The 56,618-nt window shown below is 52.6% G+C and carries 52 protein-coding genes and 12 pseudogenes (1 of these 64 only partly in view); 39 read left to right on the forward strand and 25 right to left on the reverse strand.

From position 1 onward, the window contains the following. Positions 1 to 873, reverse strand: the 5' portion of a protein-coding gene (locus JMJ16_RS12265; RefSeq protein ID WP_201381572.1) for a LysR family transcriptional regulator. 30 nt of this gene lie to the left of the window's left edge; only the first 873 of its 903 coding nucleotides appear in the window; its start codon is at positions 871 to 873; its stop codon lies beyond the left edge, outside the window. A gap of 165 nt (positions 874 to 1,038) precedes the next feature. Between JMJ16_RS12265 and JMJ16_RS12270 the strand changes: the two genes are divergently transcribed. From JMJ16_RS12270 to JMJ16_RS12285, 4 genes and pseudogenes are all read left to right on the forward strand, one after another. Continuing rightward, positions 1,039 to 1,896 carry a S9 family peptidase gene (locus JMJ16_RS12270; RefSeq protein WP_201381574.1) on the forward strand — a complete coding sequence of 286 codons (858 nt, stop codon included), beginning with the start codon at positions 1,039 to 1,041 and terminating at the stop codon, positions 1,894 to 1,896. A gap of 54 nt (positions 1,897 to 1,950) precedes the next feature. Next, positions 1,951 to 2,703 carry an MBL fold metallo-hydrolase gene (locus JMJ16_RS12275; protein ID WP_201381576.1) on the forward strand — a complete coding sequence of 251 codons (753 nt, stop codon included), beginning with the start codon at positions 1,951 to 1,953 and terminating at the stop codon, positions 2,701 to 2,703. 509 nt (positions 2,704 to 3,212) lie between these two features. Next, a complete protein-coding gene (locus JMJ16_RS12280; protein WP_201381578.1) occupies positions 3,213 to 4,058 on the forward strand; it encodes an MBL fold metallo-hydrolase in 846 nt (281 codons plus the stop codon). A 614-nt stretch (positions 4,059 to 4,672) separates the two neighbouring features. Continuing rightward, positions 4,673 to 4,858 (forward strand): annotated as a pseudogene (locus JMJ16_RS12285) (DDE-type integrase/transposase/recombinase); the annotation flags it as partial. Between the two features lie 12 nt (positions 4,859 to 4,870). Here JMJ16_RS12285 and JMJ16_RS12290 read toward each other — a convergent pair. The 4 genes from JMJ16_RS12290 to JMJ16_RS12305 form a co-directional block, all read right to left on the reverse strand. Next, positions 4,871 to 5,077 carry a hypothetical protein gene (locus tag JMJ16_RS12290; protein WP_201381580.1) on the reverse strand — a complete coding sequence of 69 codons (207 nt, stop codon included), beginning with the start codon at positions 5,075 to 5,077 and terminating at the stop codon, positions 4,871 to 4,873. Between the two features lie 38 nt (positions 5,078 to 5,115). Beyond that, the gene (locus JMJ16_RS12295) at positions 5,116 to 6,000 is read right to left on the reverse strand and encodes a hypothetical protein (RefSeq protein WP_201381582.1); all 885 of its coding nucleotides are present in this window, start codon (positions 5,998 to 6,000) and stop codon (positions 5,116 to 5,118) included. A 561-nt stretch (positions 6,001 to 6,561) separates the two neighbouring features. Beyond that, positions 6,562 to 7,866 (reverse strand): NF041680 family putative transposase, encoded by a 1,305-nt coding sequence (locus tag JMJ16_RS12300; protein ID WP_201382681.1) that lies wholly within the window; start codon positions 7,864 to 7,866, stop codon positions 6,562 to 6,564. A gap of 303 nt (positions 7,867 to 8,169) precedes the next feature. Continuing rightward, entirely contained in the window at positions 8,170 to 9,177 is a 1,008-nt protein-coding gene (locus JMJ16_RS12305) for a transposase (RefSeq protein ID WP_201381584.1), read from the reverse strand. 338 nt (positions 9,178 to 9,515) lie between these two features. On the opposite strand from JMJ16_RS12305, the pseudogene JMJ16_RS12310 reads away from it, so the two are divergent. Together JMJ16_RS12310 and JMJ16_RS12315 are read left to right on the forward strand one after the other, a co-directional pair. Continuing rightward, positions 9,516 to 10,336: pseudogene (locus JMJ16_RS12310) on the forward strand (IS6 family transposase). 115 nt (positions 10,337 to 10,451) lie between these two features. Continuing rightward, positions 10,452 to 10,613: an IS3 family transposase gene (locus JMJ16_RS12315; protein ID WP_201381586.1), complete on the forward strand. Its 162-nt coding sequence runs from the start codon at positions 10,452 to 10,454 to the stop codon at positions 10,611 to 10,613. A 59-nt stretch (positions 10,614 to 10,672) separates the two neighbouring features. Here the strand turns inward: JMJ16_RS12315 and JMJ16_RS12320 are convergent, their stop codons facing one another. The 3 genes from JMJ16_RS12320 to JMJ16_RS12330 all read right to left on the reverse strand — a co-directional run bounded on the left by JMJ16_RS12320 (position 10,673) and on the right by JMJ16_RS12330 (position 13,393). Further along, positions 10,673 to 11,857, reverse strand: a complete 1,185-nt coding sequence (locus tag JMJ16_RS12320; RefSeq protein ID WP_201381588.1) for a cytochrome P450 — start codon at positions 11,855 to 11,857, stop codon at positions 10,673 to 10,675. A 295-nt stretch (positions 11,858 to 12,152) separates the two neighbouring features. Next, positions 12,153 to 13,139, reverse strand: a complete 987-nt coding sequence (locus JMJ16_RS12325) for a CynX/NimT family MFS transporter (protein ID WP_201381590.1) — start codon at positions 13,137 to 13,139, stop codon at positions 12,153 to 12,155. Continuing rightward, positions 13,106 to 13,393: a hypothetical protein gene (locus JMJ16_RS12330; protein WP_201381592.1), complete on the reverse strand. Its 288-nt coding sequence runs from the start codon at positions 13,391 to 13,393 to the stop codon at positions 13,106 to 13,108. Before JMJ16_RS12330 ends, JMJ16_RS12325 begins: the two co-directional genes overlap by 34 nt. Positions 13,394 to 13,594: 201 nt before the next feature. On the opposite strand from JMJ16_RS12330, the gene JMJ16_RS12335 reads away from it, so the two are divergent. The 6 genes and pseudogenes from JMJ16_RS12335 to JMJ16_RS54095 form a co-directional block, all read left to right on the forward strand. Beyond that, complete coding sequence (locus JMJ16_RS12335; RefSeq protein ID WP_201381599.1) at positions 13,595 to 13,906, forward strand: ABATE domain-containing protein; 312 nt, start codon at positions 13,595 to 13,597, stop codon at positions 13,904 to 13,906. 134 nt (positions 13,907 to 14,040) lie between these two features. Further along, complete coding sequence (locus JMJ16_RS56975) at positions 14,041 to 14,235, forward strand: CGNR zinc finger domain-containing protein (RefSeq protein ID WP_374229000.1); 195 nt, start codon at positions 14,041 to 14,043, stop codon at positions 14,233 to 14,235. Between the two features lie 449 nt (positions 14,236 to 14,684). Continuing rightward, a complete protein-coding gene (locus JMJ16_RS12345; RefSeq protein ID WP_236601426.1) occupies positions 14,685 to 15,956 on the forward strand; it encodes an IS110 family transposase in 1,272 nt (423 codons plus the stop codon). A 57-nt stretch (positions 15,957 to 16,013) separates the two neighbouring features. Continuing rightward, positions 16,014 to 16,481, forward strand: a pseudogene (locus tag JMJ16_RS12350) (IS6 family transposase); the annotation flags it as partial. A 73-nt stretch (positions 16,482 to 16,554) separates the two neighbouring features. Further along, a complete protein-coding gene (locus JMJ16_RS12355) occupies positions 16,555 to 17,769 on the forward strand; it encodes an IS256 family transposase (RefSeq protein ID WP_201381603.1) in 1,215 nt (404 codons plus the stop codon). Between the two features lie 31 nt (positions 17,770 to 17,800). Beyond that, a pseudogene (locus JMJ16_RS54095) lies at positions 17,801 to 18,002 on the forward strand (IS6 family transposase); the annotation flags it as partial. Between the two features lie 548 nt (positions 18,003 to 18,550). On the opposite strand, the gene JMJ16_RS12360 reads toward JMJ16_RS54095, so the two are convergent. Further along, complete coding sequence (locus JMJ16_RS12360) at positions 18,551 to 19,033, reverse strand: MarR family winged helix-turn-helix transcriptional regulator (protein ID WP_201381605.1); 483 nt, start codon at positions 19,031 to 19,033, stop codon at positions 18,551 to 18,553. A 202-nt stretch (positions 19,034 to 19,235) separates the two neighbouring features. Between JMJ16_RS12360 and JMJ16_RS12365 the strand changes: the two genes are divergently transcribed. The 7 genes and pseudogenes from JMJ16_RS12365 to JMJ16_RS54105 all read left to right on the forward strand — a co-directional run bounded on the left by JMJ16_RS12365 (position 19,236) and on the right by JMJ16_RS54105 (position 25,759). Continuing rightward, on the forward strand, positions 19,236 to 20,423 hold the full coding sequence (locus JMJ16_RS12365; RefSeq protein WP_201381607.1) for a cytochrome P450: 1,188 nt from the start codon (positions 19,236 to 19,238) through the stop codon (positions 20,421 to 20,423). Further along, on the forward strand, positions 20,420 to 20,830 hold the full coding sequence (locus tag JMJ16_RS12370; RefSeq protein WP_201381609.1) for a PPOX class F420-dependent oxidoreductase: 411 nt from the start codon (positions 20,420 to 20,422) through the stop codon (positions 20,828 to 20,830). The genes JMJ16_RS12365 and JMJ16_RS12370 overlap by 4 nt, the downstream gene beginning before the upstream one ends. A gap of 101 nt (positions 20,831 to 20,931) precedes the next feature. Beyond that, positions 20,932 to 21,402 carry a hypothetical protein gene (locus JMJ16_RS12375; RefSeq protein ID WP_201381611.1) on the forward strand — a complete coding sequence of 157 codons (471 nt, stop codon included), beginning with the start codon at positions 20,932 to 20,934 and terminating at the stop codon, positions 21,400 to 21,402. Positions 21,403 to 21,862: 460 nt separating this feature from the next. Next, a pseudogene (locus JMJ16_RS12380) lies at positions 21,863 to 23,188 on the forward strand (transposase). Positions 23,189 to 23,636: 448 nt separating this feature from the next. After that, on the forward strand, positions 23,637 to 24,491 hold the full coding sequence (locus JMJ16_RS12385) for an alpha/beta fold hydrolase (RefSeq protein ID WP_201381613.1): 855 nt from the start codon (positions 23,637 to 23,639) through the stop codon (positions 24,489 to 24,491). A gap of 261 nt (positions 24,492 to 24,752) precedes the next feature. Beyond that, positions 24,753 to 25,244, forward strand: a complete 492-nt coding sequence (locus tag JMJ16_RS54100) for a winged helix-turn-helix domain-containing protein (protein ID WP_236601427.1) — start codon at positions 24,753 to 24,755, stop codon at positions 25,242 to 25,244. Beyond that, positions 25,199 to 25,759: an IS630 family transposase gene (locus tag JMJ16_RS54105; protein ID WP_236601428.1), complete on the forward strand. Its 561-nt coding sequence runs from the start codon at positions 25,199 to 25,201 to the stop codon at positions 25,757 to 25,759. Before JMJ16_RS54100 ends, JMJ16_RS54105 begins: the two co-directional genes overlap by 46 nt. Before the next feature lie 15 nt (positions 25,760 to 25,774). On the opposite strand, the gene JMJ16_RS12395 is transcribed toward JMJ16_RS54105, so the two are convergent. From JMJ16_RS12395 to JMJ16_RS12405, 3 genes are all read right to left on the reverse strand, one after another. Beyond that, entirely contained in the window at positions 25,775 to 26,278 is a 504-nt protein-coding gene (locus JMJ16_RS12395) for a transposase (RefSeq protein WP_201381615.1), read from the reverse strand. Continuing rightward, a complete protein-coding gene (locus tag JMJ16_RS12400; protein ID WP_201381617.1) occupies positions 26,262 to 26,420 on the reverse strand; it encodes a hypothetical protein in 159 nt (52 codons plus the stop codon). Before JMJ16_RS12400 ends, JMJ16_RS12395 begins: the two co-directional genes overlap by 17 nt. 99 nt (positions 26,421 to 26,519) lie before the next feature. Further along, a complete protein-coding gene (locus JMJ16_RS12405; RefSeq protein WP_201381619.1) occupies positions 26,520 to 26,993 on the reverse strand; it encodes a helix-turn-helix domain-containing protein in 474 nt (157 codons plus the stop codon). A 142-nt stretch (positions 26,994 to 27,135) separates the two neighbouring features. Between JMJ16_RS12405 and JMJ16_RS12410 the strand changes: the two genes are divergently transcribed. Together JMJ16_RS12410 and JMJ16_RS12415 are read left to right on the forward strand one after the other, a co-directional pair. After that, the gene (locus tag JMJ16_RS12410; RefSeq protein WP_201381621.1) at positions 27,136 to 27,990 is read left to right on the forward strand and encodes an NmrA family NAD(P)-binding protein; all 855 of its coding nucleotides are present in this window, start codon (positions 27,136 to 27,138) and stop codon (positions 27,988 to 27,990) included. Between the two features lie 10 nt (positions 27,991 to 28,000). Then, positions 28,001 to 28,600 carry a dihydrofolate reductase family protein gene (locus tag JMJ16_RS12415; protein WP_201381622.1) on the forward strand — a complete coding sequence of 200 codons (600 nt, stop codon included), beginning with the start codon at positions 28,001 to 28,003 and terminating at the stop codon, positions 28,598 to 28,600. 259 nt (positions 28,601 to 28,859) lie between these two features. Here JMJ16_RS12415 and JMJ16_RS12420 read toward each other — a convergent pair. Then, positions 28,860 to 29,640: pseudogene (locus JMJ16_RS12420) on the reverse strand (IS6 family transposase). Positions 29,641 to 29,693: 53 nt separating this feature from the next. Beyond that, positions 29,694 to 29,987 (reverse strand): hypothetical protein, encoded by a 294-nt coding sequence (locus tag JMJ16_RS12425; protein ID WP_201381625.1) that lies wholly within the window; start codon positions 29,985 to 29,987, stop codon positions 29,694 to 29,696. Between the two features lie 129 nt (positions 29,988 to 30,116). Here JMJ16_RS12425 and JMJ16_RS12430 point away from each other — a divergent pair, with 129 nt between their 5' ends. After that, the gene (locus tag JMJ16_RS12430) at positions 30,117 to 30,476 is read left to right on the forward strand and encodes a YciI family protein (RefSeq protein ID WP_201381627.1); all 360 of its coding nucleotides are present in this window, start codon (positions 30,117 to 30,119) and stop codon (positions 30,474 to 30,476) included. Positions 30,477 to 30,931: 455 nt separating this feature from the next. On the opposite strand, the pseudogene JMJ16_RS12435 reads toward JMJ16_RS12430, so the two are convergent. Next, positions 30,932 to 31,121: pseudogene (locus JMJ16_RS12435) on the reverse strand (IS6 family transposase); the annotation flags it as partial. A gap of 198 nt (positions 31,122 to 31,319) precedes the next feature. Here JMJ16_RS12435 and JMJ16_RS12440 point away from each other — a divergent pair. From JMJ16_RS12440 to JMJ16_RS12470, 8 genes and pseudogenes are all read left to right on the forward strand, one after another. Further along, positions 31,320 to 32,120, forward strand: coding sequence for a DUF899 family protein (locus JMJ16_RS12440; RefSeq protein ID WP_201381629.1), 801 nt, complete (start codon positions 31,320 to 31,322; stop codon positions 32,118 to 32,120). Positions 32,121 to 32,144: 24 nt separating this feature from the next. After that, positions 32,145 to 32,273, forward strand: coding sequence for a hypothetical protein (locus JMJ16_RS55975; RefSeq protein ID WP_255553183.1), 129 nt, complete (start codon positions 32,145 to 32,147; stop codon positions 32,271 to 32,273). Positions 32,274 to 32,730: 457 nt separating this feature from the next. Further along, the gene (locus JMJ16_RS12445) at positions 32,731 to 33,780 is read left to right on the forward strand and encodes an MFS transporter (protein WP_201381631.1); all 1,050 of its coding nucleotides are present in this window, start codon (positions 32,731 to 32,733) and stop codon (positions 33,778 to 33,780) included. 571 nt (positions 33,781 to 34,351) lie between these two features. Next, positions 34,352 to 34,579 carry a hypothetical protein gene (locus JMJ16_RS12450; protein ID WP_201381633.1) on the forward strand — a complete coding sequence of 76 codons (228 nt, stop codon included), beginning with the start codon at positions 34,352 to 34,354 and terminating at the stop codon, positions 34,577 to 34,579. Positions 34,580 to 35,201: 622 nt separating this feature from the next. Next, entirely contained in the window at positions 35,202 to 35,591 is a 390-nt protein-coding gene (locus JMJ16_RS12455) for a VOC family protein (RefSeq protein ID WP_201381635.1), read from the forward strand. A gap of 189 nt (positions 35,592 to 35,780) precedes the next feature. Then, a complete protein-coding gene (locus JMJ16_RS12460; RefSeq protein WP_201381637.1) occupies positions 35,781 to 36,884 on the forward strand; it encodes an epoxide hydrolase family protein in 1,104 nt (367 codons plus the stop codon). Between the two features lie 75 nt (positions 36,885 to 36,959). Continuing rightward, on the forward strand, positions 36,960 to 37,781 hold the full coding sequence (locus tag JMJ16_RS12465) for an alpha/beta fold hydrolase (protein WP_201381642.1): 822 nt from the start codon (positions 36,960 to 36,962) through the stop codon (positions 37,779 to 37,781). A gap of 611 nt (positions 37,782 to 38,392) precedes the next feature. Beyond that, positions 38,393 to 38,950, forward strand: a pseudogene (locus JMJ16_RS12470) (IS6 family transposase); the annotation flags it as partial. Positions 38,951 to 39,203: 253 nt separating this feature from the next. Here JMJ16_RS12470 and JMJ16_RS12475 read toward each other — a convergent pair. Then, positions 39,204 to 39,350: pseudogene (locus JMJ16_RS12475) on the reverse strand (IS6 family transposase); the annotation flags it as partial. A 168-nt stretch (positions 39,351 to 39,518) separates the two neighbouring features. Here JMJ16_RS12475 and JMJ16_RS12480 point away from each other — a divergent pair. After that, positions 39,519 to 40,706, forward strand: a pseudogene (locus tag JMJ16_RS12480) (IS630 family transposase). An 18-nt stretch (positions 40,707 to 40,724) separates the two neighbouring features. Here JMJ16_RS12480 and JMJ16_RS12485 read toward each other — a convergent pair. From JMJ16_RS12485 to JMJ16_RS12505, 5 genes and pseudogenes are all read right to left on the reverse strand, one after another. After that, positions 40,725 to 41,911, reverse strand: a pseudogene (locus tag JMJ16_RS12485) (IS630 family transposase). Positions 41,912 to 42,344: 433 nt separating this feature from the next. Further along, positions 42,345 to 42,704, reverse strand: coding sequence for a hypothetical protein (locus JMJ16_RS12490; protein ID WP_201381644.1), 360 nt, complete (start codon positions 42,702 to 42,704; stop codon positions 42,345 to 42,347). A 9-nt stretch (positions 42,705 to 42,713) separates the two neighbouring features. After that, positions 42,714 to 43,598 carry an RNA polymerase sigma factor gene (locus JMJ16_RS12495; RefSeq protein ID WP_201381646.1) on the reverse strand — a complete coding sequence of 295 codons (885 nt, stop codon included), beginning with the start codon at positions 43,596 to 43,598 and terminating at the stop codon, positions 42,714 to 42,716. Beyond that, positions 43,591 to 43,926 carry a YciI family protein gene (locus tag JMJ16_RS12500; RefSeq protein WP_236601429.1) on the reverse strand — a complete coding sequence of 112 codons (336 nt, stop codon included), beginning with the start codon at positions 43,924 to 43,926 and terminating at the stop codon, positions 43,591 to 43,593. Before JMJ16_RS12500 ends, JMJ16_RS12495 begins: the two co-directional genes overlap by 8 nt. A gap of 51 nt (positions 43,927 to 43,977) precedes the next feature. Further along, positions 43,978 to 44,196: pseudogene (locus JMJ16_RS12505) on the reverse strand (transposase); the annotation flags it as partial. 290 nt (positions 44,197 to 44,486) lie between these two features. On the opposite strand from JMJ16_RS12505, the gene JMJ16_RS54110 reads away from it, so the two are divergent. Continuing rightward, positions 44,487 to 45,476: a recombinase family protein gene (locus JMJ16_RS54110; protein WP_236601430.1), complete on the forward strand. Its 990-nt coding sequence runs from the start codon at positions 44,487 to 44,489 to the stop codon at positions 45,474 to 45,476. Next, the gene (locus JMJ16_RS54115) at positions 45,454 to 46,134 is read left to right on the forward strand and encodes a recombinase zinc beta ribbon domain-containing protein (RefSeq protein ID WP_236601431.1); all 681 of its coding nucleotides are present in this window, start codon (positions 45,454 to 45,456) and stop codon (positions 46,132 to 46,134) included. The genes JMJ16_RS54110 and JMJ16_RS54115 overlap by 23 nt, the downstream gene beginning before the upstream one ends. Here the strand turns inward: JMJ16_RS54115 and JMJ16_RS12515 are convergent. After that, positions 46,078 to 47,010, reverse strand: coding sequence for an ISAs1 family transposase (locus JMJ16_RS12515; RefSeq protein ID WP_236601432.1), 933 nt, complete (start codon positions 47,008 to 47,010; stop codon positions 46,078 to 46,080). The genes JMJ16_RS54115 and JMJ16_RS12515 overlap by 57 nt on opposite strands. 347 nt (positions 47,011 to 47,357) lie before the next feature. On the opposite strand from JMJ16_RS12515, the gene JMJ16_RS12520 reads away from it, so the two are divergent. After that, positions 47,358 to 47,933, forward strand: coding sequence for a DinB family protein (locus tag JMJ16_RS12520; protein WP_201381651.1), 576 nt, complete (start codon positions 47,358 to 47,360; stop codon positions 47,931 to 47,933). Then, the gene (locus tag JMJ16_RS12525; protein ID WP_201381653.1) at positions 47,930 to 48,220 is read left to right on the forward strand and encodes a hypothetical protein; all 291 of its coding nucleotides are present in this window, start codon (positions 47,930 to 47,932) and stop codon (positions 48,218 to 48,220) included. The genes JMJ16_RS12520 and JMJ16_RS12525 overlap by 4 nt, the downstream gene beginning before the upstream one ends. 109 nt (positions 48,221 to 48,329) lie before the next feature. On the opposite strand, the gene JMJ16_RS12530 is transcribed toward JMJ16_RS12525, so the two are convergent. From JMJ16_RS12530 to JMJ16_RS12540, 3 genes are all read right to left on the reverse strand, one after another. After that, entirely contained in the window at positions 48,330 to 48,980 is a 651-nt protein-coding gene (locus JMJ16_RS12530) for a hypothetical protein (protein WP_201381655.1), read from the reverse strand. 89 nt (positions 48,981 to 49,069) lie between these two features. Next, positions 49,070 to 50,884, reverse strand: a complete 1,815-nt coding sequence (locus JMJ16_RS12535) for a reverse transcriptase/maturase family protein (RefSeq protein ID WP_201382848.1) — start codon at positions 50,882 to 50,884, stop codon at positions 49,070 to 49,072. 487 nt (positions 50,885 to 51,371) lie between these two features. Continuing rightward, positions 51,372 to 52,598 carry a helix-turn-helix domain-containing protein gene (locus tag JMJ16_RS12540; protein WP_201381657.1) on the reverse strand — a complete coding sequence of 409 codons (1,227 nt, stop codon included), beginning with the start codon at positions 52,596 to 52,598 and terminating at the stop codon, positions 51,372 to 51,374. Between the two features lie 945 nt (positions 52,599 to 53,543). Here JMJ16_RS12540 and JMJ16_RS12545 point away from each other — a divergent pair. The 4 genes from JMJ16_RS12545 to JMJ16_RS12560 all read left to right on the forward strand — a co-directional run bounded on the left by JMJ16_RS12545 (position 53,544) and on the right by JMJ16_RS12560 (position 56,247). Next, the gene (locus tag JMJ16_RS12545) at positions 53,544 to 54,260 is read left to right on the forward strand and encodes an IS6 family transposase (protein WP_201381659.1); all 717 of its coding nucleotides are present in this window, start codon (positions 53,544 to 53,546) and stop codon (positions 54,258 to 54,260) included. A gap of 541 nt (positions 54,261 to 54,801) precedes the next feature. Then, complete coding sequence (locus JMJ16_RS12550) at positions 54,802 to 55,422, forward strand: dihydrofolate reductase family protein (protein WP_236601434.1); 621 nt, start codon at positions 54,802 to 54,804, stop codon at positions 55,420 to 55,422. Then, positions 55,382 to 55,909 (forward strand): LLM class flavin-dependent oxidoreductase, encoded by a 528-nt coding sequence (locus tag JMJ16_RS12555; RefSeq protein WP_201381661.1) that lies wholly within the window; start codon positions 55,382 to 55,384, stop codon positions 55,907 to 55,909. Before JMJ16_RS12550 ends, JMJ16_RS12555 begins: the two co-directional genes overlap by 41 nt. A gap of 26 nt (positions 55,910 to 55,935) precedes the next feature. After that, a complete protein-coding gene (locus tag JMJ16_RS12560; RefSeq protein ID WP_201381663.1) occupies positions 55,936 to 56,247 on the forward strand; it encodes a hypothetical protein in 312 nt (103 codons plus the stop codon). The last annotated feature ends 371 nt before the right edge of the window (positions 56,248 to 56,618 follow it).

Below are 56,618 nucleotides of genomic sequence, written 5' to 3' on the forward strand. Positions count from 1 at the left end.
CTGCGTTCGTAAGAGGGTTAAGAACGCTCCCAGGGCACGACCAGGTGAATGAACCTCTGGCAACGAAACAAGGCCAACGGGGAGACGTAGGGCAACGTCGCGAAGGTCTCGTATCACTGTGTGAGGCAGAAGTGGAATCGCGGCAGCACGTGGAATGATCGCGATCCCTAGCCCCTCTTGCACAGTACGTTTGAGCACTTCGGTACTTCCTATTTCAATGCCTGAGAAAGGGTTGGTTCCTCGGGCGAGCAATGCAGTTTCAATCAAGGCTCGATATTCACATCCCCGCTCTTTCAATAAGACTCGTTGGTCAAGAAGATCTGCAGGTACCAGAGAGGCTCTGCTCGCTAATGGATGGGTTTCTGGGAGTAACACAGTCAGTGGCTCGACAAAGAGCGGGTCAAAGACTAACCCCTGCTGAGATGTTGGAGGCGAGCAAATGCCCACATCAAGGGCTCCTGTGGCGACCTGTTGACTGATGAAGTGGGTACTTCCCACCTCAAGTGTTAAATGCAGCTTGGGGTGGGTCTGACAAAACTGTACCAGCAGAGGGGGTAAACGCAGACTCGCCGTTGGTTCAATGGCTCCAATACGAAGATGTCCAGCTTCCCCAGCCACGACATCTTTCAGTGCTTGTTGCAATGCCCGGGCGCGCTGTGTTAGCGTATCAGCCTGTTCCTGCAATGCACGCCCTGCTTCCGTCAGTTGGATGTGTTTACCACGGCGAACAAATAAGCTCACTCCAAGTTCGGCTTCGAGTTGCTGCATATGGATTGTGATGGTTGACTGAGCATATCGCAGCTTTTCCGCCGCTTGGAGAAAGCTTCCTTCTTTCACAATGGCCTGAAACGACACAAGATGTCGTAATTCCATCTGCCCTTCTCCTTTTATCGATGAAAATGAATGAAACGTTCAAATAATTTATATTGACAAATATAACATATCTGGCTACTCTAGAAAAAGACGGTTGGGATGGATAGTACCCATGCCGGTTTCACCAAGCATTCTCAAAAAAACAAAGAAGAGGTAGTACCTACGATGATTGATGCACTCTGTCATGATGTCACTCCCCTTGATGAACGCTATCCCGCGACACTTATCCCGCTGACGTTTGAGAGTCATGGACAACAGCTGGTTGGACGTATCTTTGTAGCTCAGGGAGCTGGACCACACCCCACTATTTTGCTCTTACATGGCTTTCCTGGAGACGAGCAAAATGGTGATCTGGCTCATATCTTTCGGCGTGCTGGATGGAACGTGATGATCTTTCACTACCGTGGCGCATGGGGCAGTCAGGGATCTTACTCTTTTACCCATGTCTTTGAGGATGTTCCTATCGCACTTGCCAAACTGCGGGCACCTGAGATGCGAGAACAGTGCCGGGTGGATGCTGAGCGGATTGTGCTCATCGGTCACAGTACAGGAGGGTTTGCTGCGCTGTTCACGGCTGCTGCTGATCCCTCTATTCGCGCAGTTGCCTCACTGGCAGGGTTTCATTTTGGGCTATTTGCTCAGCTCTTGCGCCAAGATCCTTCGTTGATCGCATCCACCATTCGCGACTGGAAGACCTGCCTGCCAGCATTACGCGATATTTCGGCTGAATATCTCGTTCAAGAGGTCCTTGACAACTCTGAGCAATGGACGCTGGATCAGTATCGAGAACAGCTCTCTCAGCGCAATGTGTTCCTGCTTGCAGGCAGCCGAGATACCGTTGCTCCTCCTGATCTTCATCATACGCCACTCGTTACTGTATTGGAACAAGACTCGGCGCCTCGTATGCGTTCCGTTATACTGCACACTGACCATGGATTTTTTGATGCTCGCGTCACATTGGCACGACACCTACTTTCCTGGCTTGATGAAGTAAAACGAGATATCTATCCAATATATGTTTAAAGGTTCCTTGAGAGCCTTAGGGAATAAACGGCATATCCTGAAGGAGGCAGCCAAATGACCATACAAATCAAACGTTTGAGCTGGGCGGGAGTAGAGATCATTGTCAATGATCGTCGCCTGCTCATCGATGCGTTGCAATCCGTCACTCCCCTGGAAAACTTCCTGGGCCGTCCCCACTGGCCGCCCATTGCAATCGAGAGGACGCGCGGACGCACTGATGCTCTTGTTACCCATATCCATCGCGACCATCTCGATCCTGAAACATTGCACCGTCTGCTGGACAAGGAGGGGGTTGTTTACTGCCACAAGCCGATTGTTTCTCACCTTCGCGAAGCGGGACTGCGTAGCAAAGGGGTTGAACTCTGGAAAACCATCGAGATTGCACCGAGATTGGAGGTCACTGCTGTTCCTGCGGTCGATTGGCGTGGAGATGATCAGGTGTCCTGGGTCATCCAAGCCGATGAGTATCGGTTATTCCATGGCGGTGACACCATCTGGCATGGGAATTGGTGGCAGATAGCTAAACGCTTTGATGGATTTGACTGGGCCTTCTTGCCAGTGAACGGTGTCATCGCGAGGTATCCAGGACTTGCGCCATCCAGTCTTCCCGCCACGCTCACGCCTCAGCAAGCAGTCATTGCAACGCGGCTGTTGCAAGCGAAGGAGCTTTGCCCAATCCATTATACGCAGTTCAACAATCCGCCACTGTATGTTGAGCAGCCAAATATAGTTGCGGAGTTGCATGCCTCAGCATTACAGGAAGGTGTCAGCGTCAAGCTACACCCCGATGGAGCCATTCTCTGCTAACCTTGTGTGGTGACCAATTTCTTGTAGAAGGGCCATCGTTGCTTATGAGCCAAAGAGACCCATTTGAGATTCACCCTTTTGTAGAAGCTCTACATCTTAGAGATCAGCCCTTCAAGTTTGGTGAATCGAGATACGAATGAGTTTTTAGGAGAGACTGTTTGAGCTGGCCTTTGTCATTTCGTATCCTAGATAAGCTCACCCATCATCAAAGGTGGCCATGAGCCACCAAGTGAGCAGGTTTGGCCCTCCGACGTAAGCACTTGTCCTCCAATATGAGCACTGGTACACGCGTTTCCTGGAAAATCGCTCCTTATCTGGGTTGTTCCATCGATGTCTTGTAAATTGAAGGGAGAGAAAGAGAGGTTCAGTAAGTCACAATGTACTCCTCTGCCTTAGCTTGCGGCGACCCGCAGAGTTATGCAGATTCCGCCCGCTCAATGCTGGGATTTACAGTGGTTTGTTCTCTAATGGCAAGAGATGTTATTCTCTGTTGAAAGGAAAGCTATTCAATGGTCAAAGCAGCAACCTATAGCTCGATTACACCAGGCAATGTTCGCATAACTTATCTGCCCGATGGATACATTCTCTTCAATCCAACAGCCGTATTCCCAACAACCACCGCGACGGACTGGCAGTTCTATCGAAATTATCTCGATGACAATGGTCAACTTGTCGGTAGCCTGGGCGCCTATCTGCTCCAGACTCCTGAGCATACGATATTGATTGACACCGGCCTCGGCCCCAGAACCTATGAGAGCAGTCGCTTCAAGTGCTATGCCGGTCAGCTCCTCTCCAACCTTGAGCGTGCGGGACTCGATCCTGCCAACATCGATATTGTCTTTTTCACGCACATGCACTCAGATCATGTAAACGGGGCCGCGCGCGAGGTCAATGGCGAGCTGGTCCTGACCTTCCCGAATGCACGCTATCTAGTACGGAGCGCTGAGTGGCACCGCTTCGACAATCAGCCGGAGAGTAGAGCCAGTGTGGCCGATGCGCTGAATCTGCTGGAGCATCGCATCGAGTTTGCAGAGGAGGGAGAGTATATCGTACCCGGAGTGAGGGTTCTCGCTACCCCAGGGCATACCGCCGGTCACGCATCGCTGCTGGTAACAGCGGGCGAGGAACGAGTCATCATTCTCGGCGATATCTTCCATAGTGCTGTGCAGATCGAGCATCCCGAATGGACCAACTCCCTGGATAGCGGCGATCCCGAACAGGCGAAGGTCACTCGCAGGCAGATGCTTCAGGAACTCGCGCGGCCCTTGACAACAGGGGTTGCGACCCATGTCGCCAATTCCGTCTTCATGAAAGTGGAAGCTGCACACAGTGGATTCCGGCTCTTAGAAAGATGAAAGGACGGTATTGTCAACTTCATTACAATTGTAGAGTTTATAGAAGAGAAACAGACCTCAAAGTGGGGATTGTGCCCTGTTTCTTGCCCTTGTTTGTTCGAGAATTATGGCTGATATGGCATCGAAGTGGTGAAAGCTTATCAACAAAAAAATTTAAGTTGACAATACCCCCAGAGGTCCCAGCCCTCCCTCGCATTGGCAAAGGTGGTCGGTTTGACCACGACGCTTTTGTCGGGGCGAGTGATGCACCCCGAGCAGGATTGGCTTCCGATATCAATCCCACACACATATGTGATCTCAGCCCCCTGTCCTTCGGAGGCAGGTGGGGTCATCTCCATTGCGCACCTGATTTTCTTGACTCCTCCCTCCCTGGATCTTCCATCCGGCGCACCTTTCCACCGGGATGAGCAAGCGAGAAGCCCGACCAGCCAGCGCGAGGGTCAGCTCATCTTGGATAGGCACTCTGGCTCTGGCGGCTCCTTTCACATGGCTGCAGGCCGTTGCAACAAGCCTCATAGACCCTTGAAGCTCTGGCGGGCGGGGAGCTGTCTCCAGAAGGAGGTCACTGCTATTCACAGGCCACTAGCGGTTACCCAGGCTCTCCCACTGCTCCCAAATTATTATATGAGCGTGGCTGGGAATTTACGTATGAGGCGGTTCGCGAGTGGGAAAGGCAGTTTGCTCCCCTCATTGCGGAACAGTTGCGAATCAGGCGACGCGGACAAGCGGGGCAGTCGTGGTATGTGGATGAAACGTATGTGAGGGTCAAGGGAAAATGGTGTTCTCTGTACAGGGCAATCGCATCTAAATTTTCAATCGGCTCGTAGGACGCATTTGCACAGCAGGGTTTTGAAAGCCGCCTTGTTGTGATGCAGCCTGTAGAGCCAGTTCCCAAAATGAGAGGCGATGGCCCTGGGAGACGCACTGGCCCGCGCGCTTTTAGAGAACCAGACGGCCTGGCCCTGCGCGGCTTCCAGGGGCCTGCGATGAAAGGCGCGAAAGAACGAGAGTGAGGACATGCCATAGTGCTTGTGTTGAGAGAAAGCGCCGGCTGAAATCAGGACCCAGAGCTTGACAGACCCATTGGATTGACGTGTGGGATGCCGCCCTGATCTATAATGCGCTGGCTGATGGGCTGGGCGAGAGCCAGCAGGCGTTCGGATCGCTCTCTTCCCAGGTATTGCCAGGGAGGCAGGGCCAGCAGATCGGTACGATCCTCTATCGCCTGGCGCACCTGTTTCCCAGCGGGGGTCAGAAGCCCATGCTCATCCAGCAGGCCGCGCTGCTGCAAACGTTTGGCTGCTGCATCCCACTCCTCGTCGCTCCAGCCGCGTAGGGGTTGCATCGTCGCTCTGGACACCTCGCCTGTGCCAACATAGGTGAGGTGAGCTTCGCAGCCATCGACTCCCTCTGTCAGCAGCGTCGCCATGTGTCCATCCCAGCGATGCTCGCGCAGGAGCGTCGTGGCGTGCCAGAGCACAAGATGCGGCTCTTTCGGCCAGGGCAGTTGGGAGTACCCTGCAAAGAGCGCTCGCCCATTGACGGAGCAGCCGCGTGTCGCCTCTTTTGCCAGGTCCGCCGCCTCCGCCATCTCAGCGGACGCAACCTGGTCGCCGAGGAGACGGCGTAGCGCTGCATCGGCAGCTTGGAGACGTACCTCCAGTACCTGCTCCGGGCTGGCGATGTGCCATGCCTCGGGGAGAGCGCGAGCAACCATATCGGGATGGAAATGGTAAAAGGTAGCCGTTACGACAGCTGCAGAGGCAGATCCAAGTGGTGCGGATCGTGAGGCAAAATAGCCCATCCAGTAGCCTTTGAACCCGACATCAAGAAATGCCTGCCGCGCCTCCGGTGCAAAGAAAATCATGGTGTGATACGGCTCAAACATTCGCCGCGCGCGTCGTGACAGCGCGAGATCCGTGTGTTGTATGTGAGAAGTCATGGCAAATCATTGCCTCCTTACTAGGAAATATACTCGAGAGATCACCTCTAATTGTTTTCCAGCTTTCCTCCCACGCAGGGAGAGAGCCTGAAGCACAGAGATGACCCATGAGTCTTCCCTCTATCTTATCTCCGCACCTCCTCAACTAGCAAGGAAGAGCGGCGGCGAGAAAGCTGAGTAGAACGTATGAGCTGCTCACGGGCCAGGCCGTTTTTGATGGAAGAGATCCCGTCTCACTTCTGTATCAGCATGTCCATGGTGTGCCCCGTCTCTGTTCCATTCCTGCAGTGAGCCAAAAGATTCACAGAAAATGAAGGAGTTTCCTACAGATATCCTACAAAGATGTTATTCTACGCACGTTGCCGGTTTTTGGATGCGATGTACTGCTGTGTTATTCCACGTTCTTTGCCGGATAGCCCGGATAGCCGAAGAAATCTCCTCTCTCCATAAAAACCTCCTTTCTTTCAATTTGGTGTTTAGATAAACAGGACCTATGAGAATGTGCTTCGCACATTCTGAAAAAAGGAAACCATGTTCACATTGACGACTCTCAAAAGACATTTAGCCCTTGGTTTTGGCCTTGTGCTTGCTTTTGAGGACCACGCCATGGCGTGGAGCAGGCTGCGGATGGAACCCAGAGGCTCGTCCTGGCGATTTTCCTCGCTTTTGGCACATCCGAGTCGGCGTTCCCAACTGCACCAAAAGCGAGGGCATTGTCCGACGAACTTGTCGGGGGGTCAGCGGACGTTGCTTGGGTTCCCAAGGCCGATACACGGCCTGTCCCAGCGGACGTGCCAACAGCAACTGGTTCAAAGCCAGCGCCACCAACAGACTCCAACGCTCGAATTGCTCGGGTGTGCGCACACGGGCCTGGGTCCAGAGCAAGTCTTGCTTCATGAAACGGTAGCCATGCTCATGAGAGAAGCGATGGGCGTAGGTGGGAGCGACCTCCTGCAAAGGCATGTCTGCCGAGAGCTGAACAAACCAGCTCTCACGCGGATCGCGCTTGCTGTTCTTGGCCCCCTCGCGCACCACACGCACCACACACACCTCGACATCACGACCTTGTTTGAAGTGCAACCCGCTCCAACGCGTGAGGTGGACAGGCCTGCCCTTCTCATCGTTTGCGCTTACGCTCTCATCGGCCCCTGTCAGCGTTTCTGCTCGTGTGCCTTGCAGCAAGGCTCCATCCAAAGGGATACGGCCTTTCTTGCTTTTGCGCACGGGCTTGCGATACAGCTTGCGGTTGCGCTTGAGACGAATGAGCACCTGGCAGCCCAACTCCTTGCAGGCACGCAAGAACGCAGCCGTCGCATACCAGCGATCTGCCAGGATGACCACGCGACGTTTGAGGTGAGGAACCACCTCGCGCAGCTGGATGAGAGCCACCTCGGTAGCCGTTTGGTCGGTGCGCACGCGTCGCTGATCCAGGATGCCAACCCAACTGCCAGGCTCGGTAGGCAAGAGCATCACCGTCGAGAACTGCCATCCCACACTCACTGGCTTGGTGGCACGAGGCAGATTGGGGACGTAGATGATGCCGCGATCTGGGCTGGTTTCGGCTTCTGGCCGAGGCACACTACTACAATCAATGCTGATGCAAATGAGTTCCTCGCCCCCTCGTTGCTGCAAGAGGGCGTGGATGCAGACGGCGCGCAAGGCGTCCTCATCAATCTTGCCATTGGTCAAGCCTTGATAGAGGCTGGACCAGCCACGCTCGAAAGCAGGCGCTTGCGACAATTCGATCAGCGAGCGAGCCTCGGACTCGCTCAGCAAGGCATCACACAGGTTGAACAGGGCATCGGCTCCGCGACCAAAGCACGCGTAGGCTTGCTGACGAAAATCGGTCAATGTGTTAAAGTACATCCACGTAATGCTCATTTCTTGTTGATTTTTCTTGTTGAAAGAACATTACGTGATGTGGCAGCTCTTGGCAATCAAGACTGCCTTTTTTCTTAGGTTTATCTAAACGTCAATTCAATCAAGCAAGCAGATTCACCAAATGCGCCCATGAGCCCACGGGATACGCAACGAGCTTGTAGCAAGCGAGCAATGAAGGAATGGAAGAGATTGTTGAAAGCAGACAGGGACTCTCCGCCCTCATGACGAGCCCAGAGGGGCAATGACACCTCGCTCAAATCGCCTGTTTGTTCGTTAGTTCCTCCTGTATTACTTGATAGCGAGAAAGGTGGGGACGCCTGCCACGGAAACACGCCGTTGCGGTGGTCCCCACCAGGCATTACAGGCGAGCCGGTCGGACCACCTCCAGCGGTAATGCGAACGCACTTCACGAGGGGGACGTGGTGGTGGGAAAACCTTCTCGGGACACTCGACAAGCGCGATGATCTCGGTGTGTTGATGACGCCAATGGGTGGTCCAGGTGCGGCGAAGCGCTCGGCCTGCAACATCCACCCATCGTATTGGTCCGAGAAGGACAGGCTTTTGCTCACACTCAGCCGAGGCAGGTGGGGGCAAGAGGCGACGGACAGCGCTGACTCGTCGAGCACGATTGCCTTTGGCACCTTTGGCCAGGCATTGCTCTCGCAGAGAACAGCGCTGACAGTCAGTCTGATACGCGAGATAGACGGCCCGCTGAGTGAAAGCATTTTCTTGGCGCACCTCACTCAACCACAGGCTGGCACCCGCTGGGCAGCGGAGCTTGCCATCCTCTTGCAACGTGAAGGCCTCAGCTCCAAAGCGTCCAGTGGCACGCCCGAATGCTGCGGCCCACTCCCACGGTCCATACTCCTCAACTGGCTCTTCAATGGTGAGGAGCACAGGAGGTGTCTTTTTGGGAGATGCCCACTCGATCTCGCGCAACTCAGCTTTTTGCATGCTCTGTCCAAGCGAGAGCCGGAGGTTCCACACCCATTGACACGCGATCTGCCAGAGCTCTTGTCCGCACTCGGTGTACGAACACCAGCGGTCGGGATCTTCTTCGACATCTTCATCTGCAAGCACGACCTCGAAGGCCCCTCGTCCATGATAGAGATCGAGCACATCTTCGACAAGGAATCCATCGATGGGCAAGGTTGTGATGAAGACCTCATATACCCATTCCCCGATGCATTTGCCCACCGACGCCCTCTTGCCTGCTGCGGGGGCACGATGCCGAGCCACAATGATGCGGGTTTGAGGTACCCCCTCATTCAATTGCAACCAGCCTCCATCAAACAACTCAACCTCCTCATCGCTGTTTACTCTGGTCACCCTCGCGGTTGGTGGGTGAGCTAGCACGCGTTGGATCTCGCGTCTGCTCCAGGACGCGATACCCTCTCGCTCGTGTCACCAGATGCACGCCTGCTCCAATCAGTTGTGCAATGGCTACTGTATTCCCATACTGCCCGTCGAGGCGAACAAGAGCCACCTGTGCAGTGAGAGCAAAGAGCTCCAGGTAGGTTGTGATGGCCCGAAGCGCCGAAGAGGGTTCTGTCAGAACTCAAACTTGACCTTGCTGAGAGGCAGCAGATTTGTTATGCTCATCCCGTCAGAAAATGGAACGAGGAGTATGGCCAATGAACTGTCCCCATTGCACAGGCACGAGAACGAAAAAACGAGCGAAGAAAACGAAACTGGGGTATGCAACATTCTTCTGTCTGGCATGCCAGTGTACTTTTACTGAACGAACCGGGACTCCTTTTAACTATCTCGAGGCCCCACTGACATTGTGGTGCTTGTTGTTTTCTGGCGCCTGCGGTAGAAGCTGAGCCTGCGTGATGTGGCGGAAATGTTTTTAGCACGAGGCTTTGTGTTTACGCACGAGACGGTTCGAGACTGGGAAGAGCGTTTTGCGCCCTTGATCGCCGATCAATTGCGCACAAAACGACGAGGTCAAGCAGGGGTCTCCTGGTATGTGGACGAAACGTATGTCAAAGTGCATGGAAAATGGTGCTACCTCTATCGTACCATCGACCAAGATAGCAATCTGGTTGATTCGCGGCTGAGCGAAAAGCGAGATATGGATGCCGCCAAACAGTTTTTCAAACAAGCCGTTGCTGTGGTTGGCCATACGCCAGAGCAGGTGACAACGGACGGCCATACATCCTATCCGCGTGCAATACGCGAGACAATGAGCAGCAACATCCAGCATCGGACAAACAAGTATCTCAATAATCGGCTGGAGCAAGATCATCGAGGAATCAAGCAACGCTACTATCCAATGCGTGGATTTGGGAATTTCGCCTCAGCGGCACGTTTTTGTCGTGCTTTTGATGAATTACGCAACTATTTTCGCCCACGTTCTCTCATGAGAGAAACCCTGTTTCTTCCGGAACAACGACGGTTGTTTTGCGAAAAACTTGCAGTCCTGCGACTCCTGCTACTGATGGCTTCCTAGCTCAATGGATGATGAGTTGAAAGACTGCCACCTCTTTCTGTGGGCTTTTATGCACTCAGTTCTGACAGAACCGTCAATGCTTCCTGGCTCGATCAGATTGAGATTTGGTGCGCGCATGTTGCAACGCAAACTCCTGCAACCCAACCATTTTCTCAGCACCGACACCTTGGAGCAGGCCATCTCAGATTTCATTGCCTACTACAATCAGGCGGCCAAACCGATCAAATGGTCTTACACGATTGAGAAACTCGAACAAAAACTCGGAACGCACTCATGATAGCCTGTACTTAGCGTCATGATATCTCCCAAGTTCGTACCCAGCAAACGCATTGCTACTTAAAAAATCACAGGCAAACTGGTGACACCGCGTAATATCGGGTTGCGTTTCCAGCCCAGGTGGGTGGGATCGCCAGCCAGGCGCAACTTGGGCAAACGTCGCAGCAAGGTGCCAAAGGCAATCTGCCCTTCCAGGCGCGCCAGGGGAGCTCCTAAACAGGCGTGGATACCCTTGCCAAAGGCCAGATGCTGATTCTTGCGCCGCGTGATATCGAGAATCTCTCCCGCTTGGATGTGCTGCGGATCGGCGTTCGCGGAAATCAATGCCGCCAGGACTTGCTGGCCTTTTCGGATCAGCTTGCCATGCCATTCAATGTCCTCGCTCGCCCAGCGCTCGTCAGAGAGGCTGACGGGCGACGTGTAGCGCAACAGCTCTTCGACCGCTCCAGGAAGCAACTCAGGATCCTGTTGTAGAAGGTACAATTGATCGGGATGCTGTAACAAGGCCAGGGTGCCGTTGCCCACAAGATTGACAGTGGTTTCATGACCAGCAATAATGAGGAGGATGAGCATCGAAATGAGCTCATTCTCGTTGAGCTGATCACCGTTCTCTTCCGCTTGCACAAGGCCGCTCGTCAGGTCATCGTCGGGATGGGCACGTTTCTCATCTAACAAGATTTTGATGTAGTTTAGAAACTGCTGAATCGCGTCTGTGCGCTGTTGTCGCTCTGTTGTGAGATCCACCATGGCCTGCGTCCATCCACGGAACTGCTGGCGGTCTGCCACGGGAATTCCCAGCAGATCAGAGATCACGGTCAGCGGCAGCGGGTAGGCAAAATCTGCGATAAGATCCATCGCTCCTTGCGCTTGGACGGCATCCAGCAAGTCATTGGTAATCTGCTGAATATGGGAGCGCTGGTGCTCAATCATGCGTGGGGAAAAGGCTTTCGAGACCAGATGGCGCAAACGAGTGTGGTCGGGCGGATCAACCATCAACAGCGTGCGCAGATCGAACGTTCCCCAGGTCTCATCCCGGTGCTCTTCCAATTCTGCGAGCTTGCGGCGATCCTTAGTGAAACGTGGATCTTTGAGAAGCCAGAGGGCATCTTCATAGGTGGTCAACAGCCAGGCGTCCAGTCCCTCGATATAGATGATCGGCTCAGTTGAGCGCAATCGGGCATAGAAGGCATGGGGAGTGCTTTTCACTTCCTGAGTCAGCAAATCGTTGATAGTCATCTCGGTCATGTGACCCTCCTTGCGTCTGACCACAGCGTCAATATGGATGAAATGTGCTCTCTGATCCAGTGATTCTTGTCTTCGAACGAGCGATCTCCTCAGTACGAGAATCTCTCCCCCAGTATATGACACAAGATGAGCAACCTCAAGTTGCTCATGGAGAGATCCACCAGTACGAAATCGGCTCGATCAACTATGGAAAGGCCCAACCTTTGTGCAAACCGCTGTAGGCCAACAGTGATTGGCGAAAAGCGGCTCTTCGCACGTATTCGCATCATCTTTGAGCATTTTGTGACTTCAGATGTCACGGTGAGAGGTGCTTTACGGCAGCAGATGGACGTATGGGCAAGAGCACACTGAGTATGAGGACTATCCCTGATGCAAGAGCCGATGAGAGAAAAGCCATCGCAGGAACATGGGTCAGATCCCAGAGCCAGCCTCCGATGAAAGGTCCCAGAAAGGAGAAGAGGTAGCCCACTGTCAGCATGGTACCCGTCCATGCCGCGACCTCTTCCTGCTTAGCTAACAGCGCTGGTAACGCGATGGTCAGCATATAGATGAGAATCGTCGTGCCTCCAATCAACCCAGCCCACACCGGTTCCAAAAACACTGGTGTCCAGATCCAGCCAGCCAGTGAGAGCAGGCAGAGCACACTACAAACAATGAATGGGAGCTGCCGCCCGACCAATTTGCGTGCAAACAGTGTGGCAAGCAAACTGGCTGGAAGTTGTGCTGCATTTAAGACACTGAGTGCAAGCCACGTCAGGGCCGGAGCATGGGCGGCCTGATTGTAGGAAGCGATCCACGTGTTCATGCCAAAGTAGATAAGCTGAGCGCCTCCAACGAGCAAGCCAAGCGTCCAGGGGTTGACGGAAACGAGTCCGGGGGCTGGTATGCCCGAGGCAGATCCCACCGATTTGAAGGTTACTTCTCTCTGTTTGACGGTGTTGGCAGGAGCCAGCCATAACCAGAGGACCAGGGTGATCACGACGGGAATACTCCAAAACACGAAGCTGCTAGCCCATGCATTTCGTCCCAACCAATGAAACATCACCGGGATGGTCAGCATCGCACCTAGTGTCTCACCGATGACGAGGCCGTCAGTGTAGAGTGCTGTAGCCAGACCGATCCGTGTGGAGAACCATTGGCGAATGAGCATGGGGATCGCAGTCTGTGAGCAGGTGCTTCCTAGACTGAGTAAGGCCGTAAAGATGTAGAGTGGAAGAATGGCAGGCCAAAGGGCACGAGCGTAAGCTCCTAGTGCCAGCAACAGGAGGCCACTAGCAACCATGATGCGTCCTCCCACTTTCCAACAAGCAGTCCTATTGGCAGGGAGATGACTCCCATCACCAGGGTTGGCAGCGAAGTTAGCAGGCCTGTCTCGGTGTTGGAAAGATGGAGGTCATGGCTGAGCAATGGGATGAGAGGTGGGACGGCGAGAAGCGCTGTTCGCAGATTGATACCAACGATAACGATCAAGCCAAGCGTAAACACCTGATGCCAAGAGTGTCTCTTTGCATGGTCTTTCTCTCGCTTCTTCTCCATACACTTCTCCTTGTCTCACAAAAACGATCTTTCATGCGCGAGGGGCCATGAGCTCTTCTCTGAGAGGTACTAGCATCATAACCCTCCGTGGGATATAATGAGCAATATGATTGTGAGTCATTAATATCGTAGCATCCTGATGCTAATAAGTCAAGCCCAATTTGATCATTATAAGCGTAGACAGAAGAAGGAAACATCTTCATGAGCCCCGGAAAACATGCAGGAACACTTGAATTAAGAGGGGAGCGACTGTGTCTGGACTTTGCCAATACCGTTGGGTGGCATGCCTCCGACCATCCCCAAGAATGGCTGCTCAGCTATGCTGATCTGCTTGCTTGGAGTCAACATGTTGGCATTGTGACCAACCTGCAACACGAGCAACACCTCCAAGAAGCAAGTAGTCGTCCTACATTTGCAGAGGAAGTTCTTACGCGTGCCATCGCCCTTCGAGAGGTCCTCTACCGAATTTTTTCGTGCGTTGCGCAAGGTTGCCCCCCAGGATCGGGGATCTGACGACCTTGCAGGAAGCCTATGTGCAGGCCATGATGCATGCTCAAGTGGTACCAATGGATGAGAGGTTTGCGTTCAGTTGGCACAACAACGAGCATGCGCTTGACTCTCCCCTCTGGTCAATAGCTCATTCGGGGATGCAGGTATTGCTCTCTGAGGAACTGCATCGTGTAAAAGAGTGTCCAGGAGATGGATGTGGCTGGCTTTTTTTTGACAGGAGCCGCAACCAAAGTCGTCGCTGGTGCAATGGTCAAGACTGCGGTAATCGTGTTAGAGTGCGCCAGCACTACCAGCGCCACAGGATCTCCAAGAAAGGAGAAGACAATGCGTGACCTCCGTCCACCGTCCGGTATTGTCAACTTATCAAAAGAAATGAAGAGCTTTTCTGGAAAGACGAGGAAGAAAAGGGACAAGCAAAATATGGGTAACGGATGGTGAAACGCTATGCGATTGTTTTTATCCCTGTCAATTCGTTCCATACCTGGAACCGCTCATATAATAATTTGGGAGCAGTGGGAGAGCCTGGGTAACCGCTAGTGGCCTGTGAATAGCAGTGACCTCCTTCTGGAGACAGCTCCCCGCCCGCCAGAGCTTCAAGGGTCTATGAGGCTTGTTGCAACGGCCTGTAGCCATGTGAAAGGAGCCGCCAGAGCCAGAGTGCCTATCCAAGATGAGCTGACCCTCGCGCTGGCTGGTCGGGCTTCTCGCTTGCTCATCCCGGTGGAAAGGTGCGCCGGATGGAAGATCCAGGGAGGGAGGAGTCAAGAAAATCAGGTGCGCAATGGAGATGACCCCACCTGCCTCCGAAGGACAGGGGGCTGAGATCACATATGTGTGTGGGATTGATATCGGAAGCCAATCCTGCTCGGGGTGCATCACTCGCCCCGACAAAAGCGTCGTGGTCAAACCGACCACCTTTGCCAATGCGAGGGAGGGCTGGGACCTCTGGGAGGAGAAGCTGAGCCGGTTGGATGCTGCTCCCAGTCAAATCATGATTGGCATGGAAGCGACCTCCCGCTCTCATGAAAATCTCTCCCATGAATTGGAGCAGCGAGGCTATCAGATGTGCCTCTTGCATCCAGGGCAAACCCATCATTTTCATCAGCAACGGGGATTGCGGGCCAAGACCGATCGGTTGGATGCCATGACCATTGCCCGCACGCTCCTCAGCGGAGAGGCGCGCATTGGGTACATTCCTGGTGAGCAGGTGGCGACCTACCGGGAACTCGTCCGCTTGCACACGCAACTGAGCGAAGAGGCTGCCCGCTACGAGAATCAGATCCAGGCGTTGGTGGTGGTGCTCTTCCCCGAGTTCACCCAGGTGTGTTTGCCGACCCGTGCGGACAGAGCGCCTTGGCGGTGCTCAAAGCCTATCCCCATGCCCAGTCCGTGGCTGAGGCAGGAGAAGCCGCGGTGTACCAAGTGTTGCGAACGGTTCCTGCCCCTCATGCGCGGGCGTCCCACGGCGCAGAAATTGGTAGCTCTGGCGAAAGCGTCGGTGAGCAGTGGCCACGCCTTGCGTGGTCGTGCGAGCAGCCTGCGCATCCTCTGCGATCAGTTAGAGCATACGCAAGCCAATCTCACCAGGCTGGAGCAGGAACTGGAGGAGCTGATTACCACCGATCCAGGCGCCAAAGGGCTCCAACAGATGCCAGAATTGGGGCCGAAGACGATCGCGGTCCTGCGGGCAGAACTAGGAGAGGTGGATCGCTTTGCCTACATCGATCAAGCGATCGCCTACGCCGGCATGGATATCAAGATCCGCGAGAGTGGCAAGTGGAAAGGCAAGGCCAAGCTCTCGAAACGCGGCAGTGGCTTGCTGCGTCAGATGCTCTACTTAGCCGCCATGCGCAGTATTTCCCTGCAAGGCTCCGCTTTGGGCGCGTATTCCCAGCATCTGGTTGCGCGTGGGCTTGAGGAGATGTCCGCGCTCATGGCTGTCATGCGCAAAATGGTGGCGGTGGCAACGCACCTGATGCAAACGGGGGAGGACTACGATCCCGGCAAAGGGTATTGTCAAGTTGCTGAGGGCTGGAAATCTCTGCTAAACTGAGGGCTATGAAAACGCAAGAATCAGCCTCTCTCTAAAGGGTATCGCTTCCCAGCTGAGATTATCAGTCGCTGCGTGTGGCTGTATTTTCGCTTCTCGCTCAGTTTCCGCGACGTGGAAGAGATCATGGCCGAGCGTGGAGTGATGCTCACATACGAAACGATCCGGCAATGGTGTCTCACATTCGGCCAACAGTATGCCAATGAGGTGAAACGTTCTCGTCCTCGAACGGGAGACAAATGGCATCTGGATGAGGCCTTTCTCAAAATCAATGGGAAAACGCATTACGTATGGCGAGCCGTCGATCAGTATGGAAATATTCTCGATATTTTGGTTCAGAGTAGGCGAAATAAGCAGGCAGCCAAGAAATTCTTCCGTAAGCTGCTTAAAGGGCTGCACTATGTCCCACGCGTCATCATTACTGACAAACTGGCCAGTTACGGAGCAGCGAAACGAGAACTGTTAGCTAGCGTAGAGCATCGACAACACAAAGGCTTGAATAATCGAGCAGAAAACTCGCACCAACCGAGGTACTGTAAAGTATTTTGTGTAGAGGTCATACTGAATAGAGAGAGCAGTAGCAGCAGAAAGGAATCATCCCATGACCATACGCAAAGAGATACTTGACGAACTTCTCAAGGATTACGCTGACCCCAAGGATATTCTCGCCGAAGGTGGTCTCCTCAAGCAACTGACCAAAGCCGTCATTGAGCGCTGCTTGGAGACGGAACTTGAGCAGCATCTGGGCTATGCCAAATACGCTCCCAAAGCCGAAGGAAGCAGCAATGCTCGCAACGGGAAAAGCCGGAAACTGCTCCAAAGCGAGCAAGGACCTGTTGAGATCAGTGTTCCTCGTGACCGAGAAGGCAGCTTTGAACCCCAGCTCGTGAGAAAGCATCAGAGCCGTTTGGAAGGTCTCGAGCAGAAGATCCTCACCCTCTATGCTCACGGACAAACCACCCGTGATATTCAGGCCCAATTGCAGGAGATGTATGGAGTGGAGGTCTCACCCACCTTGATCGCCAATGTGACCGATGCCGTCATCGATGAGGTGCATCAATGGCAAACCCGTCCTCTTGATGCTCTCTATCCCATCGTCTACGTCGATTGTCTGGTCGTCAAGGTCCGTGAGAGCCAACGGGTGATCAACAAAGCCTTGTATCTGGTGCTCGGCATCACGATGCAAGGACAGAAAGACCTTTTGGGGATGTGGATCTCACAGACAGAGGGCGCCAAATTCTGGCTCTCCGTGTTTACAGAACTGCACAATCGAGGGCTCAAAGATATCTTCATTGCCTGTGTTGATGGCCTCACCGGTCTGCCAGAGGCCATCGAAACGGTCTTTCCTCGTACCCAGGTGCAACTGTGCATGGTCCATTTGGTGCGCAATTCCTTGCGTTTTGTTGCCTACAAGCACAGCCGAGAGGTAGCCGCTGACCTGCGGGCGATCTACACGGCGAGTACCCAAATGGAAGCTGAGTTCAACCTGGAACTCTTCGCTGAGAAATGGGATCAGCAGTATCCTACCATCAGTGCCTCTTGGAGAGCACACTGGACCAACGTGATCCCGCTCTTTGCCTTTCCCGAAGACATTCGCAAGATCATCTACACGACCAATGCCATTGAATCACTCAATATGACCCTGCGCAAAATGACGCGCAATCGCCGTATTTTCCCTTCGGATGAGTCCGTGTTCAAGATCATGTACCTGGCTGTCCAAACCGTCTCCAAGAAATGGACCATGCCGCTGCGTGATTGGAAAGCCGCCCTCAACCGCTTTGCCATCGAATTCGCTGATCGTTTTCCTACCAATTAGCTGAAAGTCCACAAAATACTTGACAGACCCCCAACCGACGAGACAACGGGAGCGCACCATGCGTCGGTTTAAAACCCCGGGACATGCTCAACGCTTTCTTTCGGCCTTCGGTCCTATTTCCAATCACTTTCGTCCCAAACGGCATCGTCTTCATGCCTCAGATTATCGTGCCCTCATGCAGGGCCGATTCCAGATATGGAATGCGCATCACCGGCGCACAAACCGCAGCGTAGCCCGTGCCAACCTCCCCGGTCTTTCATCTCTTTTCGTCCTCTCGTCATTCTTCTCAGAAAAGCTCTTCCTTTCATTCCTTAAGTTGACAATACCTCTTCTCTCCTCTTTCTCTCTTCTTCTCCTTTCATTCTACTCTCCCTTCCATCCTCGTCAACAAAGTACCGCTACTGCTACATTCCTTAAATGCGATAACAAAACGAGCGAGCCAGGAGTGCTAATCAACGAGGATTTATCCCTGTTTTTGTCTCCATTGTATTTGACGAACGTGGCACTACTGCTGCGTTCCTCATTGGTATGAATAAAACGCTGAATCAAGGTTTAGAACCAATGCAGGCATGTTTTATCCATAGACTCTGCCTGGCAGTAATGATAACGCCAATGAGGAACGTAGCACTACTGCTACGTTCCTCAATGACATGAATAAAGCGATGAACCGAGGTCTGGAGTCCAAAGAGAGGTCGGCTGTTCGCCGGTCTCGGCTTGTAGAAATGATAGCGCCATTAAGGAATACAGCACTACAGCGGTGTGCCGAATCATTGAGCCTTGTTTAGCTCTCTTCCTCCTTCCCCAACTGAGAGGCCATAAGTTCCTTGGAACGCTGAGCCGAGCGGATTAGAAAATCCGCAATGGTAGCCAGTTGCTCATCGTTGTAGATATCCAACACCTCGTGAAACGCCTCTTGCACAGAGGAAAACAGCCGGTCCAGTTCCGCTAGTCGTTCTTGATTGGGGTGCACAATGACCCGGCGACGATCATGGGGGTCACGAATGCGTTGTACCATCCCTTTCTTTTCCAACCGGTCAATCAAACCCGTGACAGAAGGAGTCGTCAGGCCAGTGTGCGAGGCAATCTCCCCAGCGGTCAGGGGGCCGAACTTTCCAAGCAGACCGAGCGTTTTCTCTTCGGTTGCTCCCAGACCCACTCGCTCGGCTATGTTGGTGTGGAAAAAGACGGCCAGTGTGCTACTTTCGCGACTGGCCAGAAGCAGCGTCTGAATAAGATCTTCCCTCGATGGCTGGTGACTTGACATGAGTACTCTCCTTGGATATACTTAGATAAAACTAATATCTAGCCAAGGCTATATATTAGTTTTATCTAGCTTATTCTATCACAAGGAAGAAGAGCAAGGGAACTTTGCTCACTACTTCCTGCCCCAAATGATAGGCATAAAGCGCTGTCAGGGATGGAGAGAAAACTTCCCTAGTATTCCAATGAAAGTCAGAGAACAAGCTATGTCAGCAACCCATCAAAGCTTTTTTGCGCCGTATGAGTGGTATCATACCATGCGCAACAGCCAACCAGTGTTTTATGACGAGCAGCACGCTACCTGGCATGCGTTTCGCTACGCAGAGGTGAAGCGAGTCCTCTCCGAGCATACTACCTTTTCCTCAGATATTACCCAGACATTAGAGCTTGGGGAAAACAAGAAGACATCACATGCCACCCTGATCTTTACGGACCCTCCGCGTCATCGTCAACTACGTAATTTGATAAGTCTGGCGTTTACCCCGCGGATGGTGGCACAGTTAGAGCCTCGCATTCGCGATATTACGCAGGCGTTGATCGATCAGATGCCAAATGAAGGAGACATCGTGAGAGATCTGGCAGTCCCGCTCCCGATCACTGTCATTGCCGAGCTCCTGGGTATCCCGGCCGAAAAACGGGCCGATTTCAAGCGCTGGTCCGACAGCGCGATAGCGACATCCGGGCCACCTAGTTACTTTCAGCAGGATGAGATCTGGCAGACACATCTGCGCAATCAGGAAGAAATGCAAAAGTACTTGAGCATGCTCATGGAGGAACGGCGCCTGACTCCGCAAAACGATCTAATCAGCAGCCTGGTGGCGGCAGAAATCGAAGGGAAGCGCCTGACTCCAACAGAGGTGCTGGCCTTTTGTACCCTCCTGCTCGTCGCGGGCAATGAGACCACTACCCATCTCATCGGCAACAGTGTCATTTGTCTCGCGCAGCATCCTGAAGCATTGGTGCAGTTGCGCCATAACCCACAGCTTCTTCCTGGAGCCATCGAAGAGGTGCTACGTTACCTTTCACCCGTGAAGATGATGGCGCGTTTCACCAAAACCGAGACGCAGCTTGGCGGTCAGAACATTGGGGCCAGGCAGTCGGTTATAGCCTGGATCAGTTCAGCTAACCGCGACGAAAGGCAATTCCTTGAGCCTGACCGCTTTGATATCCAGCGCACACCCAACCGCCATCTTGCCTTTGGGCACGGCATCCATTTTTGTTTGGGTGCCCCTCTGGCTCGGCTGGAAACCCGAATCGCACTGGCCGCTCTTCTTGAGCGCTTTCCTGGACAATGGCCATTGCCTGAAAAATCTCTTGAAGCGGTCGACGGGATAATTGTCTTTGGTGCGAAGCGCCTTCCATTTACTGCACAGACAAGGAGTATGCACGTATGAGTATCCAAAAGGTCCCTCAGCAGCCAGCCAGGCAAGTTCCCTTCGCCCCATTGAACCGTTCGAATGTTGCCCTACTCACCACCTTTCGCCGCAACGGCCAGGGTGTGGAAACCCCAGTTGGGATCAAGCTCGCGGGAGGAAACGTTTACTTTACCACATGGTCAACAACTGGTAAGGTTAAACGTCTCGCCTGCAATCCACAAGTGAGGTTGGCTCCCTTTACCAAATGGGGAATGAAAGTGATCGGTCCAACAGTCGAGGGAACCGCTCGCCGCCTGGATGCGACAGAGGTAGAAAAGCTCTCCACACTCTTCAAGGCAGGTCTCCGGAGTCGCACGTGGGATCTGATCTACCGCTTGCGTGGCTGGCAAAAAGTCCACTACGAAGTCTCTCCAAGCAATGCTTGATGCGAAAAAATCGTGAAGTGCCTGAGAATCTTGCCTGGGCATTTCATGCATAAATGTGCATTTTTGAATACTCTCAATAGAAAAACTTCTGGAGTATTTCCATGTTCCTGCTGCTTCTTATTCAATGGTTCCATATTCTCACGGGCATTATCTGGTTTGGCGGCTATGTCTTCTTGGATTTTGTCCTCTGGCCTACCTTGTTGAGGCTCCCGGCTCAGCAAGCCACGTTCACCTATAGCCTGATTAGCAAATTCGCCGGGCCGGTGATGGCGACGAGTGGCTCGCTGGTCGTATTGCTTGGGATTGCCAGAGGAGCATGGCTGGGTCCCATTAAATCGTTCAGAGTTCTATTCAGCTCTAGCTATGGAGTCACATGGCTGATTGCTCTAGCTATCTCGCTTACCCTCATCATTTGGGGCGCTGGCTGGCATGACCGCTTCATCGGCCCCATATGGGAGCAAGATAGCGTCAAAACTGGCATCGTAGATCGCCTGCGCCTCTCGACCATATTCGAGATGAGTTGCTTCAGCCTCGTCCTCACTTGCATGGTGCTGATGGGTGTGGGCCTGTAATAGATACTACCGGGGAGGCCCAGGCAAGTGCTGATCTTTTCATAGGATGCATAAGGAGATAGCAACATCAATGAGAGCATATTCATAAGATTTACGCAAACGAGTCCTGTGAGCGTAGACCAGGGCCGCCTTAGACTAGAGATTGTGCAGTTTCTTGGCATGTGGGCGCAGACTTTCCGCACAAAAAGCGATCCTTCTCCTGCGCCAACCTGCCTCCGTCCTCTCCTCACGAGCTTTCTCTCCCTTTTCTCCTCCTCCATACTTCTCCCCAGGTCACCACAAAAAAAGGGATCATTTCTTTTTCGCATTTACAGGTGACGAAATTGCTGCTAACGCGATTATAAGCCTAGTACTAGTACCTCCTGCAAAATGGGCATCTTCAAGTAGATTGTGAATCGGATGAGGGAGGATCATTTGTGGGAGAAAGAGAGAAAGTAGCAGAAAAGAGGAGGGAGAGTGTATGCTTGTGGACCGCTATCAGCCAGAAGACGTGTTTGCGCGGGTGCCCGAAGTGGCCGCACAGACCGCCCCCGTGCTCAAAGAATTGGATCGGCTGCTGGAGGATGACCGGCTCTATCAGCAGGTGCGTGCCGATCTGGGAAAGCGGCATCGCTGGACGCTGGTGCATGGGCGGCACTCGACGCCCGTGGAAGTGATCCTGCGCATGCTCATCTGTAAACATCTCTATCAGTGGAGCTACCGAGAAACCGAAGAGCGGGTTGCAGACAGCCTGGTGCTGCGCTGGTTCTGCCGCGTCTATTTTCAGCAGGTGCCCGATGAAACGACCCTGCTGCGCTGGTTGCAGACCTTGCGGCCCCAAACACTGCATACCTTGAACGATCGGGTGGTGGAGTTGGCAATGCAAGCCAAAGCGACCAGAGGGCGCAAACTACGACTGGATGCCACCTGCGTGCAGACCGAGATTCATCATCCGACCGACAGCGGACTGCTGGTGGACAGCGTGCGGATGCTCTCTCGCATCGTGAAGCGGGCCAAAGGGGTGATCATGGATGAGGTGGGCTCGCTCAAAGAGATCTGCCGCTCACGACTGCGCTCGGCCAAGCAGGCAGCACAACGGCTGCATCGACAGTTGAGGCGCAAGGGCGAGGCCAAAGAGGCCGAGCAAAAGCAGCTGTACCAAAAATTGATCGAGACGACGGAACAGATGGTGCGACAGACCACCCGCGTGGTCAAGGCGCTCAGCCAGCAGAGCAAGTCTGAGGCCAAGCGGCTTTGGCAGCAAGCCCAGCACTTCCTCCCCCTGGTGGAGCGCGTCATGGCGCAAACGCGCAGCCGGGTGCTCGAAGGCAAGAAGATCCCCTCAGAGCAGAAGGTGCTCAGCCTCTTTGAGCCGCACACGCGAGCCATCCCTCGCCACAAAGGAGGAGCACTGGTCGAGTTCGGTCGACAGGTGATTCTGGACGCGCGTGGAGGGAGGGATTGTGACCGGCTATGAGATCTTGGAGCATCCTCATGAGCATGGGCAGGCGATCGGGGAGTGCATTCGACCCAGACGTCGAGCACGCTGCAGGCAGCAGGGGTCAAGCTGGTGGCGATCCCGGCAGCCGGCAAAGTGTCTGAGGAACGCCAGGTGCTGGAGCATACCCCCGCTTGGAAGCGGGGGTATCGATGGCGTGCGGGCATCGAGGGCAGAATTGCTAACCTGAGACGCGATTATGGATGGCACAAAAGTGCCTACCACGGGGAAGAAGGGATGGAGCGGTGGTTGGGCCTGGGCGTCATCGCCAGTAATCTGCGCCATACCGCTCAATCCATGGTCGCCTAAAGCACAACCAGAGGTAAGCGCAACCATTCTCCCGTCAATTGTTGCGCTTACACCGACTCCTCAAGCCTGTTTATCCATTTTGCAGGGGATACTAGTACTAGTTTCCGGTGCAAAATGGACCCCTTCGACCAGCTCCACAAGCCAATCGTCTTTCTGGAAATCTGGCCGAGTGATTCAAGTCACTTCTCAGGTGGCTTGATATGGTTAAGCTTACATGCCATAAACCAGCCTGTGGAGCGGACTCAGGCATTTTGCACCGCTAACTAGTACACTGAGGGAGAAATCTCTCCATGATGAAGGAAGCTCAGTGTAGGTCCACCTGGATAGGCTTTGCCAATGTGGATTGGAATAGGCAAGTGATCAGCCAGGATTTGGTCGCAAAAGCCCTCAAGCGAGGGGAAAAGAGTGATATAATCACGTGGATAAAACTATTGGCAAGGAGAGATGCATGGCAGAGAGCCTTGAGAAGACGGCTCAATCCCAGATGATCGACTTACCTTCTGGTCGATTTCATTACCTGAGCTGGGGAGCAGAGCAGACTGAACTCCCTGGTATAGTGTTGCTGCATGGCATGACGAGTTCCGCTCTCAACTGGGTGCGTGTTGGCCCAGCACTGACAGACCGCTACCGTGTCTATGCCCTCGACATGCGCGGGCATGGTGAGAGTATTGCCCCCCCACGAGGGACCTATAGCCTGCGCCAGACCGCCGATGATGGCGTCGCATTTATAGAAGCCTTGGGTTTGCAACGTCCCGCGCTGCTTGGGCATTCCTGGGGGGGAGCAACAGCCATTGTCCTGGCAAGCGGAGCTGGGTCGCAGAAGCCTGTCCCCCAGTTCTCTCATCTGATTCTTGGGGACCCGCCTCCTGGTCTGCACTCTGTGAGTCCAGAACTGCAAGCAACCGTCATCAGGGATATCGGGCGTCCTGCACAGCAATTGCGCGCGGAAATCACGGTCAACAATCCTGACTGGACCGAAGCCGAAGTCGAGGCTCGGATCGATGCACTGCACAAAGTGACAAAAGAGGCAGTGGAGAGCATCTACATCGATGCCAGGAAAGAGGGTAATCTGCTTCCACTGCTCGCCACGATTGCTGCGCCGACGCTCTTGATCCGGGCTGATCCCCATCTGGGAACGCCGCTGGATGATACCGCCTGGCAGCAAGCGAAGCTGTACCTGCCTGCTCACAGCCGCGCTGTACAGGTCAATGGAGCCACTCATGGCATCCATCGCGGCCGCACATTCGATGCATTCATGCAGACGGTCAACGACTTTCTGAGCGATGAGAGAAGCGTGTGGTAAGAGATGGTTGGGTACATGAGCAGCCCGTCTCACCGCCCTGAGAATCTTCACAGAGCAACCGTAGCGGCAGAGATTTCCAGCCGGGGGCTCTTTGATCTCGCTGTCGGTTGGATGGGGATTCTCCTCAGTCATGTCTTGCGTGTCAGAAGCGTCGTGGGCACGCAGGAGCCGCACTGGCGAGCCCCAAGGGAGAAATTCTCTGATTATTGAGCTCGTGAGAGAGAGCTAAAGTTTGGAAGCAACCCGCCGAGAGAAAAAGGTATGGGAGCACCAAAGAAAGCCGATTGGCGAGAAGAACGGCGCAAACGCGCCTGGGAACTGAAACAAAGAGGATGGAAACAAAAAGACATCGCAGTGGCACTGGGGGTGACAGAAGGAGCAATCAGCCAATGGATGAAAAGCGGACGAGAGAAAGGAGAAGAGGGTCTCAAAGCCCATCCAGCCAAAGGAGCCACACCCCGTCTGACAGCAGAGCAACAAGCGCGCCTCCCAGAGGTGCTGGCGAAAGGAGCAGTAGCCTATGGATTTCCGGGAGACGTGTGGACGAGCCGGAGGCTGGCAGTGGCCATCAAGCGAGAGTTCGGGGTCAGCTACCATCCCGATCACTGTGGGTACCTGGTCCGTAAGATGGGTCTGAGCTTGCAGAAGCCAGTGGTGCGAGCCAGCCAGCGCAATGAGCAAGCCATTGCCCACTGGAAAAACCAGCAGTGGCCTCAGCTCAAAAAAAAGCCGAACAAGAAAAGCGCACAATAGTCTTTGTCGATGAAGCGGGCTTTTACCTGTTACCGATGGTGGTACGGACGTATGCCCCGCGCGGCCAACCCCCGGTACTACGAGTTCCACTGACCCGTGATCACATCTCTGCCATTGGAGGCATCACCCCCAACGGGCGGATCTTCATGCAAACGCAAGAGCGAGCGTACAAAGCAGTGGATGTGGTCCGGTTTTTGCAGGTGCTCCTGCGCAAGATTCCTGGTCGCTTGCTCGTCATTTGGGATGGCTCACCCATTCATCGAGCGAACGTGATCAAGCAGTTTCTTGCCAGTCCGATGGGGAAACGAGTGCATTTGGAACGCTTACCCGGCTATGCGCCGGAGCTCAATCCACAAGAAGGGGTATGGAACTTACTCAAACGTCGTGAACTCAAAAACCTCTGTTGCCGGGACCTTGCTCACCTGCGCCAGGAACTAGTCCACGCCAAAGAGCGCCTGCGCCATCGGCGGACCATCCTGCAGCATTGTTTCTCCCATGCTCTTGCTGAGGTTTAGTTGCCAGTCACGAAATCAATAGGTGAGTCCGGTGTAGGTCCACTTGATCGGTTTTGCCATCGTGGCATTGTAATAGGTAATGAAGGCCAGGATCTGGTCGCATAAGTCCTCAAGCGAGGGGAAATTGCCTCGTTTGAGCAGCTTACGTACCAGAATACTCAACCAGATTTCCACCTGATTCATCCAGGATGCGTGTTTCGGGGTGTAGTAGAATACCACTTGATGGGTCGAATCGTGTAAGAACGCAGCGCGGCTTTCCATCGAGCGTAAGACGCCACTCTTGCCTTTGACTCCCAATGTTTCCTGGTCAATCCCTTGCTGCTCGGCAACCCAGCGCACCAACGCTTCCGACTGATGAATATTCAAGTTATCGAGCATCAGATGCCACTTCGTCACATGAGGATCGCTGGCAATCAAACGTTGCACATGAGTGAGCGCATCCTCTTCAGTACGAGTCGGCCCCCAGGAAGGTTCGATGACCTGGCCGCTCACCACATCGAAATTAATGAACCAGGACAAGGTACCATGCCGGATGTACTCGAATTGGAATCGTTGGGCCTGCCGCTGCTGTTGACAGCTTGGGAATAAAAGGCTCGATCAACTCCCACTGGGCATCGGTGACGTCGGATGGATACCGCTTTCGGTTGGCTCGTTCACACATGTTGCTTGCCTTCCTTTCAATCTCTGGCTTTGGACTGTCTCCTTTCTTTTTACTCTCGGCTGATTCATTTGCTTCGGACGCTCTCTTAGGAAACAAACCCTACATCCAGCCTTTTAGAGAGATTTTGTTAACAACACTATTGGGGCCAGTAAAAATTGACCCTCCATTTTGCACTGTTGTGCGAATGAGTCGAATCATCTCCTCTCGATGAACACGCACGGCTTTGAGCCACTCCCGAGGAGCATTTGTCGTATCCGAATGTGTCGCACCCCACTCAGCCATATCGAGGAGAATTGGGATGATATCAAGCCCACCTGGGGTCAACTCATACATATCTTTTCGCCTATCAGCAAGGTGAGGTCGTTTCGTCAGTAGCCCTTTTTGCTGCAATTGAGCTAATCGATCCGCAAGGATATTCCGGGCAATTCCTTCACCTGACTCGAGAAATTCCCCATATGTCTTTTTCCCATAATAGATAATGTCTCGAATGATGAGCAATGACCAGGCATCTCCAAGCATCTCAAGTGAAAAATTAATAGGACATTGAGACCTTCTCTCATAAGTATGCTTCATAAGCACCTCCTTGACTTGCTAGGCTTCTCATATTATACTCTTTCCAGTTGCATTTTGCAACTAAAAATATGGGGAGCAAAAAATGGCAGGCCATTTGAGGCTTCGTTATCAGTTCCGCATAATCAAAAGGAGTATCAGGACCATGCAAACATACACAGTAGTAGGAGCTACGAGTGATGTGGGAAACATAGTGGCTCAGCAACTTGAGAACATGGGGCATGAGGTAAGAAAAGTATCTCGTTCTCTTGGCTTTTCGATTGATGATGAAGAAGCGCTTCTTAAGGCTTTTTCTGGCGCAGACGGAGCGTATGTCATGATCCCGATTGACATGCAAGCACCTGATCTTCACAAGCGTGAAGAAGAAATTGGGGAGAAGTTAACCAAAGCAATACAAGCGACAAATGTCAAACGAGTTGTCTTGCTGAGTTCCTTAAGTGGCCTTGTCAACCCTGGCAGTACCAAAACCAGTGCTTGGGGAGCCCTCATGATGGAAGATCGATTGAACAAACTTAATATTGAGGAGTTCATGTCTTTTCGCTGTGCCTTTTTTATGGAAAATTTCATCAAAGGGCTCGGCTTTCCTGAACAAGCGAAAAACGGCTCTTTTGTGGCCGCTTTCAGGGCGGACGTTGCCATGCCTATGATCGCCTGCACGGATATTGCAGAGAAGGTGATAGAGGCGCTTACCACTAATACTCTGCCTGAACTTCGTACTCGTGAATTGCAGGGTGCACGTGACTACACTATGGCTGAAGCGACTCACATCCTTGCGACGGCTATTGGAATACCGAAAGTTGAATATAGACAGGTCACTATTGATGAGGCACACCATGCCATGATTGCTGCTGGCGTTTCCCCAAGTTTTGCAGAAGCCGTCATGGAAACTGCGATCAGCTTCAACAAAGGGAATTCTATGACATTAGAAAAAAGATCGCCCGAAAACACAACCGAAACCACATTGGAACAATGGGCAATGGAACAGTTTGGAAGAAAGTAAAAGGAGAGTAATGAGAAAACTTCTTTTACAAATGCAGATGTCACTTGATGGATACGTTGCTGATAAAGATGGTGGTATGGATTGGATGGTCTGGAGTTATGGTAACGATTGGACATGGAATACCACATTAAGAACCTATCACACCGATCTCATGGCATCTATCGATTGCATTCTACTCAGTAGAAAAATGGCAGTGCAAGGATTTACTGCTCATTGGGCTGCCCTAGCCCTGAGACCTGATAATCCCCAATCTCACTTCGCAGAGAATCTGACAAAAGCTCATAAAGTAGTCTTTACAAAAACGCTTGCCAGATCAGAGTGGGAGAACACGACACTTGCAAAAGGCAATTTCGTCGACGAGATACTTGCGCTCAAGCAGGTATCTGGGAAAAATATCATTGCGTTTGGCGGTGCGGGTTTTGCATCATCGCTTATTAAAGCCGGTCTCGTTGATGAGTTTCATCTGATCGTCAACCCGGTTATCTTAGGTGCGGGTTTGTCTCCATTCAAGGAAATAAGGGGCTCTTTGGGCCTTCACCTTATTGAGTCAATCCCTTATGATCACGATATTGTCGTTTTAAAGTACTTGAAAAAGGAGTATGGGCTATAAATTAATAGGGTGCGCCAAGTTTTTTTGCACAACCCCACAGAGGCAAGAAGACGTCAGCATGTGTCCCCCTGAAACGGTTGTGTGTCACCTGCAATAGGGAACGTTCGACGTGAAACGGTCAGGTGTTCGCTCCGAACGTGGATCTGCTCGGCATTCGTTGGGATGTGAGGGGAAAGAGACGGCTACTCGTTCGAATATGGGTTGTGTTGCAAAAATAGGAGGAAAAGAAATGGAGCGTGAGCGGTCCTATCAAACGTTCTTAGGCTGCCCCTCCAAACAGCTTGGCGACCAGCGCAATCTGCCCTCTCACATCCCCTTTTGCCACGCCTTGCAGTTGCCCTTTTCTCAGCATGTTCATCACCTCGTATCCTTGTAAGGTTCGCCAGGCCGTCTCGAAGGAGAAAAAGCCCATTCCAGGTTTGGTCAACCGTTTGATGCGCGCGATGGTCCTGTTCGATGAGATTATTGAGGTATTTCACCTGCCTCAATTCCACATGTTCAGACAGGACTTTAGCGGCTTTCAGGTTGGCAACAGCCTTGGGATAAGCTGCGTTCTTATCAACATTGATTACTCGAGGAACTGATGTGACGAGGTTCGTCGCAGTCGTGGGCTGGGCCTTCTGTTCCTCGACTGGATGAACGTGAGGAGTTCCATCAATGGTGGAACGCAACGCTTTGAGGAAGAAACGGGTGGCCGCCTCTGTATCACGCGTTGGACTCAAGAGAAACTCGAGGGTGTTCCCCTCAGAGTCAACGGCCCGGTAGAGGTAAAACCAGACGTTCTTGATCTTGATGTACGTTTCATCAACGTTCCAGGAGTCATTGCAGGCTTTCAGGTGGGGACGGCAGCGTTTCTCCAACTCAGGAGCATAAGACTGAACCCAACGATAGATCGTCGTATGATCGACGTGCAGACCCCGTTCGAGCATGATCTCCTCCAGGTCGCGGTAGCTCAACGCATACCGTAGATACCAGCGCACACAGAGAAGAATGATGTCGGTCTGGAAATGACGCCATTTGAACAGATTCTGCTCGATCATGAAGCAAACTCCTCTGCTCCGCTTCAAATAAAGAAGAGTTTATCATCACACCTTCATTCTTGCAACACAACCGCCAGACTCGTACTGGCTCCGTTCCCAACCTGCTTGCTCAGCTCAATAGCAATGTCTTGAGCCTCATGGATCGTCTTGGCGTTCGCAATGTCGCTCGTCAGATGCGCTTCTTTGATGCCCATCTCGATCAGGCTCTTGATCTCATTCTCACCAATCAATCTTCCGTTTTTTAGAATTGGAAAGCCCTGATAACCGGGGCAAGAAGACCGCTGAGGTTGATGGAGGTAAAAGCCATCAAATCTCAAGGTCGCCTCGTCATGGCTAACCAGATTCATCCAAAGCAGATGTCCTTTTCGGATCAGGCTTATTCGTCGTATGAAGAAAGAGCGAATATTAAGTGCTCTTTCAAGAAGTGCTGCGGCGATCAAACCTCTACGACATCATGAAGAAAGGAAAAAGATCTGATGAAATACCTCCTATTGTTTTGCGCGACACAAGAGGAGCTTGCAGCCTGGCAGACGCTACCTGAGGAGGAGCGTGCCCGAACATATGCAAGGTCCGCTCAGTGGATGAACGAGCATCGCGCTCAGATCCGTAGCAATTATGGCCTCTATCTCCCGCACACCGTCACCAGTGTCCATGTTGGAGTGGGCGGTCAACCGCTAGTGACTGATGGACCGTTTCTTGAGGGAACGGAAGTGATTGGAGGATATGCTGTGATTGAGGTGACTGATCTGGATGAGGCATTGCAGCTTGCAAAAACATGGGCTGAGCACATGCCTGCCCATCCTGTGGTCGAGATCTGGCCTGTAGTGGAGGAATAACATCTGATATCTGATGATCAATAGATGTCGTTTGACTTAATTCTCTTCGCTTTTTGCCACAAAACCATTCGCTCATCTTAGCGTATGAGATGCAAAAGCGGCACATTTTCGAGCAAGTCTGACACAAATCTTTTCCTGGCAGCAAACTGTTTGTTTCTAGTGGACCTGGATTATAAAAACGGTCTTTTCGCCCTTCGAGCGAAAAATTTTCTGTCAGAACTGTGATGCCGCTTCTCAAACTGATCGACTAGAGGTAGGCGAAAAAATAATTCGTCAAAAAGTGCTCTCTTTCCGCAATTCTTGTCAGGAATTGCAACTATAGAAAAGATGCAATGCAGGCACGAAAAATTTATGCGTCAGAGTTTTCTCTGGTTTATCTTCTGAAACGGCTCTGGGAGCCAATTCAAGAAAAGATATTTGTCAGAGAAACGAACTGAGTTAAGTCAAGCAACATTTTCCAATTCTGGAGCATAGTGGTGCTGGACCCAGCGAAAAAGAGTGGTATGGTCGATGGAGAGGCCCCGCTCCCACATCATCTCTTTCAGGTCTCGGTAGCTTAAAGCATACCGAAGATACCACCGAACACAGAGCAAAATGATCGCTGCTTCGCACATGACGCCATTTGAACAGTTTGGCATTTTCCATGACAGGGCATCTCTTCAGACAATAAGTCCAAACGTATCACATTGGCGTCATCTTTGCAACACAACCCGTGAGCAAGATTGGAGAGGTTTTTTCATGCCGAAGCCGGTAGAATAGGTCTACTTACAAATGATCGTTGCATCTCTGCTCGCCAGAAGGCACATCCTAAATGCAAGAGGGAGAAGCAAGAAGGAGATACCGATGAAGACACCTGATCAGCACAAATTCGCCAGAGACCTCGACAGTTCTGCCCAGTCTACAGTGGTCGACCGAGCCACCTGGCAGGCAGAACTGAACACGCTGCGAGTACGGGAAAAGGCGCACACCCGCGAAGGGGATGCGATCGCGGCAGCTCGCCGACGACTGCCGATGGTGGAAGTAGACCCCTCCATCCAGCTTGTTGGCGCGCACGGACCGGTCCCGCTGCTGGAGGTCTTTGAGGGCCGAAGGCTTCTGATCGCCTACTTTCACATGTGGCACTTCGGTCAACCTGCCGAAGGCCAGTGCGAGGGCTGCACCTTCTCCACCACCCACATCAGCGAGCTGTCCTATCTCCATTCCCGCGACGTCACCTATGCCACGTTCTGCGAAGGTCCGTACAAGGAGAGCTCACGCTATCGCGACTTCATGGGCTGGACCATGCCCTGGTACTCGGTGCCGCAGGACTCCGTGGACCCGCTGATCGCAGACCGGCACTTCGGCATCCTGGTCAGTTATCTGCGAGACGGTGACCAGGTCTTCGAGACCTACTGGACTACCGGCCGCGGCAATGAAGTGATGGCGCCGTCGTATGGACTCCTGGATCTGACCGTCTACGGCCGGCAGGAGTTCTGGGAGGATTCGCCCGAGGGCTGGCCGCAGCGGTGGGATTCCAAAGGTAGCCAGATGCGACTGGACGGCCGCCCGACCGCCCAATGGTCCCGGCTTGCCGCCGGACGCTCCGACGACCTTGGCACCGGGACTACCGCCACTGCCCCACACGGCTGTCAAAACGAGCTGTGACACGCGCGGGAAAGCAACCAGTTGATGCACCGCCGAAGTTGCTTTCCTGCGCGGGGCTCCCCCCCCGCCGAGCAGGTCGCCCAGACCCTGGGCCAGATCGAGAAGACGCTTCACGCCCTCGACGGCAAGCGGGAAGCTTGCCGTCTCATATAGGGCTACGCGGCGACCATCAGGGTGGGTTGGCAGCATTTAGGGGGCAACGCTTGGCACTATTGCCACGGCCCCTCAGCAATACCTGATCCTCACGAATCACTCTATTGGAAATGGGCTGGGAACGGACCTTGTCATCTTGGGGGTGACCTTCAATACCGCGAGCGCCTTTGCCGTGCATCAGGTGATAGCTCGCTATGTGTTTCGCATGGGACGCGAGCAGATGCCGCCTTGTGCAGGTTGCCTGCGAACCCGCGTAATGAGGCAGACCCCACCGTCGGCTTCAGAATACTGGGATATACCGTAATACTGTATATTCATTCTCTTGTAAATCAGCATATTGAGGACTAGAAAGTCATTCTTCATGGACATTTCTTTTCAAAACGTTGCCGCAAGGCTGAAACCTCTAATGACTCCGCCCCACGCTGTACGTGGAGCGAAGCTTTATGCAGCTTCCACTTTGGTTGCTGCGACAGGACGCGGACTCTGGCTGCCGTTCTCCATCCTGTACTTCCACCTCGTGGTTGGGCTACCTTTACCTCTGGTCGGAGCGGGTCTGACCGCAGCGGGCATCTGTGGTTCGCTGATTATGCCAATCGCAGGCAGCCTAGTCGACCGCTTCGGGGCGCGCCTGCTTTTCATTGCCAGCTTTGCCGTGATGGGCAGTGGCTCGCTCGTTTACCTGGTCGCCCATTCTTTTGGGCTTTTCCTGGTTGGGGCCATCCTCATCTCAAGCGCCAACGCCTTGAGCAATCCTGCGAGTACCACCTTTATTGCTGATGTGTTTCCCCCAGAGGACCGCGACTGGTGGTTTGGCTTTAACCGATCGGCCATGAACCTGGGCATAAGTGTTGGCGTGCTGCTGGCAGGCTGGGTCGCCAGCGTTGGGGGAACCACAGCCTACCACTGGCTCCTGCTCGTGAGCGCTCTCGGCTACTTCCTCACCGGCACGCTTGTTCTGGCCATCCCTGTCATGCTCTCCCAAGTCATCGCTTCTGAGAATGCCAAGGAGCGTGTGAGCTACTTCACCGTGCTCCGTGACCTGCCTTTTCTTGGCTTTATCGCTACTCAGGCCACGCTCTTTCTCAGCTATGCGGTGCTTGAGATCGCCCTGCCACCCTTTCTCATAGAGAGCCTACATGCACCGGCCTGGGGATTTAGCTTGCTTTTTACGCTGAATACGATCATGGTAGTCGTGTTGCAGGTTCCACTCATGCATCTGCTCGCCAGATTTCGGCGTACACGAGGCATTGTCGCAGGTGGCTTCGGGTATGCCTGCTCCTATCTGCTCTTTGCGAGCGTAGCGTTGTTGCCCCAGGTCTTGCGGATACCCTATCTGGTGATCAGTGTGATTATCTACACCCTGGGGAGATGTTTCTCTCTCCCCCCTCATCCAGCCTTGGTCTTGCTCTTGCACCAGTGCAGGCGCGTGGACGCTATATGGCGGTTTTGGGTCTCTGTGGCTCTCTGGCGTTTGCCCTGGCCCCAGCCTCTTTCACTTTCCTCTTAACACTTAACTCCACCTTCTTCTGGCTCTTCTTGGCCGGGCTTACGACCGCTGCGGCTCTGGCTGTGCTACTGCTTGAACGCTGGCTTCCACCTCACGCACTGAAAGCGACACGAGAAGAGCCCGCAGCAGAAAAACGGTAGAGAGGTTCGCAAATCGGGTATTGTCAACTTCATTGAAATTGTAGAGTTTGTAGAAGAGAAACAGACCTCAAGGTGGGGATGGTACCCTTTTTCTGACCGTGATTGCTAGAGAATTCTGGATGAAGTGGCTTCAAAGTGGTGAAAACTCATCAACAGAATTTTTAAGTTGACAATACCCAACTAATTGCAAAGGTACTTGCTCATGATTTTTAGGTAAGAATTGTGTGAGGCCCTGCAGGTAAGGGAACTGGGAAACGATGAGCGGTACTCCAAGATAGATCCTCGAAGGGAGCAGGCCCCACGCATCTGGAACACTGGCCTACAGCATCTGCAGGTGTAGGTATTGTCTCGGCCCCACCAAAGAAGCGTGATATTCATCAGTGTCAAGCAGAGAGGCTTTCGCTCAAAGCTGCAATTGAAAGGAACAGTGGATGTTTCGTCTTATCGACTTATTTCTTCATGGTCACCCTCTTCCTCGTATTTTGGTTGGCCTCATCTTTCTCATCATTTGTATTGTGGGATGTTATGTTGCCATTGTGCAGGAACGCTCAGATGGCTGGATTCTAGCCATTCTGGGAATTGTTTTAGGCGGGCTTTTACTTTTTCTTGGTATCAAGAGCTTGGGAAATAGGGAAAGAAGCACTCGCTCCCAACACTAGCTTCACCCCATACACTCTCCTGCGCCATTCTCTGGCAGCATCTCTGTACCATATTCTTAGCAGGACTTTTCTTCTTGCCATGAATGTCCTTTTCGGATCACGCCCGTTCGTCGTAACTAGAGAAGCCTCTGACTGAACATCTTTTGAAGAGCGGCTTCAAGAACAGAAAGGGAACATTTCCAAGCAGTGTGTGGCTTTACCACAGCCGAGATTGTTCATGCCTTCCTCTCCTCAGAGGCGGCAGTGGCGCAACATCTGGGGCAAGCCAAGCAAAGAGAGGAGTTCATTCAAGGTAGTGGTACCCATCAGTATCAACAAAGCAGAGCATCTTGACGACGGTATGTATAGAACTCACCGATGCAGAAATCCTCTTCATCAACAGAGCTTGAGGGAAGAGATGTCGCATTTTTCAGTTCTGCATCTTTTGCATTGACGAGGTAGGAACTCTACGAAACACCCTAGGAAGAGTAAGATTGGAGGGATTTTCCCCTCTCCTAGCAAGCTTCCACCTTGTGATGTACCAATGCGCTCGCGGATCTTCCAAATGGAGAAGAGCATGTCATAGGTAACGATAGGCCTAATTTCTCGTTCGATGATTACACAAGAAAAAAGAGGTAAAAAAATGATCAATAAGATCGTCGCAACAGTATTGTTTGTCCAAGACTTGCACGCATGCATAACATTTTATCAAGAGGTATTGGGATTGCACCTACGAGGAAGTGACCCCGCCTCTGCCGCCTTCCTTCTGGATGATCGATATCTCCTCCTGTTAGATGTCTCAGGCGCCGCAGACCTGATAGGCTCAGAGCCTGAGACATTGAAGCACAGGGGGGCAGCCCAGATGCTGCTTGCTGCTGAGGTGGAAAATGTTGACGCCACCTATGAGGCGCTCAAGGCAAAAGGGATCACCTTCCTCAAGCCTCCTATTAACCAGCCATGGGGGCTACGCACGGCGCACTTTGCAGATCCAGAAGGGAACATTTGGGAGATCAACCAACCGATACAATCCTAGAGCGTGAGAGAAAGAGCACCCAAAGCGTATCAGGTAGCTGTCCATTGAGATGTCTGTAACGTCGTGTCGTTTTCTACCTGGCCTTTCATAGAAATACTGTGTTGCTCAGAATGTATGCGACCATCAGCCGAGTTCTCTCATAGGCTGTTACTATCTCTTACACAAAAAGAGCGATAAGGAGAAGAGAGCGTGATCACCCCTTATACAATCGCGATTCCCCAAGAGGACCTCGATGAGGTGCAATCTCGGCTTGCTCGTGTTCGCTGGGCCAATGAACTTCCTGGAGTAGGTACTGACTATGGAGAGCCTCTCGCTCCCATCAAGCGGATCGTCACCTACTGTCGCGAGGGATATGACTGGAGGGTCTGGGAAGCCAAACTCAACGCCTATCCACAGTTTATGACAACCATTGATGGACAAACTATTCATTTCTTGCATATTCGTTCGAAGGTGGAGAATGCGTTGCCACTAATTCTTACGCATGGTTGGCCAACATCGGTGATTGATTACCTTGATCTAATTGGTCCGCTCACCGATCCGCATTCCTATGGCGATAAGAAAGCTCAGGCCTTTCATCTGGTCATTCCATCTCTTCCTGGTTTTGGATTTTCTGGTCCCACACATGAGACGGGTTGGAACCAGTATCGAACTGCGAGAGCATGGGCTGAACTGATGCAGCGCCTTGAATACAATCGCTATGGCGCCCATGGCAACGATTGGGGATCTGTTCTTTCCCCAGAGATAGGCCGCTTCGATCCAGAACATGTGGTTGGCGTGCATGTTACGCAAATTTTCTCAGAACCTTCTGGTGACCTAGCTGAGATGGAGGCTCTCTCTTCGCAAGAGAAAGAACTGTGGCAAAATTTTCACTGGTGGCGGCACCATCGGGGGCTCTATCATCCACTTCAATCCAATATCCCTCAGACACTGGCTCATGCATTGGCTGACTCGCCAGTTGGCCAACTCGCCTGGCATTACCAACTCATTGGAGATGTGGTTAGTGATGATTACATCATCTCCAATGCTATGATCTATTGGCTAACGAACACGGCAGCCTCCTCAGCACGGTTTTATTACGAAGCAGCTCACCCAACAATGACCCCAACAAGTCCTACCACAGTCCCGTTGGGACTCAGCCATTTTGGGAACGACCATCCCGCGATTCGCAGCTTTGCCTCACGCGACCATGCAAACATTGTTTCGTGGAAGGTCTATGAACAAGGCAATCATTTTGCGACCCAAGCAGCTCCGGAGCTGCTCATCAACGATATTCGAAGCTTTTTTCAGCAATGATGGTGAAGGTGGTACAATATCTGTTGCGAGTCAAATATAAATGTCATGTACTCTCTAGACGAAAAAGGCGCTCATATGAAATGTAATCTGGGAGATATTGAGATCTTTTATTCAACCTATGGCAAGGGCAGGCCCATTGTGATGTTACCCGGACGCCCAAGCGATCATCACATTATGGAACGGCTGATGGAGCCCCTCTTCACTCATCGGGATGGTTGGCTACGTCTCTATCCAGACTTACCTGGTACAGGCCTCACTCCAAGCCTGGATCGCCTCGCGACACATGATCAGATGCTCGATGTGGTGCTCAAGTTCATCGATACCGTGATCCCAGGTCAGCGCTTTGTACTTGCTGGACTCTCCTATGGTGGCTATTTGGCACGTGGCGTAATCTCGTACCGAGCAGACTTGATCGATGGCGTGATGCTGTGTGCGCCTCAAATAAAGGCAGACCTCTCTCTGTCCATGCTTCCCAAGAGGACAACTCTGATCAAAGATGCGGCGCTTTTAGCGCAGTTAGAACCAGAAGAAGTACAACTCGTCGAGGGCCTCGTCGTTGTAGAGAGCTCTAGGGTCATTGAGGCAGTACGCAGTGTGCTTACAGAGGTGAAACGTGCCAACCATGCTTTCAACGAGAGGTTGGAGACAGCTGGCCCCTCTTCATTTGAGGTGGATCCCCACCCCCTCTCCTTTGAAGGCCCCACGCTCATTATGACCGCGCGGCAAGATCATCTTTGTGGATATCAGGAAGCTTGGGAACTGCTGGACAACTACCCTAGAGCGACGTTTGCAGTGCTTGATGGTGCTGGTCATTTCATCAATATCGAACAGGATGAACTCTGTCGAACGCTCATGCATGAATGGTTGAATCGGGTGGAGGGCAGCTTTGGCAACTGAGTATGCCGATGAGTGAGGGATGCCAAGAACGTTGGCAATGTCTGAGAACAAGCAAGTGCCAAAAAGAAATGGTAGTGTTTCCATACACACATTTGCGCTCTGCTGAGTAGAGAGGTCATGGGAAACCGGAGAATATATCTCGTATAAAGATATTCTCTCCCTGACACTTTTTGTGACACACGATGAAAGATTTCACACGAAAAACGAAAAACTGGCTCTCCCGCACTTTCCGTGCTGAATGTACAACCTGTAATCGTAGATACAGTAGAGAGTGAAAGAGTCCTCTCATGTTAACCAATCATCTATGAGGTGCTTCTTCTTATATATGCTTGAGTTTACCTTGCCGGTTTTGAAATACAGCACATTGCCAGCCGTGAAGATATGCTGCTGATTACGGCTTGCGCACACAGTGTAGAGGGAATATGTCCCTCTTGTGGAGCAATGACAAAGGTATTGTCAACTTAAGCAAAATCGTAGAGCTTAAACAAGAGAAGCAGACCCAAAAGTGGGGATGATGCCCATGTTCTGACCGTTTTTTCTGGAGAATCCAAGCGAATGTGGCGTCAATATGGTGAAAGCTCATCAACAAAATTTTTTAAGTTGACAATACCCTCGTGACCTATGAAACGCTTCGGCAATGGTGCCTCAAATTTGGGCAAACGTACGCCAACGAACTGCGCCGTTGTCGCCCTCATTGCGGCGACAAGTGGCACCTGGACGAGGTCTTTCTCACCATCCGTGGCGAGAGGCACTATTTGTGGCGAGCAGTGGATCAAGACGGCAACGTGCTGGATATCTTGGTGCAGAGCCGACGGAACACACACGTGGCGAAACGCTTCTTTCGCAAGCTCCTCAAAGGACTCCCATACGTTCCACGCGTGATCATCACTGATACACTGAAGAGCTATGGAGCGGCGAAACGTGAGATCCTGCCTGGTGTGGAGCACCGCCAACACAAAGGCTTGAACAATCGGGCAGAAAACTCGCATTAACCCACAAGATTGCGAGAGAAGAAAATGCGGCGCTTCAAATCCGCCAAACACGCGCAACGCTTTCTCTCGGCTTTCGGCCTCATCTCTGGCCATTTCCAACCGCGAAGACATCGTCTGAGTGCTGGGGAATACCGTGCCCTTTTACAGACCCGATTCCAGACCTGCAATGAGGTCACCGAAACACAACTGTGGCATAGCACTGCATTATGGATACCAGAATCGGGGAACCGTGGCGCATCACGTAAGAAGGAGAAGACCATACGTTCACGGGTATTGTCAACTTAAAAAATTTTGTTGATGAGCTTTCACCATATTGACGCCACATTCGCTTGGATTCTCCAGAAAAAACGGTCAGAACATGGGCATCATCCCCACTTTTGGGTCTGCTTCTCTTGTTTAAGCTCTACGATTTTGCTTAAGTTGACAATACCGTGACGAGGATTCCGCGTTGTGCCAGAAGTTCCTCACCATCGCGAAAACTGAGTGAGAAGCGGAAATACAGCCAGACCGCGTGGCTGATGATTTCAGGTGGGAAGCGAAAGCCCTTGTCATCGGGAGCAGGAGCGTTTGTTTTCATGCGGCTATTTTCGCACAGTGTTCAGCTCTGTTACCAAGTTGACAATACCCAGGGCCTCTCTTCAAATAATAAGTCCAAACGTATTAGCCTGTCACACATCATTTGCAACAGAAACAAAGGTCTGTTATCCTTGAGGCTGGAAGAAAAAACGAGACCAAGGAGAAAGTCATGCAGGAACGCCCACACAAACATGAAGTTGCTTTCACCGAGGAACAGCGCCACGTGCTCCACCAACTGATTTCCAAAGGCAAAGCCCCTGCCCGCAAACTGGCTCATGCCCGCGTCTTACTCAAGATTGATCGCAACGCCCCTGGTCCGCGGTGGACGGATGAACAAATAGCCGAGGCGTTCGAGATGAGTCGCTACACCATGATCCGCATCCGCGAGCGCTTTGCCACCAATGGTCTGGATGATGCACTCAGCCACCGTCCTCATATCCAAACCCGAGCCCGAGCTCTGGACGGGGAACAAGAAGCGCATCTGATCGCGCTCTCGTGCAGCTCGAGTCCAGAGGGTCACGCACGTTGGACGCTGCGCCTGCTGGCCAATCACATGGTGGAGTTGGGCTATGTGGAGCAGGTAAGCTACGAAACCGTGCGACGCACGCTCAAAAAAACGAGCTCAAGCCGTGGTTAAAAGAGTGCTGGTGCATTCCCCCTCATTCCGATGCGCGATTCGTCTGGCACATGGAAGATGTCCTGGAAGTGTACACCCGGCCGTATGACGAACGCTTTCCTCACATTTGTATGGATGAATCGGGCAAGCAACTGATCGCCGAGAAGCAGGAAGGGATCCCCATGCAACCAGGGCAGCCGGAGCGCTACGATTACAGCTATGAACAGGGACCCATGCTCAACCTCTTTCTGGCGTGCGAACCCCTCGCCGGCAAACGGATCGTGAAGGTGACCGAGCAGAAAACGAGCAAGGATTGGGCCCACGCGCATGCAAGAAGTGATTGATGTCCACTATCCCAATGCCGAGAAAATTGTGCTGGTGATGGAGAACCTGGCAACCCATTCTCCAGCAGCCTTTTACCATACCTTCCCGCCCGCCGAAGCGCGCCGCCTGGCCTCCAAGCTGGAGATCCATCACACTCCGCTGCATGGGAGTTGGCTGAATATGGCCGAGATCGAATATGTGGCTCTGGCTCGCCAATGCCTCGCTCGCCACATGGCCACGGTGGAAGAATTGGAACACCAGATCGCGTGTTGGCAAGAGCAGCGCAATGCGGCTGCGACCACGGTCAATTGGCGCTTCACGACGGCTGATGCCCGCATCAAACTCAAACGCCTGTATCCCTCTTTGAAGACCAAAACCACCAATTCAGAGCAAGAGAATGTTGCGAAGGATGTGTGACAGACTAGTATTGCTCTGTCAATCTTTCTTTGCAACAGTCTTCTTTGAAGGAGAAGGCTTCTTTTTCTCAAGAGAGGGGTACAGGCGTTTGAGTTTGATGCGGGCATCAGCGGTGGTAAAACGCCAATTGACGGTGATGGCCTCCTCATTGCGGTTCTGTTGCCAGGTCAAGACCTCTCGCTCCAGTTCCTTCTGTGTCCCAATGCGGCGGGAAAGACATTGGCGGGCCAGAGCAGAGAGCTCAATTTCAGCCATATTCAGCCAGCTTCCATGTACGGGCGTGTAGTGGATTTCCAATTTCTTGAGGAGGCGAAGGGCTTCCGACGGAGTAAAGGTGCAATACAAGGAAGATGGTGTGTGGGTGTTGAGATTGTCCATCACCAGCACGATTTTCTCTGCCTTCGGATAATGGACATCGACGAGTTCACGAATGAAATGAGCCCAATCCTCGCTTGTCCGGCGCTCTGTCACTTTGACGAACCGCTTGCCCGCTAGCGGCTCACACGCGAGAAAAAGCTTGCGCATCCCTGCTGATTCAAACGTGTAATCGACCCGCTCAGGCTGGTCCGGTTGCATTGGCAGGCTTTCTCGTTTGTCCTTCAGCAGCAGTTTGGCACTGCGCATCCATGCACACCTGCGGAAAGCGTGGGTCAAACGGACGCGTGTAGATCTCTAAGATATCTTCCATGCGCCAGACAAAGGCGGCGCTCGCTTCTGGGGAATACACCAGCATTGTTTTAACCAGGGCTTGAGCTCGTTTTTTTGAGCGTTTTGCGCACGGTTTCGTGACTCACGTGTTCCACATAGCCCAGTTCCACCATACGGTCAGCCAGAAAACGCAATGTCCAGCGGGCTTGCCCTGCAGGACACGGGCTGCACGAGAGGGCAATGAGATGGGCTTCTTGCTCTCCATCCAGGACTCGGGCTCGTGTTTGGGTATGGAGACGGTGGTTGAGGGCATCATCCAACCCATTGTTCACGAAGCGCTCGCGAATGCGGATCACCGTGTAGCGACTCATCTCGAAAGCTTCTGCAACTTGTTCATCGGTCCACCGAGGACCGGGAGCGTGACGATCGATTTTCAATAAGATACGGGCATGAGCTTGTTGGCGGACTGGTGCATTGCCTTTGGCAATCAATTGCTGCAGGACAAAACGCTGGTCTTCACTCAATTCAACTTCGTATTTGTGTGAGCGTTCTTGCATGGCTTCCTTCTTGAACTTTGAGATGAAACGTTCTTTAAGCTCAAGAATATCAGCTTTTCTTCTCTGTCGCAAATCTTAGTTGACAGAGCAGTATCACATTGGCGTCATCTTTGCAACACAACCTTGGGCACGCTCGTCTTGGTCTTGACCGGTGTGGTAAACTTCCCTTCCCACACGGGAGGCAGATTCACCTACACTCACTTCGCTTTCTCCTTTCTTGTTTTTGGCTCTTGATATAGAGGGTCTTTTCTGCCAACTTTAACAGTTCAGCTTACTCTTTGCAACAGAGCCCCTTGAAGCATACAAATGATGATGCCTTCTCCATGGATGAGAGACCTGCTTTACGTCTTCAAGAGGATCACTGCGTTGATACTGGTGCGCGGCCCCAGATCGAACGAATTCCTCGCTCGTCTCGCTGGTAGAGAGCGTGCCGTTACCGTATGCTCCATTCATCTCCACTCTGCTGGATGCGCTGATGTAGGAGGAATTGTTCGGCCTGGTTGCCTGTGAGCGCAAGGGCACGCAACTCGGCTGCGTGAGCTTGCTCTTGTCGACCCAGTTCCAACAAGAAATTTCCCCGAATGGCGTGAAAGAGATGATACCCCTCCAGATCATGCGCGAGCGCGTCGACTTCGCCCAGCGCTGCTTCTGGGCCGGCCACATAGCGCACAGCCACTGCTCTGTTCAAACGTATGACTGACGAAGGAGTCATACATAGTAACAGATCGTAGAGCGCCAGAATCTGTGGCCAGTCGGTCGCCTCCCACGACAAGGCCTCCGTGTGGCAAGCCACGAGTGCCGCCTAGATCTGGTACGGGCCTGGACGACCCAGCGCCGCAGCTTCCTCGATGAGGTTTCCCGCCTCCATCATCATCTGTCGGTCCCAGCGGGAGCGATCCTGATCGGCAAGCAAGATCAGTTTGCCCTCGACATCAAAGCGTGTGTCGGCCCGTGCCAGGTGCAGACGCATCAACGCGAGCAGCCCCAGAGGCTCAGGTTCTCGGGGATAGAGCCGCGTGAGAAGGGTCGCTAGCCAGGCCGCATCTTCGGCGAGATCTCGGCGCGCAGTGACATTGCCTTGGCTGGTGAGGTAGCCTTCGTTAAACATCAGGTAGAGCGCAGCCAGGACTTCACCCAACCGCTCATCTAGATCCTCATGACGTGGGACGCGATACGGGATGCCAGCCTGCACAATCTTCTGCTTTGCCCGTACCAGACGTCGCGCAACCGCTGCTTCAGAGGACAAAAAGGCGTGAGCAATTTCGGAGGTCGTAAAGCCGCAGACCGCTCGCAGCATCAAGATCACCTGAGTCTCGCGTGAAAGCGCTGGATGGCAACAGGTGAACATCAGCCGGAGGCGGTCGTCAGGCTCTTGTACCACTGGGCATTCCAACACAGTGAGCTTTTCGCGATAGCGGGCATCGCGGCGGAGTTGGTCGATAGCTCGACGCCGAGCGACTGTCAGCAACCAAGCTCCGGGTTGCGTTGGGATCCCTTCGATTGGCCAACGTTCCAGCGCGATCAGCAGAGCATCCTGAACAATCTCCTCAGCGATCTCAAAATTGCCAAGGATACGCAGAAGCGCTCCCACGACTTTGCCTGCCTCTTCGCGGAAGACCCCACTGAGCGTGGCCTGGATCTCGTCGTTGGATACGGGTGGAAACAGGGTTTTTGGGGTATCAGACATGGAGGTGCTGTTCCTCCACCACCGGCCAGATCTCGACCACATTGTAGCCTGGCGCATGAACAGACCACCCCTTGGCAAGATGCAATGCCTCATCAAGGTTAGCCACCTCGATCTCAGCGATGCCCCCAATCACTTCCGTTCCCTCGAGGAGCGGGCCATCAGTTACTAGTGGTTGCCTGCCCGAGCCAACATGGACGCTGGTGACAGTATGGGGCAAATGGAGTCCATAGCTCTTTCGGATCTGGGAGCGGTGTTCGTGTAACCACTGGCTGGCCTGGGCACGCTTGTGGGCAAGAGCCTCTTCAGAAAGCTCCTTCCATGTTATCATATCATCGGAATTGTTACAAAACAAAAGGACACCTCGCCAGGGCAATCGCATCTAGTTAACCCCATCCAGAACGCGCAAAAGATACTGATTGTCCCATCCGGATTTGAGACGTTTGGCATGGATGCCAACACGGGAAGAGCGTTCCTGACGCAGCAAATTCAAGCTGATATGGCGGAGTACCGCGAGATTTTCGTCGGCATGACCGAGCCTGACGCGCGATTCATCTTCCCGAAAGGCGATATCGAGGACCCAATGCAGGCTGTTTTCAATGGTATAATCACAAACGACAAATTTTGCCTTTGTCGAACGAGACATCTGCCCAAGAAGCCAGCGCGAAGAGGCTTCTCATACGAGAGACAATATCCTTCAGAGGCAACTTCTTTACTCGGTTGTCTGAAGGCAGAAAGCAATGAAAAAACGACAGTGGAGTATTCAACGTTCAACTATTGAGACTCCTGATGCTCAGTGGCGATGGGATCGAGCATACCAATGCCTTCTCCAATGGAGTGTCCAGCCAATCCCTTCCCCTTCCCAGGAGCCAGAAAAACAGGAGCAGTCCAATGAATGTTGCTGTCTACGTTCGCGTTTCGACGCCACGACAAACACAGACGCAGACGATCGAACAACAACTCGACCGTTTGCAGGAATATCATAAGACCCAAGGATGGCCATGGCAAGAAGAGCATATCTTTCGCGACGATGGCTACAGTGGTGCGAAGCTTCGTCGTCCCGGCCTTGATCGATTGCGGGAGCAAGTAGGACGTGCCATGTTTGATCGAGTCGTCTTGACGGCTCCTGATCGCCTCGCTCGCAATTACGTTCATCAAATGCTCCTCATTGAAGAATTTGAACGTGGGGGCTGCCAGGTGGAATTTGTGGATCGACCGATGAGCCATGATCCCCATGATCAACTCCTGCTCCAAATTCGTGGAGCTGTGTCCGAGTATGAACGGAATTTGATTGCAGAACGGATGAGACGAGGCCGACGGCAGAAGTATCTGGCAGGTGGACTGCTTCCCTGGACCCGTGCGCCCTATGGCTATCGGGTTGATCCTGCCCACCCCCGTGATCCGGCGGGGGTTCGCCTCGAAGCAACAGAGGCGGCAATCGTGGCAGAACTGTTCTCTAACTATCTGCAAGAGGGGAAGAGCTTAAAGGCCGAGACCCAACGTCTAACGAGCCTGGGCGTTGCCAGTCCTGCAGGAAGAACACGATGGAACCAGGCAACCGTCCGAGGCATTCTCACCAATCCTGTCTATACTGGAACGGTCTACATCGGGCGCAGCCGCCCTACGGAAGCCCGGGGACGACATTCAGCCCTGGTTCCCATTGGCCGAGGCCGGGGAGGCCATGTCCAGACGAGCCAGGAGGAATGGACTGCTGTCACTCAGGTTCCAGCAGTCATCACCCAGGAGCAATTTGATCTGGTGCAGCAAAAACTTGCTCACAATCAGCAATTTGCCCGCCGCAACAACACCGCCTACCCCTACCTCCTGCGTGCCATGGTCAGTTGTGGGATGTGTCGGCTTGGCTGTATTGGTCGCGCGTAGCCGCGGAGGCTATGCCTACTACGTCTGTGTAGGCAAAAGCCATGGAACCATCTCGCACCGGGATGAAAAATGTTCAGCACGCTCGGTTCCTGCTGACCAACTCGATGAACTGGTCTGGCAAGATGTCTGCGAGATGCTGACGCATCCCGGTGCCATTGCCACTGCGCTCTATCGGGCTCAAGGTGGGCTGTGGCTTCCTCAAGAACTGCAAGCTCGCCGGGAGAATCTCCGCAAGGCACGAGTCAGCTTGGAACAGCAGATGGAACGGTTAACCGATGCGTACCTGGCCAATGTGCTTCAACTTGAAGAATACAAGAGGCGCAGGCTTGAATTGGAACAGCGTTTGTCCGTGATTGCTGAACAAAAACGGCAACTGGAAGCGAATGTGGGGCATCACGATCAACTTGCAGGGATGGTCCAATCGATTGAAGCATTCTGCCAGCGCGTCCAACAAGGGCTCAACGAGGCCACGTTTGAACAAAAACGCCAACTCATCGAACTGTTAATTGACCGCGTTATCGTCACCGGCGATGAGGTTGAGATCCGTTATGTGATCCCAACCTCATCCAAAAGTGAGACCATACGTTTTTGTCATTTGCGATTAGACTATTTCAATGCCCCAGTGGCTTCTGACCGCAGTGGCAAAGGTGTTGACTGACGAAAAACTGAGCAAGAAGTAGCGCGTTTCTTTTGTGGTCTTCTGTTCCATGCGCCGTTGCGCCCGAACGACCCCAATGCCTCGCAAGCCTTTCCACTGGTGTTGCGGGTCGAGATACGCCAGGATTTCCGGATCACTCAGGGTCCACTGTTCGCGAATTTCCAATCGACCGTGACCTTTCTCCACCTGTCGATCCAACTCCCAGTACGGGCTGGCAAAGCCGTCTTTTTCCGCGAGAGCAAACGTCGCTTTCACCTCGTCAAAGAGGTTCCCGTGATTGTCTTTGAGAGCCAGGGCGTAGTCGCCGTCTTGCTCAATAATCCGCTCGGCAATCTTCGTTTGCGTCCCCATCGCATCAATGGTCACAATGCAGCCTTTGAGCGCCAGTTGCTCTAAGAGCAGCGGGATGGCGGTAATCTCGTTGGACTTCCCTTCCGTCGCGAGTTGAGCCAACACCAGACGATTTTCGACCGCCCAGGCACTGACCAGATGCAGCGCTTTTTTGCCTCCTGCCTGATCATGCGAGCGGCGCAGCGTTTTGCCATCAATCGCGATCACTCCGTTGACTGTTTGGCTGATCCCTTGCACCCATCGGATGAAGCTGGCTTCAAACTGTTTGGGATCAATGAGCGCAAACACACGCCCGAACGTATCGTGAGACGGGATCCCATTGGGCAAGTCGAGCAAATCCGTAAAAAAGGCCTTTTTGGCGTTCCCAAATTCCTCGATCTCAACCCAGCCTTCTGCTCCACATAAGACTCCACAGATCGCCAGGATGATGATATCCCGTAATCGATGCAGTTTGGTTCGCTCCACCCGAGGGTCTTCTACTTGCGCAAACAGACGTTCAAGATCTCGTCGGCCATTCTCCTCCATCTCATAGCCTCCCGCTTTTTTGGCTTATTTTATCACCTCCTCTTCCTTTCCTTTATTGTTGCTGAGCTTATTTAGATGCGATTGCCCTGGACACCTCGCCGTATGATGCTTGAAAGGGGTGCGCACTCAAATTGGGCAAAAAAGTTGGTGTCATCGCCGAGGTTGATAGAGGGCCTCTCACCTTTTCTGGGAATGGGTGCTGACTATAGGTAGAGAAAAGCAAGATGGGAGAAGTTTTGTTCGGGTTCGCATGCTATACTTCGAAAGCGGGCGCAACTCGACTTCTCACAGACCAGATGACCAGAGCTACAGAGCTGCATCACTGAATGATCGATAGGAGGGTAATCATGCCAACTCGTGCAGAGATTTTGGACACACTTGCGGCATCGCAGACGCAGGTCATGGCGTTTTTTCAAGGGCTAAGCCCGGAAGACCTGGAGCGCCCGGCAACGACGAGTGAAGTTCCCGGAGCTGCTCCGTGGCGCGCCAAGGATCATTTTGCTCACCTGGTGAAAAGCGAGCGCAACATCCAGCGATTGCTGCGACGTACACTCGCCGGCGACACTCGAGACGTTCTCTTACGCTCTCAATACCCGGCGGGAATGGAACTGCCGGGCATCCTGGGCGATCTGAGCGCGCTGACCCCGCAGGAGGAGGAGCGGCTGGGGATGGCCGTCGCCAGTGTCAATCAAACCTACGTGAACGAGCACCATGACGACAGTTTGGAGAAGGTGGCAGCGGATTACCTGGCGGCGCGGCAGGACACAGTGGACCTCCTGCACCAGTTCACCGATGATCAGCTGGCCGCTCTGGTGCCCACTGTCGTTGGTGACCAGACCGCTGGCGACTTGTTTGCCGGGAGAGCGGGGCATGCAGCCACGCACATGACCTGGATTGAGGAAGGATTTCGTCAGGGCGTGTGACACTCCCCGAAGCTTATGCCGGAGGCTTCTCGGCTCACGCCGAGCTCTGTGCGGGGTGTCCGCCCAAACTACTGCGCCCTTGGCGCAGATACCTCACCTACAGGGGCAGGCAACGGCCTGGGAGCTTGACCGAGACCCAGGATATGGAGTTGCGGCAACTCGCGTCACGCGGGCTTGTGGCCCTACAGTGCGGGCAACAGTCTATCCTGCGGGGCCCGGCTCCCCTCCCCGCAGACATGTCCCGTCTGCGGGGAACACCTCTCAATACGGGGGTTCATGGCAATTGAATCTGGAAAGAAAGTACCTCATTGTTGAAGAAGCTGTCTCTCTAAAGACGCGTCATGACTGGGAGTTGTACACGCATCTCGCGGCAAGGTTTGGGCCAGTTCTCGCCACTCATGAAGAAACCTGCTGCCGCTGGTTTTCATCGAGATCAGGCAGAGGAAGTTGGATCACATCTGGCTTCCGCTGCGGCTTTTTCCGCGCTGCGTAGTCCGGCAATTTCAGGAAGAGCAGCCATTCATCAGGTCCGAGCGTCCACAGTTTCAATTGAGGCGACTGATAGCCCGTCTCGATGAGACGCGGATTCTTGACCTCTTTAATGTGCTTGTTAGCCTCCCATTCTATCGTGTAGAAAGCCAGCTCCGTCTCCTGATATTCGATCTTGAGCGTGCTGGTGTAAAAGCTCACCTGAACTTGTTGCCTGGCAAGTCCCTCTTCAGCGTAGAAGCGCCATCGGCGAAAGCGAATATACCCTGATCGATCCAAGTGACGGGTAAACTCTGTGGCAAAGAAGATGCGGGCCAGCGTTGGCGCAGGCAGAGTACGCGCCAGTACACCACGCAGGACATCCTGGGGGCTATGGCGATTGTCATTACGCTCCCGGTGCGCAAAGTGAATTTGGGTATTGTAGTCCCGAATGAATTTGCGGTGGGCCTTTTTCATCTCATCAAGCGTAGGAGCTTTATTTAAGTAATAATCCGCAAGACGCCGCATTATCCCGAAGTGCGCCTCAATGTAGGATAGGAAGCCGACGAGTTGCCTCATTACTGTGGTACTTTTTCGACTCCCCTCCCCCAAACCGGACGTGCTGGTTTCCTAGCATCCGGCTTTCCAGTATCGTTGGTGTATTCCCTTCATGAGCTTGGTTGCTGTCGTCTCATTGGGCGTCCATATTGGACGTCCTGGTGACACGTTCGGCATAGGATCAACGTCTTGCGGCGTCTGGCCGCCATGATTTGCACCCATCTGGGTTTCTCACGGCCTGGATATTTCTCCAGGTCCTTGAGTGCCCGAATGTGGTGTACTTCGATGGGGATGGTCTGGCTCGTTGCGCCGCATTGTTCGCATACCTGGGCCAGAAGCCTCTTCTCCAATTCAGAGCGCCCCATCGTTTGGTGTGGCGGTTGATCATTTAGGATTGCTTTGACATCCCATTGCAGTGAGATGCCGCCCCAGGTCGCTATCAGGGGTTTCTTTCCTTCACGTGGAATGACCACGCGAAGTCCTCGATGGGTCGTGCCGTTTTCTTCCCATTCGGCCTTGTACTTATCGCACATTTTCTGCACTGATGTTTTGTGTTTGTGTGCTAACGTCTTTGTGAGCGACACTTCCATGACCCATCTCAACAGGTCGAGGGTGTGCAGATTGTAGGCCAGGCGGTAATATTCGACAATTCCTCGGTACTCTAGTTGATAGAGGCCCATGATCGTAAAGTCGCTATCGTTTTCCAATTCAGGTCGATGCATGACCTTTTGGTTCTTTTTGTATCGGTCACATTTCTCCTTGAGCACCTCTGGCGGTACGCGTAATCCAATCCGTCCATTGACACTTCTGCCTTTGGTTCCACGTGCGACGTTCTTTATGCGCTTGGCATTTTTCTGGATGGTGGTAATATCGTACCCCAGGAAGCGTGCTGCTTGGCTTCTTGCGTGCGTGATGAGCGTCTTTGCTTTGGAGAGTTCCAAGTGGAGCTCGTCGCGCAGGAAGATTTCGAGTTGATGCTTGATTTCTTCCGCTTTTGATTTGGGACCGATAAAGCCGATGAGCCAATCGTCGGCGTAGCGACAGTATCTCAGGCGGCGAAAATCGGGATCGTGCGTATCCACTGATGGGAGCTTTTGCGCCTGTTTGCGGTACATGGCGGCTTGACCTTTTTCTCCTTTCCGGTAATGCTTCTCAGTTTGTCCCATCAGGTGTTGGTACGTCTTGTTCCGTTTTCTTTTCTCTCCTCTGGTATATTCTGGGATGAGGACTGTTTCTACAAACTTGTCCAGCTTGTCCAGTAGGATATTGGAAAGCACCGGGCTGACAACGGAACCCTGCGGAACACCACTGAGTGTCCGGTGAAATTTCCACTCCTCCAGGTAGCCAGCTTTGAGCAGTTGTCGGATGAGGTTGATGAACCGTCCATCATGGATATGTTCACTCAGCGCTGAGATGAGCAATTCATGGTCGAGGTTATTAAAGCAACCTGAAATGTCGCCCTCTATGAACCAGGTGGTTCCACTCCATCCGTAGTAAATCTCTCTCAGTGCTGTATGGCATCCACGTTCTTCTCGGAAACCGTGTGAGTGGTCGCTAAATGTCGGCTCGAAGTAAGCGGAGAGGATCATTCTGACCACTTCTCCAAGCAGTTTATCCGACCACACCGGCAAACCCAGTGGGCGTTGTTTTCCATCCTTTTTGGGGATGTAGGTTCGGCGCGCTGGTTTCCATCGGTAGCGTTCATGTCGCAGCGCTTCAATGATCGCATCAATTTTCTCCAGCGACATTCCATCAATGGTGTCCTCATTGACGCCTTTGGTGAGAACGCCCGCATTGCGATAGATTTTGCCATAGGCTTTGAGATAAAGATTTCTGTTGAAGAGTTGTCTGTAGACCCGCTCAAGAGGCAACCCCTTTTTGCCTCGCTCACGAACCAGTTCCAGGTAAACGTTGGCGTCCTGCATTACGCATACCTCTGTTTGGTGAAACTGCACGATACCTCCCCTGCGCTCTTTTATCAAGGGAGCGCTCTGGCCTACTTTCGTAGGTTGCCCCTTCGCCTTGTGAACGGCGTTACCGTCTCTGACTACTATGGGGGGTCCGCAGCCCTGGGCGTCGCCGCCTGTAGGCCGTCCCACGTTTGCGTCTATGGAACGTTGAGTGTGGTTAGGTGCCATGTTCTGTGTTATTCACACCAAGCTCATTGCTTGCGGTTCACTGGAGAGAGCGGTTTCGCACTAATTACATCACATGCGTATTCCAGTGTCGTCATTTCAGGTATGCTATGACGGGTGTGGCATATCACCACCAAGAACTTAGGTTCGTTATTCACTCACCATACACACAGGATTTGCAGAGCCAAGATTTACATACCTTCAACCTTTCTCCACTTTAATGACATGCTGTTTTCCTCTTCAGGTTTCCCTTCCAAGTAAGTCATTATCCTAGAGGTCATTTCGCTCTCGACCTCTCCTGCATTGCGCAGGAATTCCAATAGCCACCGACGCGGCGCACGTAATTTTGCCAGCTCTGTCTGGGGTCTATCCGCTCCTTGCGGATATCTAGGGCCTCATATATCGCCATTGCGCGTTTTGAATAAAACACCCCACCACTATCTGTAACAATAGCCTCTGGAGCGCCGTAGTTACGCAAGGCTTTGGCAAGCACTTTCAGGTAGGCGATGGTGTCCTGTCTTTCCGAGATAGCAGATGCCAGCAGCATTCTCGAAAAGTTTTCCAGAATACTAATTACATAGACTGGACCTTTGATGTTGGGAAGCTGGTGATACTCGATATATCGTATATCTATCGACCAATATTCGTGCCTCCGAGCGGCTTTAAAGGGCATCTCTTTCTTCGGCTTAGGTGGAGCTTTGGGCTTATCCCATCCATAGATGGCACGATTTTTTGCCATGATGCGTCCACATGTGCGCGGAGACAGCTTTATTCCCTCCTGGAGTAACGCGGCATGCATGCGCCATTCTCCAATGAGCGGGTTCTCTTGCTTTTTGCGAATCTCATTAGCGACTTCAAGCGTGACCTTTCTTGGGCGCGGATGCCGGGCGTGCGATTTGTCATCCAGTCCCTTGACTCCTTCCTGCCACCAGCGTTTCAGTGTTGTGTACACCGTCTGTTTACTCACCGCCAAATACTCGGCGATGGAAGCCACAGACCATCCTTCCGCATGGAGTTGCACAATGTTGTGGCGGCGCTGCGCAGGATCAGGAGTGTCGTTCCAGGGAGGGAAGCGGCGCATCTGAATAGAGGGAGGTGGGCCAGAAGCCAGCACCGTCTTGATTGAATGATGAGAGGGCCGCCGCTGAAAGCGGGTGTCGCAGATCTCCGCAATCTCACGGATGGATATGTTCGGCATTTCCATGCGCAGATCAACAATCAACTGGCGCATATCTGGCGGTAAGCTCCGTGCCGTTTCCTGTGGCTGTTTTCGCGGCCTGGAAGCGAAGAAGCTGACCATGCCTTGCTCATCGAACGTATCCGCTTTGCGCTCCAGGCTAGTGCGCGGCTCGCCTGTCTCTTGTGCCCGTTGAATAACTGGATCGCCGAAAAGTACAACGGGGCGGAGCAACTCGTAAGCCGTTTGCTCCGGCCAGAGTGTATATTGTTGAATGGTCTGCCAGTCTTCGGTATGCTCCCGCTGGACGCGCTTGCGCTTGGGCACCGTGTGATCCCCTTGACACGATGAGATAGACTGATGCATCAATCGTACCCAGATTCTCTCCCACTTTCAAGCGCCCAGGCGTTTTTTGCCCAATTTGAGTGCGCACCCCTTTCAAGCATCATACGGCGAGGTGTCAACAAAAGAAGGTATTTCATTGTTTCTTCCCTTCCGGTCTAGAAATTGTCCTATAAAGGATGTTTAGTATTCGGTCTTAATATATAAGACGAACAAATACGATTCGAAAAAGACATTCTTAAAGCTGAATATGCGGTCAAGACATTTTTAGATATTGTCAATCGCGACGTCAACGTTTAAAGACCAAGGAATACCATGCTATTTTGCGAAGCAGATTGAAAACATGGAATGAGGTGATTGGAGTCAAATGGTCGCGTAATCACGTAGATCCTCTCATTCTTCCTACCCTCCACTACTTCTCCTCTTCCTAGCGAATCAACTTGATTGCAGGAATGCAATCAAGTTGACAGGCCCTGCTTCATGAATTGCCTGGCCCATAACCAAGGGGGAGCGCAAGAATTGATACACAGCCTCATTACGCTGTCCCCTGGCAGAGATGCCCCTGAACAGTATGGATGCCGTCAGGGGCACGGTTAATTGCAATCACCCAAGCTTGGCATGTTGCTTATGGAAACCAGACATTGGGAAACCAGACATTGGGAAACCAGACTGATGGGATGTTCATCTTTTTTCCTTTCTCGAGATGTGAGACATTGTCGTGAAAATCACCACCTGTGATCTTCTATTCATACGACGAACAGGTTCGATCCGAAAAGGACATGTTATTGACCCGGTTTCGTAGAAGAAAGAAGTTGGGCTGAACTCATCAACTGTTCAAAAGCCATTGGGCAGAGATATCCCAAGGCGGAGTGCAAACGGACGGTATTGTCAACTTGCTGAGAGACTAAAATGTCTGGTAGACTAACCATTATGAAAACACAAGCATCTGCCCCCGTCTACAAAGGCTTTCGCTTTCCGGTTGAGGTTATCAGCCATTGCATCTGGCTGTATTTCCGTTTCTCGCTGAGTTTCCGTGATATTGAAGAGCTTATGGTGCAACGTGGGATGGTATTGACCTACGAAACCATCCGGCAATGGTGTCTGAAATGTGGCCAGACGTACGCCAGTGAACTGAAACGTCGTCGTCCGAAAATGGGGGACACGTGGCATCTGGATGAAGTGTACCTGAAGATCAATGGCAAAATCTACTACCTATGGCGAGCTGTGGATCAGGAGGGCGATGTCCTGGATATCCTCGTGCAAAGCCGACGCAACAAACACGCGGCCAAGAAGTTTTTTCGAAAATTACTCAAAGGGCTCCAATATGTCCCACGGGTGATCATCACGGACAAGCTGGCCAGCTACGCCGCTGCAAAGAAGGAAATCCTAGCGAGTGTTGAGCATCGCCAACACAAGGGGTTAAATACCCGCGCGGAACGTTCGCATCAACCGACGCGGCAATGCGAGCGCACCATGCGGCACTTCAAATCCCCTGGCCAAGCCCAACGGTTTCTCTCCGCTTTTGGGCCGATCTTGGATCACTTTCGGCCCAAACGGCATCGTCTCACGGCCAGGGATTACCGCGCCCTCATGCAGGATCGCTTCCAGATGTGGAACGAGGTGACCGGCGGGAAAGTTGCTGTTTAACGCCATACTCTCCTCTCCAACCCTCTGCTTCTTCCCTCCTCTTCTCCCTTTCCCTCAAAAAACTCTTCCATTTCTTCATCAAGTTGACAATACCTTCAAAATTTGGGATGTTTCATGTCGCAGAAGATGATATTTTGATTTTGGTACGTTTTTTGAGACTGTTCAAGAGTTCTTCCTCTCCACAAGCCTCTGGTCTCTCTCCATACCAGAAAAGCAGAACCATGAGTGTCAGAAAACGGTCGATTCTGCAACTCTTCATTGTATCCCTCCCCTCGGAACATTGCTTTTTGCTGGTGCTCTCTCGCCCATGCTTGCGCGAGATGGAGGCGTATGCACTGGACATCGGCTTGCACACGTTGTCATTCTTCCCCAATAGCGAACAACAAGGCAAGCCTGAACAATCCGCATGGGAGCAGAATGCATACATGGTATACACGCACAAAAAAGAGCAAGGTAGGAGAAGTTTTTCTGATCCCTGGTGGTAGACTGATTCTACTTGCATTTTGCAAGGGGAAATATTGCCATGCGAGAGGAGAATACGATGAGGAAACTCATTGTCAGCATATGGATCACCCTTGATGGTTTCGTTGCAGGCCCAAACGATGAAATGGAGTGGATTCTGGCAGATGAGGCCATGAACAACTATGAGAACGGTCTCATTGATGCGGCTGATACGTTGCTCTTAGGACGAGCGACCTATCAAGGTTTTGCAGGGCATTGGCCAAAGGTGGCTGAAAACGCCACAGCCGCAAAGGAGGAAGTTGCATACGCCCATCAAGTGAATACGATGCGCAAAATCGTTTTTTCCAAGACGCTGAAAAATGCTGAATGGAACAATTCACGACTGATTCAGGAGATTCTTCCAGAAGAGATCAGATCAATGAAACAAGAGCCCGGGCGCGATATAGTGATCTACGGGAGCCTGAGTATTGTGCGAGTACTTATGCAGTTTGACTTGATTGATGAATATCAGCTCTTAGTCCATCCTGTTGTTTTAGGGAGCGGGAAGCCGCTCTGGTCTGACGTGAAGGAGATGATGGCTCTGAAACGTGTCCACACCCAGATGTTCCTTCAGGAGTCGCTCTCCTTTCCTACCAACCGATCAAGTAAAGGAATCTTCTATGCACTATGGTCTAGTGGTCTCAACTCTCGGAAAATATAGCGATGTACGGGAGCTTGCTGACTTGGCGCACGGAGCAGAAGAGGCAGGATGGAACGGGTTCTTTCTTTCAGATACCATGCACTTCGGCAGTTACTCAGGCACCGAAGCAGGTATGACCAGTGATCCCTGGATAGCATTAGCCGCGATTGCCATGCGTACCAAACGGATCAAAATTGGTCTCCTGGTGGCTGCTGTCCCACGTCGTCGGCCCTGGAAAATGGCTCGTGAAACGGTGACGTTGGATCATCTCTCCCAGGGACGATTTATCCTGGGTGTGGGCATCGGCGCTGTCTACGATAGAGGCTTCGATGCTTTTGGAGAAGAGATCGATGTGAAGAAGCGAAGCAGGATGCTCGATGAAAGCTTAGCGATTCTGCAAGGCTTGTGGAGTGGGAAACCATTCAGCTACTGTGGCCAGTACTATCAGGTCCAGGAGATTACGTTTGTCCCCCACCGCTCCAGGTTCCTAACATTCCGATCTGGGTAGCAGGAATCTGGCCCAGAAAAGGGCCGATGGGGAGGGCCGCCAGATTCGATGGCGTCTATCCTGTTACCCTTGCAGCTTCTGGAATCCCAACTCAACTCACTCCTTCAGACATAAGCCAGCTCAAACACTGGATAGATGAACGTCGTACCCAGACCTCACACTTCGACATTGTTGCCAATGGACCAGTCTTCGATGCCGTCCACAACGCGCAAGCACGAGCAGTTCTCAGGACCTACGCTGAGGCTGGGACAACCTGGTGTCTACAAAGCATTCAGGCTGAGCAGGAGATTGATGCTGCACATGCATCGATTCGACGAGGCCCCCCATCCCTGCAGTAAGCCTCTCTCCTATGGAGATTAGCGAGGTGGTCGTTCTGCTTGTCTAGCAACGTGGGAGCAATAGAGGGAAGGCATTCGTCAGGACTATCGGGCGAGGCTCTCCAAAAGAAAACTGGCCCTACCCGGCAGAAGCTCCACTGGGTAGGGCCAGTTTTCTTTTCACTCATCTGTTTGTTGCAAGAAACCAACGATTTTGGCATAAAAAGTTGAGCTTATTCTCAGGTGTAAAATACGGGAAAAAGATGGGTCTTGGTTACTTTCGGTGGAAAAACTCAACAGATCCCAAGTGAAACCGATCCAATCACGTTCGCAACTTGTGACCATGGTTGCTCCACACAGTGCGTAAGATCCGTTCAGGACGAAGAGTGAGC

The organism is Ktedonobacter sp. SOSP1-52, from assembly GCF_016587395.1.

Coding starts and splice junctions, on each gene's coding strand:
- JMJ16_RS12370 (WP_201381609.1), top strand. CDS start 20,420: ATGAGTATCCAAAAGGTCCCTCAGCAGCCAGCCAGGCAAGTTCCCTTC.
- JMJ16_RS54100 (WP_236601427.1), top strand. CDS start 24,753: ATGGGAGCACCAAAGAAAGCCGATTGGCGAGAAGAACGGCGCAAACGC.
- JMJ16_RS55975 (WP_255553183.1), top strand. CDS start 32,145: ATGCACCGCCGAAGTTGCTTTCCTGCGCGGGGCTCCCCCCCCGCCGAG.
- JMJ16_RS12495 (WP_201381646.1), bottom strand. CDS start 43,598: ATGTCTGATACCCCAAAAACCCTGTTTCCACCCGTATCCAACGACGAG.
- JMJ16_RS12410 (WP_201381621.1), top strand. CDS start 27,136: ATGCAAACATACACAGTAGTAGGAGCTACGAGTGATGTGGGAAACATA.
- JMJ16_RS12345 (WP_236601426.1), top strand. CDS start 14,685: ATGGAGATGACCCCACCTGCCTCCGAAGGACAGGGGGCTGAGATCACA.
- JMJ16_RS12365 (WP_201381607.1), top strand. CDS start 19,236: ATGTCAGCAACCCATCAAAGCTTTTTTGCGCCGTATGAGTGGTATCAT.
- JMJ16_RS12385 (WP_201381613.1), top strand. CDS start 23,637: ATGGCAGAGAGCCTTGAGAAGACGGCTCAATCCCAGATGATCGACTTA.
- JMJ16_RS12405 (WP_201381619.1), bottom strand. CDS start 26,993: ATGAAGCATACTTATGAGAGAAGGTCTCAATGTCCTATTAATTTTTCA.
- JMJ16_RS12500 (WP_236601429.1), bottom strand. CDS start 43,926: ATGATAACATGGAAGGAGCTTTCTGAAGAGGCTCTTGCCCACAAGCGT.
- JMJ16_RS12465 (WP_201381642.1), top strand. CDS start 36,960: ATGAAATGTAATCTGGGAGATATTGAGATCTTTTATTCAACCTATGGC.
- JMJ16_RS12530 (WP_201381655.1), bottom strand. CDS start 48,980: ATGAGGCAACTCGTCGGCTTCCTATCCTACATTGAGGCGCACTTCGGG.
- JMJ16_RS56975 (WP_374229000.1), top strand. CDS start 14,041: ATGCAGGTATTGCTCTCTGAGGAACTGCATCGTGTAAAAGAGTGTCCA.
- JMJ16_RS12555 (WP_201381661.1), top strand. CDS start 55,382: ATGCACTATGGTCTAGTGGTCTCAACTCTCGGAAAATATAGCGATGTA.
- JMJ16_RS12535 (WP_201382848.1), bottom strand. CDS start 50,884: ATGCAGGACGCCAACGTTTACCTGGAACTGGTTCGTGAGCGAGGCAAA.
- JMJ16_RS12355 (WP_201381603.1), top strand. CDS start 16,555: ATGACCATACGCAAAGAGATACTTGACGAACTTCTCAAGGATTACGCT.
- JMJ16_RS12360 (WP_201381605.1), bottom strand. CDS start 19,033: ATGTCAAGTCACCAGCCATCGAGGGAAGATCTTATTCAGACGCTGCTT.
- JMJ16_RS12320 (WP_201381588.1), bottom strand. CDS start 11,857: ATGACCGAGATGACTATCAACGATTTGCTGACTCAGGAAGTGAAAAGC.
- JMJ16_RS12450 (WP_201381633.1), top strand. CDS start 34,352: ATGTTTCGTCTTATCGACTTATTTCTTCATGGTCACCCTCTTCCTCGT.
- JMJ16_RS12275 (WP_201381576.1), top strand. CDS start 1,951: ATGACCATACAAATCAAACGTTTGAGCTGGGCGGGAGTAGAGATCATT.
- JMJ16_RS12455 (WP_201381635.1), top strand. CDS start 35,202: ATGATCAATAAGATCGTCGCAACAGTATTGTTTGTCCAAGACTTGCAC.
- JMJ16_RS12545 (WP_201381659.1), top strand. CDS start 53,544: ATGAAAACACAAGCATCTGCCCCCGTCTACAAAGGCTTTCGCTTTCCG.
- JMJ16_RS12300 (WP_201382681.1), bottom strand. CDS start 7,866: ATGTACTTTAACACATTGACCGATTTTCGTCAGCAAGCCTACGCGTGC.
- JMJ16_RS12270 (WP_201381574.1), top strand. CDS start 1,039: ATGATTGATGCACTCTGTCATGATGTCACTCCCCTTGATGAACGCTAT.
- JMJ16_RS12560 (WP_201381663.1), top strand. CDS start 55,936: ATGGGGAGGGCCGCCAGATTCGATGGCGTCTATCCTGTTACCCTTGCA.
- JMJ16_RS12315 (WP_201381586.1), top strand. CDS start 10,452: ATGTTGCAACGCAAACTCCTGCAACCCAACCATTTTCTCAGCACCGAC.
- JMJ16_RS12430 (WP_201381627.1), top strand. CDS start 30,117: ATGAAATACCTCCTATTGTTTTGCGCGACACAAGAGGAGCTTGCAGCC.
- JMJ16_RS12295 (WP_201381582.1), bottom strand. CDS start 6,000: ATGACTTCTCACATACAACACACGGATCTCGCGCTGTCACGACGCGCG.
- JMJ16_RS12550 (WP_236601434.1), top strand. CDS start 54,802: ATGAGGAAACTCATTGTCAGCATATGGATCACCCTTGATGGTTTCGTT.
- JMJ16_RS12425 (WP_201381625.1), bottom strand. CDS start 29,987: ATGAATCTGGTTAGCCATGACGAGGCGACCTTGAGATTTGATGGCTTT.
- JMJ16_RS54110 (WP_236601430.1), top strand. CDS start 44,487: ATGAATGTTGCTGTCTACGTTCGCGTTTCGACGCCACGACAAACACAG.
- JMJ16_RS12280 (WP_201381578.1), top strand. CDS start 3,213: ATGGTCAAAGCAGCAACCTATAGCTCGATTACACCAGGCAATGTTCGC.
- JMJ16_RS12325 (WP_201381590.1), bottom strand. CDS start 13,139: ATGGTTGCTAGTGGCCTCCTGTTGCTGGCACTAGGAGCTTACGCTCGT.
- JMJ16_RS12330 (WP_201381592.1), bottom strand. CDS start 13,393: ATGGAGAAGAAGCGAGAGAAAGACCATGCAAAGAGACACTCTTGGCAT.
- JMJ16_RS12375 (WP_201381611.1), top strand. CDS start 20,932: ATGTTCCTGCTGCTTCTTATTCAATGGTTCCATATTCTCACGGGCATT.
- JMJ16_RS12400 (WP_201381617.1), bottom strand. CDS start 26,420: ATGTGTGAACGAGCCAACCGAAAGCGGTATCCATCCGACGTCACCGAT.
- JMJ16_RS12440 (WP_201381629.1), top strand. CDS start 31,320: ATGAAGACACCTGATCAGCACAAATTCGCCAGAGACCTCGACAGTTCT.
- JMJ16_RS12335 (WP_201381599.1), top strand. CDS start 13,595: ATGAGCCCCGGAAAACATGCAGGAACACTTGAATTAAGAGGGGAGCGA.
- JMJ16_RS12290 (WP_201381580.1), bottom strand. CDS start 5,077: ATGTCCTCACTCTCGTTCTTTCGCGCCTTTCATCGCAGGCCCCTGGAA.
- JMJ16_RS12520 (WP_201381651.1), top strand. CDS start 47,358: ATGCCAACTCGTGCAGAGATTTTGGACACACTTGCGGCATCGCAGACG.
- JMJ16_RS12415 (WP_201381622.1), top strand. CDS start 28,001: ATGAGAAAACTTCTTTTACAAATGCAGATGTCACTTGATGGATACGTT.
- JMJ16_RS12515 (WP_236601432.1), bottom strand. CDS start 47,010: ATGGAGGAGAATGGCCGACGAGATCTTGAACGTCTGTTTGCGCAAGTA.